This window comes from Maribacter antarcticus DSM 21422, from assembly GCF_000621125.1.
Lineage (GTDB): Bacteria > Bacteroidota > Bacteroidia > Flavobacteriales > Flavobacteriaceae > Maribacter > Maribacter antarcticus.
Map to the genome: position 1 here is coordinate 1 of NZ_JHZC01000020.1, position 57,671 is coordinate 57,671.

Here is a 57,671-nt window from a genome sequence, read left to right on the forward strand (position 1 = left end):
AACGGTTAGTATATGAAAAGTAGGCGATTACAAAGCACGAAACTTTCGTTTAAGCACAAAGTTTGATACGAACCAAAACCTTTGATTTTAGTACTAATTCGCCTATTTTTTATATACATTGTTGTAGGCCGTGTATTTATTTTGTGTTAGTTGAATCCTCGGCAACAGGAGTAATAGTTGCAAATTCATTAGAGTATGTTACTTTCCACGAATCATCAATCTTTTTAAAAACTAATGTTGCTGCAAATGGATCTATTTTGAACTGCTGCTTGTCTTTAAATGTTGCATGTCCTGTTCCAATATAAGTCATAATGACATTCTTTTTGTCAATATATGTAAATAGAATGTTGGTTTCATTGTACTTTTGATGGGCCACTGCACCAAAATATTCTTTATTTGATTTTATATAACCAGTATAATCAGCAACTACTCCATTGCTAATGGCAATAAATTCAGGACTGTTTAAGTAAGGTTCGGTTGCCTTTTCAAAATTTCCAGCTTCACTATTCTCAATAATTTGATTAATTACTACTTCAACCTCCGTTTTAATAGTTGCTTTATCTTGGTCACTTAACACTTCTATTTTTTTTGTATCACACGATGCAAGTAATAAAGTTGCTAGAGTCAGGATTGTCAGAGTTAATTTTTTCATTATTGTGAATTTTTATGGTTAATATAAATGGTTTTAAATGGCCTACAACGGTGGGTATAAGGTTAGTACGCCTATCAAAAAAGTTTTAAATAAAAGTACTGACCATCATAGCGTATTAACTTTATATAATGTTGTACGCTTTTAAAATTGCGATTATGATACACTTAATTAATTTTTTATTTAAAGTAATAGCAACAATTATTTCTGTACCAGTAAGTGTTTGCTTAATAGTAATAGCAATAATGTTATGGGATAAAAAATATATAGATATAGCCTCTGTTGTACAGAACGAATATATATGGAACGCAAAAAACTAAGTAATTTTTATTGCTTACAACGTACAGATATACGTATGAATACGGTTATTTCCATTTTATTAGTAGGACTAATCTAGTGGATTTCGTATTATTCTGCATTGTATCAACATGGAAGATCTAAAGGGCTTATTTCACCAACTATTGTTTTTTCAGCGCATTATAAATAAGTGCATTTTGTAATCCTGCTGCAACTAATAATACACCAAATAGATATGTGTAATTTTCTGTATCACTGTAGAGATATGAAGCGAAAAGAATTACAACAGCCCATATTATAGCACTTATAATCAGTATATTTTTCATTTTTGAATTTATTTGATTGAGATTACTTATAGTTTAGTATTCAATTACCTACAACATGTTTGTGTAAGTTTAGTTATAACTTTAAATAATGAAGTTAATAAATAGATCACAAATAGAAAGTCCGTTTGGACTTTCGTAAGTAGGCTAGAAGCAAGCATTTAAATTTACACGGTGTTCTATGGCGTTTTTTATTTCAAAGGATAAAATTCCTCTGAAGTTTTATAGGTTATTTTTCCATCTTTTTTACTCAAAAGAAATGTTCCACCCCAAATTATTTCGGGATAGTATAATAATTGTTTTGTCATATCTCTTATAACAAGCGGTGCTTTCGTGTCTAGTAGCGACATCATTTCAATTGCTTTACTTATTGAAAACCATTGAGCATCTTTTTTGTTTTCGGGTACTTTCAGTTCTCCATCGACGATATTACAACTAAAATGTTGTCTAAATTGTGAAATCGGCTTGTAGTCAGACATAAACATAAATATTCCAGCAATTTTAGGGCTATTTATTTTCACTCCATATTCAGACGCTAAATTCATAAGTCCATCTTTTATAGTTGTTTGAGAATTGTGTCTTAATGCAGGCGTCATCCATCCGAAATCATTTTTTTCCAATAAAACTTCTCCTTTTTGATTGTAGATTAATAATCTTTGAATTGTATAACTATCATTTCCTGTTTCTTGAGCAAATGATTTTAGTCCAAAAAGGATGATAAATGACAGCAAAATTAATTTTTTCATAAATATTATTTATTTTAATCACGGTTTTTCTTAAATGACTTAGAACGTTCAAGCTATAAGTAGTGCGGGAGCAGAGAAGCAATTCCCATTCTGTCATAGCCCTTAGCAAAATCTTTTTGTTTTAATTTATTTTTTTGTCTAAAGTAAAATCCTAAAGATTTTGCGACTTCATAAAAATGCACAAACCTTTCGATTTAGCACCTTAGCCCACATTGCCTATAGGTTCTGTTGGCAACAGTATTTTTACGTTCGTACTTTAAAGTATATTTTTTAAATCCTGTTTTCCAACAATCGCGATTATATCAACGGTATCACTATTTATTTTGTAGTAAATGCTGTCCGAACCACAAACACATCGGCGGTATCCTTCTTTTATATGCTCGACCGATTCAAATGAAAACGGTCTTTTAGCTATTATGTCAAAATATTCAAAAAATGTTTCGAAATATTTGTCCGCTTGTTGCATTCCAAATTTTTTGGCTCCGTACCGATGAATACGAATAAGGTCGTCTTTAGCGTCGTTGCTTATTCTATACTTAATCATTTAGTATAGACTTGGATTGCGCTAAGATTTGCTCCTTGCTATCCTTGCTAAATCCGCTATCTTCAGCTTTCTCCAATTTAGTTTTAATCCAGTCAATTTCGATTTGTTGGCTTCTTGCTTGACGAATTAAGTCATTAACGAGTTCGCTTTTACTCGAGTATTCTTGATTGTCTACTTGTGTTTTTAACCATTCATCATTTGGTACCGTAAACGATATGCTTTGTCTAGCCATAATAAATATATTTTGATGCTAAATTACACCAAATACGAACCAATTCCAAATTTTGCGATATTGTTGCCAACGGTGTTGTGCAGGATTAGTTGCTGTGTTTAAGCACTAAGGTTAATAAATATTTCACAGATAGAAAGTCAGCGAGGACCTTTCTAAATAGGCCAGAACCAAAGTAATTAATTTTGTACGGTGTTGGCATTAGTTCTTTAAATAATTTTCTTTCAATTTTCTTATCATTAATTTAGAAGTACTACTGCTAGGATGTAACTTTATAGCTGCTTGGTAATTTTTTAGGGCACTATTAAAATCTTCTTTATGAAAATATGCTTCTCCTAAACTATCAAAAGAATTTGCAGATTTTGGAAAAAGTTCTGTATTTAATTTAAATATTTCTATAGCAAGGTCTAAATTTCTTTTTTGAATTAATGAGTAGCCTAAATTATTTAAATTAGACTCATTAGCATCATAATTTTCATTTTTAAGTTTATTTAAACTTAAGGGAATTAAATTTTCTTTGGTTATACTTTGTAGTTCATTTTCTAAAAAGAAACTTAAAGGTTTTTTAGGTTTGTTTTTAGATTTTTCAAAAAAGATAGATGTTCCTCTTAATACACCTAGCCCTTTATTTGTGAATATTAGGGTTTCATTAGTTCTTTCAGAAAAATAAGTATTCGTTTTTATATAACTTAAAGGAGTGTAGTTTCCATCATTTTTAATAAATAATTGACTTTTTTCAACTATGATAATTTTATCATTAGATAAATTAGAAGTATAAATACCTTCAAATTTTTTGATGTTTACATTATTACTTATATTCAAATATTCTGAGTTTAAAATAATTGAAGCCATTTTCATAGGTGCTTGATAAGATAAATTTCTATCGTATTTACAGTATCCACAATTACGAAGATGAGCAATGAATAAATCTTCTTTTGGAAAATAAATAACTACAGCACCATATCCCCAAGTAAGTCCATTATGAATAATATACGGATTTCCGTTTAAGTTTCCTAAAAACCAACCCAGTCCATTTCTACCAATGATTCCATCGTTAAATTTAATTGGTATTAAAGCTTTATTTATAGAAGACTTGTTGAGTATTTCATAATTAATTATTGCCTTGTACCAAGTATATAAGTCATCTACAGAAGACATTAATCCACCAAATGAATAATGTGAAATATCATCTTTTTCTTGTTGTTTTATTTCATAAGGAGCATTATTAAAAGAATCATAACCCGTAGCTCTATTTTTTATTACTTTTTTAAAACTTTCTAATTGAGTGTCTTTCATTTTTAAAGGAGTAAAGAAAGTACTATTTAAATACTCATCGTATTTTTGCTTGGTTACTTTTTCAATTATATAACCTAATAATCCGTAGGCTTCATTGCTATAATCATATTTTTCTCCAGGTTTGAATTTAAGTTCTTTGTTAGCAAAATGATTAGAAATAGAGTGACTATCGCCTTCTTTTATTTCTTTTTCAAGCTCTCCTCGATCGTGTAAACTGAAATAAGGCAGTCCAGAGGTATGAGACACTAAGTGTTTTATTAATATTGTATTTCCATTTGGAAAATCTTCAATAAACTTTGATAAAGGGTCTTCTAATGATATTTTACCCTCTTCAACCAATTTTAGAATAGCCATAGCTGTAAAAGGTTTGGTAACAGAAGCTATTCCCATTACATTTTCTGATTTCATTGGGATATCTAATTCAAGATTAGCTTTTCCAAAGGCTTTCTTATAAAGGATTTTTCCTTTTTGAGCAATTAAAAAAGTGCCTCCAGGTTCATCTTTAGGAAAAAAAGATAATAAGTTATCTATTTCTGATTCTTTAAACGTTGAAGAGCTTGAAGATTTTTCTTGAGAACAGCCTAGTTGTGTAAAAAAGACTAAAAGTAATAACGTATTAAAAATTTTCATAATTGTAAATAATGATTTAATTAGACCACAAAAAACAGGTATAAAAGTGAATTATACGTTCGAATAATTTATTCGAACTCTTTTTATGAATTTTTTTTTCTAAAAATAGTAGGTGTTACTCCTGTGTTTTTTTTGAAGATGGTATTGAACGAAGATTTTGAATTGAATCCTACTTTATATAGAATCTCTAATATGGTAAGATTTGAAGAACCTTTATCTTTTAATATTTCTTTAGCTTTACTTATTCGATGATCACTAGTAAACTCGTAGAAGTTCTTACCAAATTGAGTGTTTATTAAAATTGACAACTCTCTTTCATTCATTCCTAGTTGACTGGCTAAGTCTTTAATGGTAAATTCAGGATTCAAAAAGGGCTCTTTTTGAATCATAAATTCCTCAATTTTTACTTTTTGAGTATTTAAAAGTTCTATTTCTTTAATAGATTTTTCATTTATTAAAACAGATGCTAATTTCAGTTTTGAAGAGATTCCTTTAAATAATTCTGGAGCATACAGTGCTTTTAGAACTAGCCAACACGAAAAGCCTAGCATTATCAAGGAACTTATTAGCCTTAAAGAAGTGATATACCCAAAATGATTACCAAATCTATATATGTTTTTTACTAAGGCAGAAATAAACAATACTAAACAAATAATATTCATTTGAAATAACCATTTGTAGTTTTTACTGTGTTTTTTTGAAAAGTTTTCGAGCACAATTTTTTTATACTTTACAAGTAAAATAAAGGTAATTATTATATAAAAAATACTTTGTAAATGAGCTAAAGTGTACGAAAATTTACCCTGAAAAGTATGTGTATAATTATTGTAAAATGATAACTGCTCACTTGTATTAGCTAAATAGAAATCTGGAAGTAAAGCTAAAGTGCTTACAATAAATGGACTAAAACAAATAAGATGGTTTGAGGTAAGTTTAAAATCTGAATAAACTATTGAAAGTGTAAATAAAAATAATAAAGGAGATTGAAAAAAACTACCAATATCCATTCTTAGAATATCAACAAGTGGGCTTAAACTGATAGAACTAAAAGTTGAAGGGATAATATCGATTGCTCTAACAATTAAAAAAAGCGAGACTAAAATATTACCTATTTTATTTTCTGATTTTACCGTAATTAAGAAAAACGCGAAGAAAAGCGATGTGAAAATCAATAGAATATTTGAGTAGTGAAGTAATACGTCGCTATTCATTAATAAGTTTTTTCATAAATTTTTGAGAATCATATTCCAATGTTCTAGGTTTTTTAATTACTGCTAACGGCTAAGGTATGGGTAGTGCGGGAGCAGAGCAGTACGCATCTTCCGTACTTTACACTTAGCTAAAGCATTTTTTTTGTGTTTATTTTTTTGTTTTAAATGCCAAATCAAACTGTTTTGGCGTACCTCCTAAAAATACGCAAACCTTTTGATATTGACCAAGCCCCGCATTACGTATAGGTCTTGTTAGCGGTTTTATGTAACCCGAACCAAACGCTAAAAGACAAGCTATTCCTATATTACCCTTAGATTTTGCCGCTTTTAACATGCAGCGTTACACCTAAGCAGACATGAAAAATTAAGAGGTATAGAACGTTTAAAAATACCGGCAAGCCACAAGTCCGTCTGGATATTGATTACGCAACACTTGCGTTGTGGCGGCAAAAGGGAAGACCCCGAAAGTTGCGCTATTTTTAAAGCCTAGGCCACACTTAAAAGAGAAACCAATGAAACTGGTACCGTAGATTTTATGTTGCTCTGATAAACGTTCTGTTTGCGAAATGAGTAGGTCTTTTATAGGGTAAGCAGCAAAAAAGGGAAAGCCCCGAAGATTATCTTACTTCTTACCACATATTACCGCTAACGGTCTTGTGTATGGTTAGTTGCGTTGGCTAGCAAATAAATTAGTAGAAGAAAACGAACCAGAGAAAATTCCGAAGGAATTTTTCAAGTAGGTGAAAACCTAACAATTAAATATACACGTTGTTAGCAACTGGGTTTTCTTTCGGTTGCCTATATAGTCTAATTGCTGTATAAGTAATCCATAAGAAATAAAATAAGAATGTAATTCTTTGTCCAAGAGCAGGCATATTTGGAAATATAAACACCCAAGCTCCGAATACAATCGTTAAATAAGTAAAAATTAAAGTCGGTGTTTTTGCGTTTTTCCAGTATTCCGTTTTACTCATCACTTTGGGATAGGTAAAAGCACCAATTAAAAAGAAAATGTAACTGCCGAAACTACCAAGTGTGTGCAAAAGCATTGTGGTTGATTGTCGGTTGTTAAAATCGCCTGGAAATATTCCCGATATAGCCATAAATACACCACTCAATAAAATACCATAAAGAGGTAATTTGCTTGATTTTGTGACAGCAATATTTTTATAAAGTCCAATCGCATAAATAGCAATTAAAATTCCAGTAAGAATATAGCCGAAAGAATTCCACAACCATTTATTCGACGCATCGAGCGAACCAAGCTCACTAATAGCTTTTGTAAACATTGAATATTCTGGACGAATTGATGACATAATTAAATAGGTAGTCAAAAACACTATAGGTGTTACAATTCCGATTACTCCATAAGATTTGTATGTCATTTTGATTTTTGTGTTGAAAGGTATTGATAATAACAGTTCCTAAATTTGATTTAAATCAAAAAGTGCCTTTTGTCGACCTAACTCTACTTAATGTTTCTTGTGTCATTCCTAAATGGGATGCCAACATTCCAAGTGGCACTCGTAGCAATATATTTTTTGAGGATTGTTCAAAGAATTGGTAGCGTTCTTTTGCAGAGTTAAACTGAAGTGAGATGATACGTTCTGATTGTTCCAAAAAGAGTTTTGAAATCAGCATTCTCCCAAACCTTTCCATTTCGGGAAAATCTTTAAAGCATTCTTCGAGGTCGGCTAAGGAAATTTTCACGAGTTCTGTTTCTTCTAAAGTTTGAATATGAAAATAGTCGGGAATGTTTTGAAGAAAGCTATAAATCGAAGTTATCCATTCATTTTCTGCTGAAAAGTTGTCTGTAATTTCTTTGTCTCCTTTTTTATAGTAAATTCTTGTAAGTCCTTTATTTATAAAATAGGTAGTTGAACAAATTCTTTGAGGTTTATGAAGAAAATGATTTTTGGGAAAAATCTCAATAGCACAAATTGATTCAAGACGAATTTTCAGCTCGTTTGAAACAGGGATAAAATTGATAATATGGTTTATTAAACTTTCGATAAGGTTCTTTTGTTTTTCAGCCTTGTTGCTACCGTTTAATGTAAAAAGTTGTTTTAATACTTTTCACATAATGTTAACTATAGCTTTTCAAGTAAATAAAAGTATGCTTCAAATTTATGATGTTGCCATATTTCACCTTCATTATTAGGGAAGACCTTGTAATATTCTTTATCTGCAAATAAAACCACTGTTTTTCCAACTCGCACATAATTTGTGCTTTCTTGGAAAGTTGGTGATTTAAAATCGGGGAAGTAATTTTGAATTTGTTTAGCCATATGCTGTCCAAGATTTTTATTAAATTTATTTTGGGCTTTTTTAGTTGGCTTGTCCAGTTGATTATAAACGTGTTTAAGTATAATGTTTTTTGGAAACGAAGTTTTTTTAAGGGCTTCATCTACATATTTAAAAGGATTTAGCGTATTGTAATCATTTGTTGTTTGAATAGAAAATGGACCTTCAGGAACCCAGTCAGCAGAATTAACAACATTAAAAGCCCATCCTTTTTGTGTCAAGGCTTCATATTCATATGCATAATATAGGTTACCTGGTTTTGGTGCGGCACTTGCGTAAGTTTTGATTGTCAAATTTTTATATCTGATGTCTCGTGCTTTTAAATCGTATAGCATAGAAGTCAGCAAATAAGAAATAGCACCTCCTTGACTATGCCCAATGATGTAAAAGTCATTAATACCTTTGCTTAGGCTGGAGTCAATTTTTGGTAAAATATCTTGAAATAAACACAAAGACCCAATAAGCCAACCTGCATGTACAGAAGCTCTATTGTTATTGCTTAGGTGATATTTGTAAATCTGGTTATCGCTAAGGTGTATTATTCCTGATGCAGGAAGCATTGCTGCAAAGAAGTTTTCTATCCAACTCTCTGTTTTTAACGTTGTTCCCCGAATACTTATTGCTGCTATCGAATCTGGTGATGTCCATAGTTCCCATCTATTATCTAAACCTAAGACTTGAGATATATAAATCCTATTGAATTTCTCAGGAGCAGGTAGCTCTTTGTTGTAGAGAGAATCACTTTGTCTTGTAGATATTTTTAATAACTCAGCATATTCTATTTTAGAAAATCCAGGCTCTATTTTAGAAACTTGACTGCCCCCCTTGAAATTGATTAGGAGTAAAAGTATTGTTAGGAATATAATTCTCATAATTATAGTTAACGTTTTAGTTATGAACAGTTCGGGAGCAACTAGCGATTGCTTTCCGACGAGCATTTAGCGAAATCTTTTTATTTTGCTCTGCTGCTCGACATGCCTTAGCCATTTGTAAAGACCCAAACCCGTATTGTTTATAGGATTTGTTGGCAAATCGTTTTTCTAAGCTGTACCTTTCAAGTCTATTTATTGAGTGTTCACTACGCTTTATTAAAAGCAATTTTTTAATCCTCAATTAATTCAAGCAGAACGTTTCCATTGTTATCCAAATTAAGGCTATACGTATAGCTGCCATTTTCAAGAGGCGTTTCTCCAACAAAATCATAGGGCTGCAATCTATATTGTACTTCGTCAGCAGTCAATTCGATGTATGCGTACCTGTAAGACAATTCATATTCTTTATACTCTGAAAATTCTCCGGGATTTAGCGGTAAATAGTCCACACCTCCAACCTCTATGTTTTCATAGTTGAAGCTACTTTCGTTAAATAATCTGATATTTACATTAGTGTTCTCATCTACAACATTATCATCGTCGCGAGAACAACCTGTCACTGCTATAATAATTAGTAGAAGTCCTAAAAATGTTTTCATCAGAATACGTTTTGTACTTAATATAGCATTAATTTTAATAGGTTGCGTTATAATGTTTGCCAACGTGTTTATATATGATTTTTTACGTTGATTAAATAACTAATTTAGTAAATACAAACTGAATAGAAAATCCGCGAGGATTTTCGTAAGTAGCGTAGAACTAGCAATTAATTATACATGGTGTTACCAAACGTATATTGAGTTAGTATCAAAATTATGTTTGCTAAATTTATTGTTACTTCTTAAAATATGCCATTTTTAACTTGCTGATAATTTCAGTGCTTACCCAATAAAGATTTGATAATCCACCTTCTTCGTTATATCGGCTAAAAAATAAATATTTGCCATCTGGAGTGACACTCGGAACTGCTTCACCAAAGTTAGAATTTACTGTATTTCCTAGGTTAATTGGTTTTGACCATGTTCCATCTTTTTCCTTAAAATAAACATAAATATCGCTACCTCTTTTTTTATCTTCTTTGTTTTGAGCTTGTACCAATAAATAATCTTGAGATGAGGAAATAAAAGCGTGAGATCCAATTTCAACTTCAACCTCCTGCACTTCTGGAAACCCACCATTTTTACGGGATGAAGAATACATTTTTCGTTTTGAAATGTTGTCATAAAAAACGTCGCCGTTTTTCGCTTGCGTCAAATACATCACATTATCGTCATTTATTGGTGAATCAAGTTTTATTGCGTTGCTCCACCCATTGCCCAAACGATCTACATACCATATTTCCTCATCCTTATAGTCAGAGCTATACCCAGTAAAATAAATTCTTTTACCGTCAGCCTTGAAGAATGGTTCCATTTCTGCATCTTTTTGTCCTTTGGTAAAATTCGCTTTTTGAATCGTTTTCCAATTTTTATCTTCGATTTTTGAAAAATAGATATCAGCAGTTTCACCTTTTTTATTTGCTGAAAAATACATTTCATCTAAATCAGGGGAAAACGAAATACCGTAGTCATATCTTCCATTGACAGAAACAATGCCTGGAGCAAAAATTTCAGCAGTTAAACCTGGTGTCTTCTGTCCAAAATAAGGGTTTTCTATCGTTGGTGAATCACTGTCTTTTGATTTCTGATTTTTAGTATTACAGGCACTTAAAAATACTGAGCATACAAGTATTAAAATAAAATATACTTTTTTCATTGTTCGAACTTTTTAATTGTTAGCAGAATAATAATAAATGCATAACCACAATTATTTACAGTATGTTGTTACTAATAAAATACTAAAAACATTATTTTTTTTACGGATAACCTCATTTGAAAGTAGTATTAAATAATTCTCTATTTTAGTTAATATGTTTGGTAACGGTCTCGGATATGGGTAGTTGCGTGTGTTAGTAGTTAATTTTGCAACTACACACCAAGTTGAAAACCACGAGGATTTTCAGAAGTAGGCGAGAACAAGCAATTACTTATAGCCATTGTTGGCAACTGGTTTTTTTAGTTAGTATTATTTAAAGATTAATCGGGTCTTTCAGGAATATAAACAACATCAACTTCTACATTATTTCCATATTTTACTATGATAGAACATAATACAGAAACACTTTCACCATTGTGGGTAGCAGGTTTCATCAAAGGCATTTTTCTAAGTAATCTTAAGATTTCTGCCTGAACGGTTACTTCTGAATCTCTCACTTTCATGCCAGTTAAATTTCCGTTTTCGTTGATTATAAAAAATACTTCTACCTGTTTTGGTTCTGAAAGATTTAAATCTTTAGATACACTCAAGTTAAACTCTTGCTTAATAAATGTTGATACTTTATTATTAAAACATTCTCTTGTTTCTTCTATTGAGAGTTCTTCACAACCATTATACACTGGCGCCATTTCTACATCTTTTAATATCATACTATTATCAGTAGTATAAGTTGCTAAACCGTCATCATGCGACACAATGCTACATAAACTTAATAAAGCCTGTTCCTCTACTTTTGTCATATTTCCTTGTGCCATCACTTGTTCCTGTACAGCATTTATTTTCGTTATTAAATCACTTTCTGTGTTTTTTAACGAGTTGGATTCTTCCTTACAAGAAAAGCATAATAGAACAATAAAAGTGGTTGAAACGACCAATAAATTTTTAAGTTCAAATTTTATTTTACGATTAAATTTGTATTTCATAAGTTTTGATTTTTTTTGCTTGTTGCTAATGGTCTTGTATATGAAACGTAGTGCCGTTAAAAAGCAGTTTTGTTTCGAATTAAATACAAGCCGAATTTTTAAATTTTACGTATTATTTTATTCTTGGTAATTTGTCAAATTTAAAAATTTGGCGACTTCACAAAAATATACGAACCTTTGTGTTAGTGATGACTCACACTATGTTTTATATACGGTGTTAGCATTAATTTTGCTATTGAGTGTAATATTTCTTGTCTAAAATCTTCATCATAGTCACAATTTGCTAATAAAACTAATCCAATATTTTCTTCCGGTATCATTATTAAATAGCTTCTAAATCCTTTATCTCCACCATAGTGTCCAATTATTTTTTTTGAATTAATTTCACTTAACTGAAAACCCAAACCTATATATGGATTTGAAAGAAAAGTAGGCTCAATCATTGTCGGAAATTTATTATTGAAGTCTGAATCGTCTAAAGTTTTAAGAAAAGAAATCATCCATTTACTTAAATCTTTTGAAGAAGAATTTAATGTACTGCTTGGTGCATGCTCTCTCGTATATGGATAGGTTTTTCTTTCATATATATTTTTTGTAATCCAACTTTTAGAATGTGGAGATGTCTTTAAAGAATCGTGTATTTTGAAATATCTGAAATCACTACTGTACATTCCACTTTTATTCAAAATATTTTCTTTCATAAAATCATCAAAATTAGCACCAGAGACTTTTTCTATGACATAGCCTAAAATATCATACCCCAAATTGCTGTATTCATATTTGGTAGAAGGGTCAGAATCAAGTTTAAGGTTAAGTTTTAAAACAAATTCCTTAAGACTATTATCTGATTGATTATTATTACCCCAATGATAGTTACTAATATCAGGTAATCCAGAAGTGTGATTCAAAAGAGTCTTTATTGTAATATCTTCTACTCTTTTATCATCGTATTTTAACTCAGGAAGTATCTCAATCAATTTGTCATTAATTTTTATCACATTTTGTGCTATAAGCTTCATGGTTGCTTCAGCCGTAAATAACTTGCTAATTGAGGCAGTATGAAATATGGTATTTTCTGTAACTAAATCCCCCGTTTTAATGCTTCTAATACCATAACCTTTAGTATAAATTATGGAATCATTTCTGATTAATCCAATGGAAAGTCCAGGGATATTATACTGGTTCATTTTGTTAATGACAATTGAATTTACTTTTCCTCTAAAACTGATAATAGTCTTACTAACTTCAATATTTTGCTTAAACTTATTATTAGAACAAGATTGTAATATGGTCAGGGATAAAATAATTACTATTGGTACTATTTTGTTCATCTATTCTTTTTTGTTCGTTTAATTAATGCTAACCTGTTTGTGTATGCTTTTTTGCGTTGATTAAACAACTAGTTTAGTGAATACAGACTGAATAGAAAATCCGCGAGGATTTTCGTAAGTAGCGTAGAACTAGCAATTAATTATACACGGTGTTGGCATTTCGTTGGTTTTTCAGAAATTATATTATTTTGTAAAATCCTCATTGATTGAGTAATTCCGCATTTTTTAAAAAACCGCACACTATTTGTTTTTTAAAAATTTTCTCAAGTCCAATTTTTAAAGAAAATTCAAATTGTAGTTATCAAAACAAACAGCTAATGAAATAGCACCATTTATTGTAAACAGATTCCTTTTACTAACTAGTTTATTCCGATGACTAAAAATACTGCTTGCACAATAAAAAATGGTATGGTTAACATTTTTCTAAAAATCTAATTAATGCAAAAACTCTTGGAAGAGTTATTCAATCCAATACCCTTCGAGCATCACTTTATAGATGGTTTGCGAATTTTTTATAGCATCTAGCGGGTTTTTATCAAGTATCAAGAAACTAGCAATTTTTCCTTCTTTAATACTTCCAATTTTATCTTCCATTTTTAAAAATTTAGCAGGAGCAATAGTTGCAGAACGAAGAACTTCTGCATTGGTCATACCCGCTTCCGACATAAATACTAACTCCTTGTGAGCACTATATCCAGGAATAATTGAAGGGTTTCCGGCATCTGACCCCATGAGTATGTTGACACCTGCCTTATACATTGTCGTGAAATTTTTAATATTATTCTCTTTATGCAAATCTATATCAATACCGTAACTGCGAACCATCATTTGTCTTACTGGCCAGTTTTCAAGGCTGCGATTAGTTCTCTCTGAACTATATTGCATCATAAAAGGGTCTTCTAAAATTTTTGCAGAGCTAATGTATTGAAAGATATATGCTACAGAAAGGGTAGGTGTATAAGAGATAGAATCCCTTATCATTTTTTCTAAGAAAGGCTCAGCACCTGTTAGTAACTGATCTTCTATGGTATGAGCAATAACATCTGCGCCTGCATTAACAGCATCTTGTAAGTCAGCTTTACGGGTTACATGAGCAAAAACGGGTAGCTTGTATTGTGATGCTTTCTGTATGATTTTCCCTGTCAATTTATTTGATAATCGTGGTTCTTCTGAAGCACCTCCTAAACCAGATTCTACCATGACTTTTACACCATTTAGGCCAAGCTCTTGCTTTTTAGAAAATATAACATCCAAATCAGTTTCCTCTGTAATAGTAAATATGCCTTGTTCATTAAGATGTATTTCATCTTCTGATAAGCCTGTCATACTAGATACAAATGGAATGGGATAACCACCTGGTGCCGTTAGGATACTTCCAGTTGCTAAAATCATCGGGGCTACGATTTCATGCTTTTGTTGTTTTTGTATAAGTTCTGCCGTGATTTCTTGATTAAATCCGTGTCCGCCTAAAGTAAAAATTGTGCTTACACCATATCGCGCAAACTGCTCCAATGCCATTGGCCGTGTAGTTTTGTCTGGTGGTATCAACCCACCACTATTCAAATGGGTGTGCATATCTATCATTCCAGGCATGAGGTAACGGTTTTTAGCATCTATAACTTTATAGATTGTTTTTAAGCTATCAGAAACTTGACCTTCAAAAATCTGCTTAAAAACACCATTCTGTATAATTAGGTGTTTATTTTTAAGGACTACACCAGCTTCAACATCAATAATATTTGCGTTGGTTATCAAATAACTATTACTTTTATTAGGACTATAAACTTCTGAAGGTTTTAGTTTTAGAACATGTTCTTCTGTATTATGGAACCAAAATAAATAACTCGTTACACCAATTAGTAAAAGTATACCTACTCCAATACCAATAAACTTTAAGACTATTTTCATATGTTTTAGTTCTTCATTTCAAGTGTTTTGTCGCTTTAGTTATTTAGATGCATAAACTTTTTTCAATGGCGATTGAGTGAGCAATTCAAAATCTTAATAATTACAAAAATATTCATACCAATCATTTTGTTTTTAGCTCAGTAAATTTAAAAAATTCTGATATTTAAATTGCACTCCTTCTTCAATCAATACCAACGTTGTTGTATGAGAATAGTTGCGTAATTTAAGTACTAAATTTAGTAAATAATTCACAGATAGAAAGGCTGCGAGGACTTTCGCAAATAAGCTAAAACCAGTAATTATTTTTATGCGTTGTTGGCAATTGGCTTTTGTTTCTCCATCTTGTCAGATAGTTACCCTTAAATAAATTGACATAGAACTAGTCTTTTGAGCATTGCTTTTATAGTTGGTTCTATTGACTAATTCTCTAAATTCTTTTAGTTGGTTCCTTACATTTGAATAGACTCAATGTGTTTATTAAGTCTATGATTACAAGGCTAAAGAATATTTAGTTCTTTTTAGTTTAATACATACTAATCATTAAACTGTACAAGTAATAACTCACTAGTAATAAAACTATAAAAGATTTTAATGTTCATATGATAACTGGAAGCCATAGACTCAGTACTACTTTTTAATTCTTCAATTTTTTGTTTATCATAATACATTCCATTTTGTATAATTCCATAAATTTCTTTTGTATTGCTTATAAACTTTAATGGATTTTTATCAAGAATCACCATATCTGCAAGCTTCCCAGTTTCAATACTTCCTAATTCGTATTCTTTGTTAGCATACTCAGCAGGGATCATAGTTGCTGCTCTTAAAGCTTCGATATTCGATAATCCAGCATCTACTAAATCTATTAATTCTTGATGGACACTAAAACCAGCAAACGTATAGGAGTCTGTAACGTCCGTGCCAACCATAATTGGTACTCCGAGACTATTGGCTTTACTCACTAACTCTTTAGATTTTCCATAAAATTTCTCACTAATGATATGGTTAGGATGAGCCAAATTCCTCTCTTTATTACCTGAAATATCAAATGACCACCACAGTTTTTTTCTTGCTATAGAAATATATTTTGTCATTGAATTATTTAAAAATTCCTCTTTATGAGCATTCGCTTCAAATTTAAGAGTCTGTAGCGTAGGCGTCCAATAGGCATTTTCTTCACTCATTAATTGCATGAGTTCTTCAGCTTTTCGGTCATCAAATTGATCGATCATCTCATTTTTATACAAACTATAGTTTTTACGCCAGTTTAGACTCAATCTTAAACTATCTGCATGGGGAAAGCAATCATACATAAAAATGCGTCCATGTTCAAAGCTTTTTTGTCCTGCTTTTATAGCTTCTTCTAGGCTTATAAATATGGGTTTATGACCTGCTAAATGCATATTATATTGCGAGGCTTTTTTGGCTAATTCTCTGTAAGATTCAGGTTTTATCTGTTGATAGATTTTTATGAAGTCTACCTGTTCTTTTTTATAAAAATCTAAAAAGGGTTCAACATCTTTTTTGTTATTTAGTTTGAAGAAATTTGGCACGCCATTTGGAACCGATTGTTCACCATCTATCTGGTAACTACCCTGTAATACATATCGAGGCGTAACACGCTTCTTGTTTTGTAAATCTTTATTCCATTGCAGTCTGGTCTTACTTCCTACCCAATAGGCATCCTCTTTATCTAGAGTCCCAGACATATCTCTAATAGTGGTGACCCCATTTGCAATGTATAAAGGATGATGAAGCCATTCAGAATGCACATTAGAATGCGTGTGCATATCCCAAAGTCCAGGAATTACATATTTTCCTTGGCCATTAATGATAAAGATTTCATCAGCACTGTTAACGGAACCAGAAATTCCGATTTCTGTAATTCTATTACCTGTTATTTTTATGTCTTGGTCTTTAATTAATGTTCCTGATTCTATATCAATAACGGATATCGATTTGATTAGTATTGTCTCGTGTATTTCAGGCACTTCAAGATTTTGAAGCGGCCAATACACACCGGCAAAAAAAAGTAGTACTAGTCCCATAATTAGTAATGAGGTTATTTTTAAAACCCTAAAAAGTTTCCGTTTCATTAATTATTTTATTTTAATGTCTTATATACAGATTTTCTAAAGTCTTTTCTAACTTTCAAAGAGTGCCATCCTCCTAATTGTGTCATCATCAAAGCAGCAAAGCCTTCTTTGGGATCAATTATAAACGTAGTTGAATAAGCACCTTCCCAATAATAACTACCTTCACTATAGCATTCATTAAATGTTCCATTCTCGGTAATTATATTTAGACCAAATCCAAACTTATTGCCTTTACCTAAAATAGGATAAAACCCTTTAGGATAATCAATGCCTCCAATTTGATTTGTAGTCATCATTTCAATTGACTTCCTTGATAGGATTCGTTTGTCTTCATAGATTCCATTATTGAGAAGCATTTGACAAAACCTTATATAATCTGAAGCTGTAGAAATTAATCCACTTCCTGCCATAAATACTTTTGTTTTGTACTCTTTTTTCAAATCGAGTTCTTTGTTAATCCCTTTAAGGCTATCGCCTTTTTTTGAATATGCTCTAACTAATCTATCAATGCTTTGACGATGTGCATCAAAACCTGTACTAACCATGCCTAAAGGCTCAAATATGTTTTGTTCTAAGTAAATTTCTAAATTTTGATTAGTAACAACTTCAATTAAGTATCCAAGAACATCTGTAGATGGGCCATAGGTGAATTTTTCTCCGGGTTGATGAACAATTGGCATGGAGCTTAAATCTTTCATAAAGCTAGAAAGGCTTTCGTGTGTAGGATTAGAAAAAGACAAACTTTTCTCTTTGTACAGTTTTGAAATTATAGGGCCATCGTAAGCAAAACCAGCAGTCTGATTTAGTAGCTGTCTAATGGTTATTTTTTTTTCAGTGCTTTCAAGTGTATAATTTTCAGAAGAACGATCTTCAATAATCACTTTGGTGTCTTTAAAAATTGGAAGATAAAGCTCTATAGGATCATCTAAATCAAAATTGCCATCTTCATATAATTTCATGATGGCAACAGTTGTAATAACTTTTGAAAGTGATGCGATTTTAAAGTAGTCATTGACCTCCATATCTCTTTGAGATTCTAAATTGGATTTTCCTTTATTTGTTGCGTATAAAATATTGTCTTTGTCTGCGATTAAAATTACAGCTCCAGATAAATTATTGTCATTTATATTTGATTGTAACCAAGTGTCAATCGTTTTTAAATTTTCGAATTTTGGATTTTGAGCTTCCGTGGATTGATAGAAACTACATGCGATTGTAAATAAAAATAGTGCTCTTCTCATAGTGTTTGTTTTATATTAATACCACAAAAAGAACCTATGTATAAAGATAAATAAGCAAGTATTTATAAATCACAAAGACGAATTTATAAATTCGTCAGACGTAAGACTATGCATCTCGATATTGAGAAGGTGTTTTGAATTCAATTTTTTTGAAAGCCGAATTAAATGAAGACATGCTGTTGAAACCTACATCATAAGCTATTGAAGCAATCGTAAACCGTTTCTCTTTATCATTAGAAATGATTTTTTTCGCTTCTTCAATCCTAAATTTATTGATATAACTATTAAAATTATAACCTGTTTCTTCATTGATAATATGAGACACTTGATGTATACTTAATGATGAAATTTTTCCAATTTTATTCAAATCTAAATTTGAATCCAAATAGAGTTTGTCTTTTCTAATGACATTATCAATACGTTTAAACAAGCTACTATCATTTGAATCACTTTTAAAAACCATTCCATCATAATTAATAACGCCCAATTTAAAAGCAATAAATGTGAGGATATATATGGTGATGCTGTATATAATTGGGCCTAAAATATAAGGTACCCTATCTTCGAAAATATTTAGAATATAGCTAAACCATATGATCAGTACTCCAGCGATAACATATCTTGACCAAATTAGTACTGTGTTTTGCGATTTAGTTAATGTATGGTTTTCTTTTTTTAATATCTTTTTTACGATTTGCCAAGATTTGAAAATATAGAAAGCTAAATGACTATACACAAAAGCCAGAAGGATAAAAGCCCAAAATTCACCGTGTTCAATAAACCATTCTTCGGTAGCAAGAAAACTCATGATAAGCATTAACACGAATGGCCAAAAATAATGGAAATTCGTTTTTTTTAGTTGGTAATTAGGAATTGTTAGAGACTTAATATAAAAGTAGAGTAATGGGCCTATTAGTAGTAAAAAAGACAAACCAATAAATATAATAAAGAAATCTACATCTTTAACAAAATTAAATAATACTGATTTACCTACCCTTAAAGCCATTAATAGCAGCATTATAGCCATCAATGATTTTGCAAGTGTATTTTTTGTTCTGTTCGTTAGCAGAAACAATGAGATTAGAATACCATGGATTAATCCAGCTCCACTAATTATAATTAAAATAATATCTAAGCTTTCCATTCACATCTTTTGGTAGAATAATTATAGGCAGAAACATAAGAGGCAATGACCTAATAGATCGCTTAGAGGTTCTATATGAATTTTAATATTTGCCACTAAGAAGAAAACAATCAATAATTTCTTTAGTCATCATTTATTTAAACTGTAAACCAGGTTTAATTTTTTAGTCAAATGTTTTACAACGTGTTTGTATATGGTTTGTTGCATGTTTTAAGTACTAAAGCTAGTAAATAAATCACAGATAGGAAGTCCGCGAGGACTTTCGTAAAAAAGCTAAAAGCAGCAATTAATTTTATACTGTGACATGTGCAGTTTTTACTTCATCAGTTCTATTATTTTGTTCAAACCGAATGCAGATAAATATATTCCAAATCCATAAAAACAATGAGTTATCAGACTTTTAAATCGTGCTATGTTTGGGGCAGGTAATTTTGAACCAGCTATTCCAATACCAAATGATGGTTGCATTAAAAAGAATGGTGCAATTATAGTAACTAAACCAATTAATATTGCCGGCTTTAATGTTGGGTTTTCAACCCACTCCTTTCCGTAAATTAAAACAAGTAAAAAAACAAAAGTTATTCCAATCGCATAGTGCGCAATCCAGCCTATTAATTTTTCATAAGGAAATGGCGTTGTATCAAATATTTTGTTGTGCCTCACTTTTCCTTTTGTTAGGTTTCCTACCCATCTTCCTAAAAACTTATAATCCAAAGATTTTATATTGAACAATTTCAATATAAATGCCCAGATATCCATTGTTAAAGTTGCTCCAATTCCGATTACTATAATTTTTATTAGTGTTTGCATCTTGTTTTTTTTTGGTAAATATATAATATTTTTTTATTATTGCAACAAAGTCGCATTAAATGAAAAGAAGAAAAACAGAATCAACAGATGAAATATACTCAATACTTAAAGAATCTAAATTAGCTTTAAGTCACGATATGGTTCAAGAAAAAATCTCAAATAATATGGATAGGGCGACTATCTATAGAATACTTAATCGTTTTTGTAAAGATAAAATCGTTCATAAAGTCAGAGGTGATGACGGAAAGCAATATTTTGCTTTTTGTTTTAATTGCCAACAAAAAACACATAAACATAATCACTTTCATTTTAGGTGCAAAAATTGTGGAAAAGTCGAATGTTTAGAGTCGGAAATAAAAATTGATTTACCAAAAAATTATGTCTTAGAAAATTTCAATGGTGTAATTTCTGGTGTTTGCTCAAATTGCACATAACGTCAAGGCTATGATTAGTACCGGAATTAAAAGTAGTGAACTTTCGATTAAGCACTTAGCCAAAACTTTTTATTTTGTTTTATCTTTTCTTCTTTAAAGCCAAATCAAAAGATTTGGCGGACTTGTTTATAAGCTCTAAACTTTGGGTACAGCGCCAAAACCCGTATTAACTATAGCCACTGTTGTAAGCCGTTTTTATTCCACAGTTGTATTCGGATTATGTCTAATTTTAAAGTTACAAGAATTAGCAATAAAGCACATTTTGTTAGCTTCTTCGTGTAATTCGTTCGCTTTTTCAATCATACTTCCGTCCGTTATTTTTACTTTAGGATTTAGAGTTACTTCAGTAAATTTGCTGTTTCCGTTATCAATTTCTTCCATTATTCCTGTTGCGTTGTCCAAATATTCAGTCACAATAATTTTGTTTACAGAACATAAATGCAAATACCAAAGCATATGACATGACGATAAGGAAGATAAAAAAAGGTCTTCTGGGTTATATCTCGTTTTATCTCCTAGAAAAGAAGGGTCAGAAGAACCGTTTATTTCACCATATTTTCCGTCAGCTATGATTTTATGATTTCTATTAAACGACTTGTAATTCAGAGTTCCTTTTCCTTCATTTCCTGTCCATTCAATTTTGATTTTGTAATGATGATTTTTCATTCTTAGTTCAAATTTTGTTGGTTTTTTCCAATGGCTTACAACGGTTAGTATATGAAAAGTAGGCGATTACAAAGCACGAAACTTTCGGATAAGCACAAAGTTTGATACGAGCCAAAAGCCTTGAATGTACTACTATTTCGCCTATTTTTTATATACATTGTTATCTGCTGGCTTTTCTCCAGTCTTTAGTATATAGTTCGGTATCATTTTGTTTGGTGGTGTACTTTCCCCATAAAGTGCATATGAATTGTAATTTCCGCCCGTAAACACGGTAATCATATCCAGTTCGGGCCAAATATTGATTTTTTGTCCACCGTTACCCGAAGCTAAATACGAATTATATTTTTGTCCATCAATTACAAAATATTTATGTTCCCACAAATACCCATAATCTCCTTCGTCCATATCAAATGTTTTGTTAATCCAACTTTCGGAAATTATTTGCTTGTCTTTCCATTTACCGCCATCTTTAAATAGCTTCGCTAATTTTATCAAGTCCCTAGACGTAATATACATTTGACTAAAATTATTTCTACTAGCCTGATTCGGTTCAAAAGTCCAAGCGTAATCTGAGATTCCCAAGGGGGTAAATAGGTTTTCTTTTGCAAAATCTTCGATGTTTTTATTTGTTACTATCTCAACTAAACTACCTAAAGTCAAAGCGCAACCTGTGCAATAGGATGATGATTTCCCAGACTCTGCGACCATCGGTAAATCGAGAGTGTATTTTACCCAATCCTTGCTTTCCATCATTGATTGCTCGTTTCCTTTGCTTTCAACATTATTATTTTCACAGTCCATACCGTGTCGGTACATTAAGAAGTTTTCTATAGTAATTTCTTTTTTTCTGTCATCCAAATTGGCTATTTCTGGGTATCTCGAATTGAAATAGGGCAAGAGTTTTTCTTTTTCACTTTTTATTAATCCTTTCTCAACGGCAATTCCAAGAATTCCGCTAATGAACGGTTTTGTGGCAGACCTTAATTGATGCGGTGTATTTTCATCATAACCGTAGAAATATTCTTCAAGTACCAATTTGTTATTCTTGTAAATCAAGATGCTGTGAACATCGGGAAATTTTCCTTTTATGGTTTCTTTGACCATATTGATTATAGGTTCGGGATTTTTGAATTCATCTTCTAAACTGCCCGTTTCTAGTCCATCTGTGGTTTTTTTTGGTTTGTGATAAACGTAGCTATCAGGATTATGTAATAATTCTTTTCTCGGGAACATTTCCATTTTTTCAATTTTGGAAGTAATTAGTTTAAATTCTAGTCCGTCAGTTCTGTAACCTTTAACTCGATTGGATTTGTCTCGTTCAAAAACGACTGGAACATCCTGAATATTTGTAAAACTATCCAAGGCGATATGTTTTAAAGGGTATTTCGCGCTATCTACGATTGCATAAAGTGTTGTGTCAAGTTCAGACGCTACAATGTCGAGCGTAGTTTTATCTACATATTCATAGTTCCCTTCATATTCACAAAGTTTTTCATAATCCGATTTTTCTTTAGGTGATGAACATCCAATTATTAAAGGAATCAGAAATAATAATTTTTTCATATGATTGTTCTTTGATTAATGACGATTGGATAATTTGAATGTTACATTTTTTTCAGCTTGCAGATAACGGTTAGTATATGATCATTATCCCGAAGGGTATGAATCATATACATTGTTACCATTTGTCATTTCATATTATTTAACTTTTGCTGTATTTCGCTTAAGATTTTCTTGTGAGAATAATTGGTACAATGACCTTTCATTGGTGTAAACTCAATCTCAGCATCAGACGTAGGGTTTGTAGTATTTGTCAGGAAGTCATCAAAATCTCTCATAGAATTATTCAGATAAAAGTTATCCATATCACCCATCCATATATGTATTTTTCCTTTAAGCTCGGGCCCAAGCTCAGCCCATTTAGCAGAAGTATACAGGAGCAGATCATATTTCTTCCAGTGCTCAGCAACTTCTTTGTCTATTGTCCCGGTTATAGGATTAAAAATCGGTTTCGGTAATTCATCGTCAGCTTTAGGACTGTACAGTGCATTCCAGGCTCCCCATTGCCCTCCGGAAGTCACGAACGTATTTGATGCTCCTAGAACATTTTCTTCTTTAATTTCTTGTTTTATTGAAAATAGAGGATCGCCATATTGATCTCTCATACTCGGACGTATATAGTCCCTGTCATTGTAGAACGCATTCTCATCTTCATAAATATTAACAAGCTGCATCTTTTCAAAACTGACCGGATCGGGACTGTAGGACCAGCACCCGTTGAAGCTCTCCGGATAAAAAAGTTGTAAGGCGAGTGATACCCACCCACCTGTGGAGCAACCATCAACAAAACGAGTATTAGGAGTTCCATCCATTCTAAATTGGTTCTCAATTTTTGGGATCAATTCTGTAATTAAAGCCTCCCCGTATGGGCCACTGTTTTCTGAGTCAAGTTGATAACTATCTCCATAGGGACCTTCGCCATCAAGAAAAACAGTAATGATTTGTGGCGCCTCTACTGAAGTCCACCAAGACATAAACTCTTTACGCTTAACGAGGGAATTGATTCTTGTGTAGCGACCTCCATAACCCGCTACATTATAACGAACAGGATATTTTTCATCGGGATTACTGTTATAGCCAGAGGGTAATAGCACCGATGCTTTTACACGCATAGATTTGGACCACCATTTGGATAACACCTTACTTTCCATCTCGAAGAATTTAACCAACTCATGGTCTTCTAATTCTCTTTGGGGTATGGTCTTAGATAAGGTTAATTCAATATTTTGTAATTCTTGTGTATTAACTTTTATGGGTTCACTATATAAATTGCCCGGAGTATTACTTCGCGATTCAGAATCCATGTTTTGATTCCAAACGGCCTGTATATAATAGACTCCATGGGGAACAGCCCTAAAACCCCATTCAGGAGTTTTCAACCAATCATTGCTGCCATCCAAGACCTTGTTTTGATTCTTATCCCAATTTTTTATGTTCATCCCAAAGGTTGATCCATTGCCATTAAAAACTGAGGCGTATCTGGGCTGAGATTCATCCGTTTCTGAGACATACAATAGCAACCTTCCATCAGATTTAAAGGATGCCTTAAGACTATCACTTACAGAAATGGAAAATGATAATTTTACATATACCTGTTGTGCAGCTACTTTTTGATTGGCTATAACAAGTAATAACAGAATGAGAAAATTTTTTAAATACATCTGATCTTTTTTTATAAATGGTAACGCCAAAGCTATACGTAGTGCGGGAGCAGAGCAGTACTCATCTTTCTTATTTTACACTTAGCTGAAGCAGTTTTTTTGTATTTATTTTTTATTTTAAAAGCCAAATCAAACTGTTTTGGCGGACCTCCTAAAAATACGCAAACCTTTTGATATTGACCAAGTCCCGCATTACGGATAGGTCTTGTTAGCGGTTTTATGTAACCCGAACCAAACGCTAAAAGACAAGCTATTCCTATATTACCCTTAGATTTTACCGCTTTTAACATGCAGTGATACACCTAAGTAGACATAAAAAAATTAAGAGGTATAGAAGGTTTATAAATACCGACAAGCCAAAAGTCCGTCCGTATATCGATTGCGCAACACTTGCGTTTTGGCGGTAAAAGGGAAAACCCCGAAAGCTGCTCTATTTTTAAAGCCTAGGCCACACTTAAAAGATGAACCAATGAAACTAGTACCGTAGATTTTTTGTTGCTCTTATAAACGTTCTGCTTGCGAAATGGGCAGGTCTTTTATAGGGTAAGCAGTAAAAAAGGGAAAGCCCCGAAGATTATCTTACTTCTTAGCACATATTACCGCTAACGTGTTTGTATAAGGTTAGTTGCGTGTTTGTTATTTTTCTTTGTAGGCATTCTTAACCATTCTTTTAACAATTTGTCTATGAAATGGCTTTATTATTCCCATATATATTTTCCCTTTAAAGTTATTGTACTCCACCAGAGTGATTACTTTAATGTTAAAAGAATCAGATTTGTCATTCTTAACTAATGCACGAAAGTTCAAATGAGAATCATCTGCCCCTAAAACTACTTCATTATCTGAAATTGAGAATATTTTAAAGAATTTCACATATCCGCCAATTTTGAAATGCTCATTGTAATCATTTGGCACTTCTGTTTTTAATCCAAATATGCCTGCAACTTTATTTCGTATTGTGAACAATGAATTAACCCACCTAGGTGTTGTGTTAAAAACCAAGTTCGTAATCTCTTCTATATTGTTTATGTGATTAGTTGTAGAAAAAGTATCGGAAAAATCAATTTTTAGCAGTAAACTTTTTTGATTATCTGTTAATGCTATTTTGTCTTCTATTACTTTTTTAATCATAATTGAAATCTTATTTCTCTGCTTACCTCGCTGAATTAACATGGAGATTAAGTTCTGTTCGGTCTAATGACACACAACGTTTGGTATATGGTTTGTTGCGTGTTTAAGCAACTAATTTAGTAAACAAATCACAGATAGAAAATCCGCGAAGATTTTCTTAAGTAGGCGAGGACTAGCAATAAATTATATACTGTGTTGGCATGTCGTTATGCTTTTTCCAATGTTTTCATTAACTCAAAACAACGTTTATCAATATTTCCCATATTGGGATTGAATGCTGATATATTTGATAGTATAACTATACCGTTTTTTGTCTTTTCGTCAAATACCATTGATGATGAATATCCACCTGTCCCGCCATTATGCCAGTACCAAATGTTTTTAGATTGGGATTTTAATAAATGCCATCCTAAACCAATATCCATAGTGTCATTTATTTCAAAGGTTTTCTGCCTTGTCAATTCTAAAGCCTTGTTTGAAGTGTTAAATTGAGCAATAACGAATTTCGATAAGTCCTCTGGCGTTGATAGTATTCCACCAGCACCAGCAAAAATTGAAAATTCCCAATTTGGAATCTCTTTTCCTTCATTATTTATTCCTCTTATTAAATGTCCTTTTACTTTATTAATATCTGCTGTTGCGTTTTGCATCTCGTCTTTGGAAAATATTTTATTCTGTAATAGGTTTCCATAAGTAGTATTTCCAATTTTACTTAACGTGTACCCCATTAATACTCCTCCTAAATTTGAATACTGATATTTTCCTTTATTTGACAATTCAAGATGGTTTATTAGATATTCCTCCAATTCTTTTTCCTTGTAATATTTATATGGATTTTCAATATTTACTTTTGCTAAATCTAAATTTGAAGGCAAACGAGGAAGTCCAGAAGTATGATTCGCTAAATTGATAAACGCTATTTTTATATTATTATGAAAAGGTGTTTTTAAATAATCATTGACATTATTATTTAGTTTAATTTTTCCGTCCATACCAAAATTAGCAAGTAGCGTGGATATAAAAACTTTTGAGACAGAACCTATTTCAAAGACACTTTTATGATTATCAATTGTCGAAATGGTATCATTATTCTTTTTTGTGCCGAATTAACTCACTTTTCCATTATTGATAAAAGCTATCGAAATTTGTGTTTGATCAGGAAAAGTCTTAGCGTTTTCAAATATTAATTGAGATTGCTTTTTGGAATACTATTTTCTCTAATAGATAAATTATTTATTACAGTTTCTGAAGTATTTTCTTCTGCAAAAGGTGTTACAGCAAAACCATTAATTTTAGAATTATGGTCTAAAGAAATATTTAGGGCGTAAATGGCGCTTTCAAAATTTATTTTGTAAACCGCAACACGCTCGTTTTTATAACTTACAAATTCTCATTTGCTTATGTTTCCAGCTTGTTTTTTCAAATTGGTTAAATAGGGTGTTAATTTATTTAAGGGCACTGCTACTTTCATATCGCTTGAAAACATAGAGAAAATAACTTCAAAATTGTTGGTATTGTAGTTTTTTTCAAAGGTATCTACAACGACTTTGTAAGTAGGTTTTTCAGTTTGTGCAAATGTTATGTTTGCAATCAAAACAAATAAGCTAGTAGATATAATTTTTTCATAATTGGTACTATTTTTTTCTTTTTAATTTTTTGAGAAACTTTTTTAATAATTGAGATATTTTGGATACATCTTTAGATATTGAGTCTTTTTCCCATTGGCTCACATTTCCTTTATACTGTTTCCAAGCCGATTTGATTTTTGTTACATCAGATTTAATTGAATCTTTTTCCCATTGACTCGTATTCGCCTTTAATTCTTCAATTAAAGTTGAAAATTGAAAATTAATTTTTTCTCCTAAGGATGAACTTCCCCATATTTCTTTTATGTCTTGCCAAGTTTCTCTTTGTTCCTGTTTTGCCATTTTATTTTAATTTAGGTGTTATACAATCCAATAATATTTTTTTTATTCTTTTCATTTTTACAGCAATGTGATTTTCAGTCAAATCTGTTATTGCTGCTATTTCTTTATAATGCAGTTCGTCTAAATGCAAAATAATAATTGACCCATCAACTGCATTCAAGAGGGAAATACATTCACGTAGTGCCTTGAACTTTATCTCTTCAATTGCATCTGGAATAGTTTCCGAAAGCTTAAACTGGATGGATTCTAATCGCGTGGTTTTGTTGTTCAAGCTTGCAAACTGCACTTTAGAACGATTGCATACATTTAGTGCAATTTTATAAACCCAAGTACTGATATTAGATTTTCCTTTAAATGTTGAATATGACTTCCAAATGTGAAATACTACTTCTTGGAAAAGATCTTGTGGTTCAATTGGTGAAATAGCATATATTCGACATATTCTGTAAATACGGGTCTTATTGTCTTCCAGAATCTGATTAAATAGTTGTTCTTCTTCTTTTTGCATATTATTTTTTTTCTATTTCCTGTTCTCTATTAACCTTAGTGACAAGAGTTATGAAAATATGACAAGAAAATTCAATTATTTTTCAGTTAGTCAGTTTTATGGTAGATTTTTTTGCCAGGTTTAATGAATGCCAACGATTAGTATATGGCGCGTTTTAATGCGCTATATACATCTTAAGTTTGATTCCTTAACTTTTAGGATATACATCAGAAAGAACAAAAGAGAGCATTAATGTTACTGTACACGGTGAAGCACTAGACTTCGACAACATTGATAATCCCCGCTCTTTTACTACTTAGACCACGTTCAGTTCTGTGAGACTTTAGATCTCGTTTTCAAGTTGTTGTGAGCAGAAGTAGCTGGTTCCTTCATACAATAGTACGTATGAATAAATATAACGAAACTTTCGGAGTCGACCTCAGTAAAGATGTCTTTGATGTACATGGTAGTACCGTAGGACACGATCAGTATAAAAATGATGAATCTGGGTTTCGGAAGTTCCTTAAAGCGTTACCGGATACTTCATTGGTTGTTATGGAAGCAACTGGTTATTACCATTATCGTCTTGCACAGTTTCTCTATAAAAATGGGATTACGGTATCGGTTGTGAATCCCTTATCCGTAAAGCGTTTTATACAGATGAAATTGGCCAAAGTGAAAACGGACAAGAGCGATGCCAGGGCCATTTGTAAATATGCTGTAATAATTGAAGAGAAGCTTCTTTCTTTGGTAAAACAAGACCAGCAACATCAGCTGACGGTACTAACTAGTATCCCTGGTATCGGAATCAGAACGGCTCTTTTTTTGATTGTTTGTACGGATGGTTTTAAGAAGTTCGAAACAGTATCTCAGCTATGTAGTTATGTTGGTATCACCCCAACCATACGGGAATCTGGTAGTAGTGTCAGAGGCCGTAGTAGAATTAGCAAGATTGGTAATAGAAAGCTGAGGAATCTACTATTCTTATGTTCGTTCAATGCCTGCAAACACAACAAGGCCTGTAAAGGAGTATATGAGCGAATCGTGAACAAGGGCGAGCGCAAGAAACTTGCCTTGATAGCCGTATCGATCAAACTGCTCAAACGAAGCTTTACTATAGCCAAATCGGGTAAGCCTTACAATGAAACCTATGTTTCTGTATTGCGAGTAAAGTAGTTGAAAATCATCTTTAATAAAGCTCAAAGAATCATTAAAGAGAATCTATGGGCCTAAAATACTAGTGTCTTGAATTAATGAAGAAAAGAGTTGTTTTTTACCTCAGTTCTTTGTTACCTACTGTTATTTTTAAATTTCTCCACTAATCAAAGAATTTATTTTTTCCTTATCAGTCTGAGATAAACCATTATAGAACTCGGTCAATTTAGATTTAATATGGGTTATTTTCACTACTCTGATTACCTTGGGAGCATTTTCCGCATCGCTCGCTCTTACCATAATGCCAAGTAATTGTCCATCCGAATTAAAGGCACCGCCACCGCTCATTCCAGCTAATCCCGTTGCTTCTACAAAAAATTCAACCAGAGAATTATAAGGAATATCACCTTCAGACTCTCCGGCAACTTTCCATTCATTAATTATTGTTGCAGCTTCCAAGTCCGAAAGAATTTTTCCTATAGCGACTGCTCCATTTGGGTAATTCTCTTTATCTTGAGGATAACCGACCAACATTGCATTTTCACCATCATAAGGCATGTTCCAGGTTTGGTCAAGTTTCGTTCGATTATATTGATCGTACATATCCAAAGGAGTATTGATTTGGACTAAGTTTGGATATTGTGGAAAGTCACCTTGCTCGACACGTTGATTATCAATAATCCCCAAATAAAAATCCTCAGATGGCAATATATTGGTATTGGTAGCAGACGGTGAAATATCAAAATGAATCAAGGGAAAATCTGCTATCAAAGTATTTCCCCAAACAATATTACCGTTAGTTGGCGGGATTTGTGAAGTTTCAAAAATTCCAAGGTTTTCAGAAGTTATGTCAAAAAACTCAGCATCTCTGGAACTCCAGCCACTAATATTATAAACATGATTTGCACTAATATATAAACCTAAACCATAGTCATTCTTTCTGCTCCAAATAGTTTTTGATGCAGGACCTTTTTTGCCAACACTACCCCTAACGATATGCAATAAGTCAATTAAATTTTGATTATCACCATTTAATATATCCTCGATTTTGGAAAGTCCAACTATATCAATTGACGAGGGCGGAGTAATCGGATTAGGATTATCATTGTCTTTTGAGCAAGATTGACAAAAGACAAATATACCTACCAAGATCAGGTTAATTAAAGACTTTGTTTTCATTTCTTATTAAATTATATGATGACAGTTTTCTCTACAAGGTTGCTTAATAGCTGGTAACGTTTTGGCTATGGTTAGTACGGGAGTTCAGAGAACTGAACTTTCGATTAAGCACTTAGCCAAAACTTTTTATTTTGTTTTATTTTTTTTGTTCTAAAGCCAAATAAAAAAGATTTGGCGGACTTGGTATAAAAGCACGAAACTTTAGGTTAAGTCCCAAAACCCTTATTAATTATAGCCATTGTTCTAACCAGTTTGATTACTCTAATTTTAGATTAATTCTATCTTCGGGTTTTAAATCCAATACTATTTCTTTTAATTCACGTGTCATCTTTCTAATTGGAAAAGTTCTCATATTCCCTAGTATGATAACAGTTAGTCTATCGTCAGAATATCTATGTAGATTAGACATAAATCCATCCATAGTTCCTCCGTGTCTCATTAAGGTTCCATTCTTATTACCTTTTCTTCTTTGATATTCTGTAATGCGAAAACCATAACTATAGTTACCGAATTCAGAATTTTCTCCATCAAACAGCAGGGATATGCTTTTTTCGGATAATAGTGTATTATTATATAAGGCTTGATCCCACTTATATAAATCTTCAACAGTAGAGAATATATCTCCTGAGCCTAAGGCATAAGAAACTATATTTTCGTCATTTTTAATCGCAAAAGTTGTTTTTCGATAGCCTTTTGCTCTTTCTTTTGGATATTTTGATTTTCTTTCAACACCAGAGTGGTACATTTTTAGTGGTTTGAATGTTTTTTCTTGTAAAACTTGGGCAAATGATTTACCTGTTACTTTCTCGATTGCAATTGCTGACAGCGTGTAATTAAGATTAGAATATTGATATTCAGACCCAGGTGTAAATAAGAGAGAAGATGTATTGATTATTTCAATAATTTCTTGAGAGCTTACATCTTTATCTTCAAAATCAACGATTCGTTCTAAATGAGGTACAAAACCTGATTGATGTTTAAGAAGAATATGTAGTGTTAAATTCTTTCCTAGGTTATCTTTAAGTTCAGGAATATACGTTCTAATAGGTTCATTTAAATCTAATAATCCGTCTTCAACTAATTGTAATACAGAGACGGCTACGAATGATTTTGTTAGAGAACCAATCAAAAACTGGGTCTCCGTAGTATTTTTTATTTTCTTTTCTCTATTTGCAAAACCATAAGCTTTGTTAAAAAGTATTTTTTCATCTTTTGCTACAAGAACAGCTCCTTGATAATCATCATTATCTACGTGGTTTTTAAGCGTTGTTTCGATTTTTTCAGATAGACTATCACTATTATGATAATTTTCAGCACTTTTTGAACTAAAAAAACCTAATATACTTATTAGTAATAAGGAAAATAAAATCTTTTTCATTGCGTTTTAGTTTTTAAATTAAAAAAGAATAAATGTCAAGAATTGTTCCGTTTTTTCTCAAATTGGTTACAACCGACGTTTGGTATATGGTTTGTTGGGTAGTTAAATACCTAATTTAGTAAATAAAAACTGAGTAGAAAATCTGCGAGGATTTTCGTAAGCAAGCGCGAACTAGCAATAAATTATATACGGTGTTGTAAAGCGTATTATTCGAGCTTCCCAATTAAGCCCCAACCATTTGCTTTGTCGATAACAGCGCAATGAAGTGTATTTTTACCTTTTTTTAAGTTCAAATATAATTTGTTAGCATTAATATCTATGTGTCCTTGGTATTGTAATCCTTTAGATCTAAATGCGTTATTACCACTAAAAATGGCTGTTCCATTTAGATAGACTATTATTTTATCACTATAATCAAATGAGAATAGCCTTACTTGATTGTTATTTGATTCAATACTAGTTGAAGCCACAGCATAGACTTCTTTGTTTTTTTCGAAATTACCTGACGATGGCTTTTTAATGAATTTTGAGAATGGAAGTAAACCAGAATTTTCGGTTGTAACAGTTGCGAATTTCTTTTTTGAAAAACTGTTGAAACTTAACTCGTCTTCAATAAATGGAAATGCTTTTGTAATATTCCACTGCGATATAAGGTTAGATTCTTTCTTGTTTTGAGTTTCTTTATTAGGTTTGCTAGTAACCTCTTTGCTAGTAACCTCTTTACTAGTAAATCTAAAATTTGAAAACCTATTATTAAATAGTGAAAATAAGCCTATTTCTCCATTGTTGTTTGCCGTTCTCAGATTATCTAGCGTAAGCATTTTTTCATCATTAATAAAAACTTCAGCAGTATTACTGTTTACTTCGATACGTAAGGTATTCCAACCCTTATTTTTAAAAGTAACATTGGCTTGGTATTCTTTATATAATTGCCAAGTAGGCTCTTCATTATAAGTTGGCGAGTATTGTATTGCATCAGCTTGGTTAGATTTATGAAGCCTCATATAGACTTCCTCCATAGTGTTTTGTTGCTTTCTAAAAATGATACCAGCAAAACTTCTATTTTTATTGGCGTATACATCAACCTCTATAGTTCCATTTGAGAATTGTTTGTTTTTCACAAAAGCTTTGCCATTCAGAAGAAGTGTTTCTTTATTGTCAAATGTTTCAAAAGTAGAAGTTCCTTTATGTATTTCCCAGTTTGAAGAATTCATAGGAATATCAGTGGCGTTATTTTGTGCATATGATAATTGCAAGCTAAGTAGGATGATAAACAAATTGAAGCAGAATAAATTTTTCATAGTATTTTCGATTTTTTAATACTGGCAAAGGTTGCTCTTCATTCTTGTAAAGAGCATATCATTTTATAATAAATGACTATCATTTTGGTAATTTACGATACAAACCTGGGGTAGTACCCTCGAGCCTATTGAAAAAGCGTGTAAGATTATTGGCTTCACTAAAATGTAGAACGTCTGCAATTTCAGAAATAGTTTTATTGGAATAACTTAATTCCATTTTAATTTCCTGCAGTAATCTAAAATGGATAATTTCTTTAGAAGTACAAACAAAGTACGCTTTTGTAAGCTTATTTAATTGCTGTCTGGAGGTGTTCAGAATTTTACAGTAGGCAGCTACAGAATGTAATTTCCGGATATGTAACTCTAACTTTTCTTTAAACCTGTAAGCAGTTGAACTTCCTTGCGTTTCTGGCGAAAGATTGTAATGTTTTGAGAATAGCCTGTTTATTTTTGATAAATAGAAATATAAAAGAGACCTGATAATATGAATGCTATCATTTTGAAAATCATTTATTTCAGATATGATTTCATTTAATATAAATTGAATTTTATTATATTCTCTTTTTGGTAGCTGTAAGTATTGCGGGTATTTTGAATTGTAAAAGTATTGAAGTCTATATACAAACAGTTTGTCGTCAAAAAAATCAGATAAGAAATCATTTTGAAAAACAAGATGAAAGCCTTTAATATCTGAAAGGTCTATTTCACATCTTTTTTTTTGGTACGGTGAAATAAAAAATATGGAGTTTTCTCTAATATTTAATCTATCTCCATTTAACTCAATATACCCTTTTGCTTTTTCAAAAATGAAAATTTCAAAAAAGTCAGTAGAATGAAGGGAATTTTCAAAAAATACGGTAGGATTTGTTTCGAATTTGTGCAAATCCATTAGGAGTTTAAATCCATATTTTTCTTTTTCAAAATGAAATGTGATCAAATTTTAATTCTTTTTGTTTGTGGTTTTTTATATGATTTGCAACGGTCTTGTGTATGAAACGTAGCATATAAAAAGACACTAACTTTTCGGATAAACACAGAGCAGAATTTTTATATTTTGTTTTTATCTTTTCTATTTTAAAAGCCAAATTAAAAATTTGGAGGTACTTTAAAAATAAGCACAAACCTTTCGGTTTAGCTCTTACTAGCTATGTTTCATACACGGTGTTCTATGCCGTTTTTCTTTTCATTTTTAAATAGTAGATAGGAATATACTATTGGTATGATAGAGATTATTCCTGTTATAATTAAAAATAGTGTAAAATTCGGCTGTTTGTCTAATATCAAACTTGACAGAACAACAATAATTCCACCTATAAACCACATCTTTCCGCCTAATTTATGTGTCTCTTTCCAAACTGTTTCATTTTCGAGAGTCCAAGGCGTTCTAATTCCTATGAAGTAATTTGCTTTTATTGTTTTAAAATAATTACCTAGAATAATATATAATACACCTATTAATAATACAATATAATTTGGATTAGCGAAAGATTGGTTTTTGGCTGAATATATTATAAACAAAGCTAGAACAGACATAAAAGTTGTCATCAAAACTTTTAGAGTTTGAAGTTTGTTCCCCATTTTATTTAGTTTGTTTTTAGGGTCAATTTTTGGAATGACCAAAAAGATAATATACACAAGAAAAGGTAGGAGAAAAGGAATTAGTAACAGTTCTGTTTTTTCTCCATATCTATCTATTTCACCTTTGATATTCCAATGCATAGGAACTTTTTCAGGTAATTGGTTCCATACATATGCTAAATAAATAAAAGGGAGTAATACAATTACAATTAATGGAATTTCTTTTTTAAGTTTCATGTTTTATTTTTTTAATGTTAGTATCCAGTTTATTAAATCTTCCAATATGCTCGTATTTAAAGAGTATTCTACAAATTGTCCTTTTTTCTCACTTGTTATCAAATCTGCTCTTTTTAGAATTTCAAGGTGGTGAGAAATACTAGGTTTTGAAATATTGAATTTATCTGCAATTTCTCCAGCATTCATATCTCTTTCTTTTAATAATTCTACAATCTTCCTTCTTGTTTCATCATTAAGAGCTTTAAATAGTAAATTCATTTCAGTTATTTAGTTATTTAGATAAATATCTAAATATTATTTCAAATGACCAAATGTTTTCGGATTTCAAATGGCATAGAACGCTTATTATAAGAATAGTAAGGGATTAAAAGGCACTTACTTTCAGGTTTTGGGGACTTTGTTAATATGCACAAATTTTTGATTTAGCACTTAACCCGTATTATTTTTATACTTTGTTAGCAATAGTATTTTGTTTTTCCCATTTTTTGATAATAACAAACCATATAACAACTATAACACCTGAAATTATTAGTTTTTCAGTTCCATCAATTCCGTTTTTGATTAAAGCATTAAACATCATAATTTGGATAATCATATGAAAACAAGCACCAGCAATTATTGACTTTGTCGATTCAACTACTTGTCCAATTCCCCAACTCCCAAGAATCATCATTGCCAAAAAGAAAAAGTTATCCCCAATAGTTGCTTTGGTCAAGAATGTCAAATGCCACAAGTACCACATAAATCCAATTACTAAATATTTTTGCCAAGTTTTAAGTGTTTTTAATTCTTCTTGTAAATAGCCTCTCCATCCATATTCCTCCATTATGCAATAGAGTAAAGTTCCAATTACAGCAATGAATCCATAAATATGCGAGTCCATTTCAAAGTCATTTTTCACTCCAATTATTGTTAAAATTATGATTGGAATAACGATCATTATGAGACTTTTCGGTTTTGATGTGCCAAATATGGTTATTTCCGTTTTCTTGTTCTTTTTTAAAAAATAAATGGCTATTAATGCACCAATAAATACTCCTATTCCTTCAAGAAAAACAACAGTCAGCACAAAAATCCAAGTTGGTAATTTCTCCAATTCTAGTTTGAATTCGAAAATATCGAACCTGAAAACATTAGAGATTGTAGTCGCAATGATAAAAAAAATCAAGATTCTTTTCCAACTGATTCTATTATGTTTGATTTCGTTTTTCATATTATTGCTAATGCCAAAGCTATTAGTAGTGCGGGAGCAGAGCAGTACTCATCTTCCTTACTTTACACGTAGCTAAAGCAGTTTTTTGTGTTTATTTTTTGCTTTAAATGCCAAATCAAACTGTTTTGGCGGACCTCCTAAAAATACGCAAACCTTTTGATATTGACCAAGCCCCGCATTACGTATAGGTCTTGTTAGCGGTTTTATATAATCCGAACCAAACGCTAAAAGACAAACCATTACTATATTACCCTTAGATTTTGCCGTTTTTAACATGCAGCGATACACCTAAGCAGACATAAAAAAAATTAAGAGGTATAGCAGGTTTATAAATACGGGCAAGCCACAAGTCCGTCCGCATATCGATTGCGCAACCGTTGCGTTGTGGCGGCAAAAAGGGAATACCCCGAAAGCTGCTCTATTTTTAGAGCCTAGGCCACACTTAAAAGGATAAACCAATGAAACTGGTACCGTATATTTTTTGTTGCTCTGATAAACGTTCTACTTGCGAAATGAGTAAGTCTTTTATAAGGTAAGCAGCCAAAAAGGGAAAGCCCCGAAAATTATCTTATTTCTTACCACATATTACCGCTTACGGTTGGGCTAAGGTTCGTTGCTGTGATTCATCCGAAGGACAATCCAGCCGAACCTAAAGATAGCTTTTTGCACGTAATTTCCGTTTAGGAAATCCGCAAGCAATGAATTTTAGCCATTGATAGCTTCAGTTTTTTTATCAGTGCAGTTACTCTTACAATTTCACAATTTTTTATTCTAATATCAAAATGTTCGATACTTCGTATCTAAATATTGATTTGCTTCCTCTTCTTCAAATTTGGCAGCTGCACTATTCCAATGTAATGTTTGATTTGGAAAACGACCAGCAAGGACTCCAAGCAAAATTGTTTCTGTCAACCGAGATGCATAAGAAAATGGCGCGGTACATTTATCTTTTCCCAAACATGCATCAATGAATTGATGATAATGTTTGGGTGCTTCCACCGCATAATCTCTGACGGGTTCTTCTAAGTTAAATTTTGAAATATCGATGTCTTGATATTTTCCATTGACAATTAATTTTGGCATCAATTGAAAGTGAGGTAAATACAATCTCCCTTTCTCGCCAATAAACATGGCCCCTTGATCATGAAGCATTTCATCATTTGGTAATTTCAAATCTTCATGTGGAGCAGGAGCTTCTCCATCTGACCAAATCCAAGTGTGATTTTCGGTAGTATATTTTGTTCCAGGAAATTGATAAGTAACTTCACTTTTTTCTGGAAAACCAAACCCATTAGGTGCTCTACATTTATTAGTAATCGTTTTTGGAACGTCTAATTGTAAAGCATTATAAGGCGTATCAAAAATATGAACACCCATATCACCAAGTGTACTACAACCATAGTCTAATAGGTTTCTCCATTTTCCAGGATGGTAAATTTCTTCTTTATAAGGTCTTTTGGGGGCAGTTCCCAACCAAAGATTCCAATCTAAATGTGCTGGAACTGAATCTTCCCCTTCAGGTGCGGGGCCATATCCCCAATTCCTTGGAGTCCAAGCTCTGACGGTACTTACTTTTCCAATGATGCCATCTTGAATCAAAAGTGTTGCTAGTTTATAATCATAAAAAGAATGAACTTGGATACCCATTTGAGTAATTAAGCTTTTTTCTTTTGCTATTTTTTGCATTGCTCTAGCTTCTGATACCTTATGAGCCAACGGTTTTTGACAATAAACTGCCTTCCCTAATTCCATTGCCATCATCGAAGCAGGTGCGTGAGTATGGTCTGGAGTGGAAACAATTACAGCATCTACTTCCCCTTCCATTTCTTTTAAGAGCTTGCGATAATCCTTGTATATTTTTGCTTGTGGAAAAAGTACTTTTGCTGCTTCTAAATTATTTGCATCGACATCACACAAGGCAGCTACATCGACTAATTGATGAGAAGCAATTGCTTGTAAGTCTTCCATACCCATTCCTCCGACTCCAATGTGTGCGGTGCGTATTCTTTTGATCTTATTAGTCGCATTAGCTATTTTGTTAACACCACATGAAGGAAAAAGGGTAATGCCAGTTGTGAAGACGGCCACTTTTTTTAGAAATTCTCTTTTTTTCATTTTTTGTTGATTTTATTCTCGAACACCAAAATAGTTACTCCATTTAGGGGGTTATTCAACTTTAAATTATCTTTTTTTGTCCAAATTGCTATTGGTTCATCGGAGTTTGTCATTTTTGTTTTTTCTAATAAAAGCTAACGGTTAGGCTATGGTTAGTACGGGAATTAAAAGTGCTGAACTTTCGAACTAGCAGTTAGCAAAATCTTTTTATTTTGTTTTATCTTTTTTATTCTAAAGCCAAATTAAAAAATTTGGCGGACTTTGTAAATAAACACTAAACTTTGGGTTAAACACCAAACCCCGTATTAATTATAGCCATTGTTGCCAGTAGTTTTTATTTCCGATAGTGCTTTTTCCGTTTTCTCTTTCAACCCCACTTCACCATCTATTCTCAAGACATTACATTTGAGTGATTCAATCCAGGCATTATGAACTTTTAAAGACCTTCCATTAAAATCAGGGTTTTCATATTGATTAGCCCATTCGAGAAATGCTTTTGAATCGTTTTGAGTTTTTTTGTCCGTTAATAGTTTTTCACCATAGCGTTCAGTTTCTCGATTCTCAAGTCGTTTTATTCTGTCGTTATTGTTCAAGTGAATGAATATTGCTAAATCAAATGATTTTTCCCATTCTTTTCCCCAACTAACCATTGAACCACTTACTATGATATTTTCAAACTTTTTAAAATCGACTTTCAGATTATCATTTCGTTTTTTTAAAGATAATTTTTCTTGAAAGGGTGGTTCAGTCTTTTTCCAATAATAATCATCAACATCCAGATGCTTAAAATCTGTCTTTTTTTCAATTTCCTTTCCTAAAGTTGTAGTTCCAGAACCTGACGCACCAAAGATCAAAATTTTCATTATAATTATCTATATTTCTCGGTTTAGTCTAATTACTGGCAACGGTTTGTATATGAAAAGTAGCGGATTGTGACGCACTAAATTTTCAAACCATTACTGACTTTAAATTTATGAAATTGCTTTTAACTAGACACTTAAACCGCTATTTTTTATATACTGTGTTGTAACACGTTATTCTTGTATTGAATAACTACTTAAGGTTCCATCAACTTTAAATCCCATTTTGGAGTAAATTCTTTCACCAGATTCTGACGCTACTAAAACAACAGTATTGCTTCGGTTATTAAAAGCTTCGCATATCAACTTGGTAGTCATGATTTTTCCCAATCCACGCCCTCTATATTCAGGGATTGTCCCAATCATATGGATGCCAGAAACTTTATTTTCATCTAAAAAAATGATGCCACAGCTCACTGAAGAACCATTATGACTGCCTAAATACAACCTGATTTTTGAATCAAAATCAAGTAAAGAGATTATTGTCTTTGGGTAAATTTCATACCCAAATGATTTGGCAGCAACATTTGCAAATTTAATTGCTTTTGACTTTGTATCTACTCGCTGTATGGTCGGAAAATTATCTTTAGGTTTATGTTCTCTAGATATATTTAAAAACATTCCTTTCACTACTGATGTTTTTTCAAAATTGTGAATTAAAAGCAACTTTTCTGTCAATTCATCTTTAGGTATGCCTAACGATTTTGGTAAAAGCCCGTTTTTTATGTTCACTTTTAGCTGCTCAAAATCTATACGGTTACTATCAATTCCGAAGATTTTACTTGGCCAAGACATATTACTTTGGCAGCTAAACTTGTAACCTCTTTCAGTGGTAAAAAAATCACCTTGTACTCCAATGTATTCCCAAAAATCAAACAAGTGATCTATGCTATAATTAGTCATAATATAAAATTTTTAATTGTTGGAGTAATAATTAAACGTGATGCTTACTATTACTCCATTCTTGAGTTTTATTCTGTTGAAGCTGCAACAAAAGCTGCCGAATCTTCAAAAAATCGATACTCCTTTATTTTTTTATTCTCGATAATGCAAAGCTGAACCCATGAGCTATTGAAAAGCTTGCCAGTTGTTTTGACTTCATGCGAAAAAGTGCCATTTGCCATTACTAAATTGTCTCCTGCGGACGCTATATGATTTACCGTAAAATCTTTTGTATTGAACAAAGAAGTGATGTTATTCAAAAACTGTTTGGCCTCCTCTTTTGTTCTGTAAATACCGTGTAATTGCTCTATTGGACGTTCTTCTTCTTTAACGCTTACGATATAACAATCTGGATGAAATGTGTTTAAAACGTGTTCCATATCTCCATTTTGAAATGCATTAAAGTAAGCTTGTACGACTTCTATATTTGATTTTTTCATTTGTATCATTTTAGTTTAAATTGATTGATTTCTAATCCCATTTATTTTTAGTTGACACGCTATATTTACCACCACCAGTAAAAAATAATGCGATGCCAAAAAGAGTGTAAATAAATAATGGACCCATTTCCCAGCCGCCAAAACCATTAAGTTTTAGCAGGTTTGGAAGTTGCACCAATAATGTCGCTACGAAGCAATTAGTTGCGAATATTAGTCCGGCTAGTTTTGTTCTATACCCGATAATAATTAGAATAGGAGCAATGATTTCTCCAAGATAAACGCCATAGCCTAAAAATGATGGCAGTCCGTATTGGGCTATTTGGTCTGAAATAAAATCAATTCCAAATCTCAATTTGCTGATTCCGTAAATGAGCATTGTAAATGCAATACTTACTCTTATAAGTACTATTCCGAGGTCTTGTTTTGTGTTTTTCATATCTATAGTTTAAAAGTTACATTTTATAAAAAGCCCGTAATTTTGGAGTGTTTTTACTCCTCCTGTAAATTGATCTAGATTGACTGCTATTCCTGTGATAAGGTTTTCTTTTTGAATCCCAATTCTAAATTGTTGTATCCCTCTATTTACTATTTCAAAATCGGTATTTACAATTACAAATAGATTTAGATAAGCCTTAATGTCTTTACTCAAAACGGGGGTGTAATTCAGTATCAAATTTTGTTCAAGTGTAAACCCATTTTGATAGGTGCTGCCAATCGCATAGCTCAACTTAAAACTGGATGCCGAAAATTTGTATTGCGTGGTTAGAGTAGCAAATGAACCAGGGTTTTTAGCGCCTAACGCAGCATTGACTTGAATGTGTTTATTGAAATGGAAAGACACCATATTTCTAATAAAATAGATGTCGTTTGTTTCATTGGTATATTCTGTGTCAAAGTAGGATACATTATTTATAGACCATTTATCGTTAAAACGATGCGCTACAAAATGTTGATAGGTAAGTGACCTATGGCCGAACAGCAATTCTGGAGAGAAACCAACCTCTTGTGCATTTGATGCCAAAGCGGAAAATAGGAGAGTAATCGATACACTTATAATTCTTAACATAGCCCAATCTTTTTATTGATAGGACAAAGAAACTGCTATGTTATGTAGGGAATCTTAATGTAGGTTAATAACGACTTATTGCGAAATGTTTTTTCTGAGTTTGCTTAAAAATTCGGGTGTAATACCTAAGTAAGAAGCGATCATATATTGCGGCACACGCTGCTCTATATCTCTATGCTTTGTACGAAAATCAAGGTAATGCTCTTCGGCCGTTTTACTCATGGCATTAATAGTTCGTTCCTGTAATGAAACATAGGCTTTTTCAAATTTGAATCTAAAAAAACGTTCTACTGCTGGGACGTTGTTATACAGATCGTTTAATTTGTCTTTATGTATTTGGAGTACTACGCTATTTTCAATAGCTTGAACAAATTGTTTCGAAGGAGTATTAGTTAGGTAACTGTATAAATCATTAATCCACCAATCTTCTATTCCGAATTGAATGATATGCTCTTTTGTATCTTCATCCATATAATAACTTCTGAGACAGCCGTCTGAAATAAATCTCATATGCGATGAAAGATCACCCTCGTATAAAAGAATTTCTTTCTTTTTTAATTCTACGATAGTAAAACATCCACCAACGATTTCCGCTTCATCGTCTGTAAGTGTTATACTTTTTCTAAAATGCACTATGAGTTTATCAATTGGAGTCATTTCTTTCTCGATATTGTTTTTAATGTGTTACAACGCATTGAATAAACGCCTGTTTTAATGGCGTTTATTTTTTGTTAGGCATAGTTTCTACTACCAGTTTTATATTGTCGTCATATACTCTATCAATTAGTAAATGACGAGGGTCAATAGCTAATTTTGATGGTAGTGAATCAATTTCAAATACGAAAGTCATTTTTGGCTTATTAACTTTTACCCTTTTTTGGAATATTAAATTTTCTTCATCATCATCGGCAAATGCACCAACATCAATCCAATCATTAATTGCAGTTTTCGTTTCGTTTCCTAAGCTATCAGCTTTTACTTTAGAACTTTCAATCTCGAATGTTACTTCATACTTACCATTATCCAATTTTTTGTAATTGGCTTCTTTTAGACGGTTATCGTATAAGGTAATTTCTTTAAACCAATCTGTGATTAGATAATTTAGCGAATCTGGAACTTGAGGTTCTAAATACCTTAAGAAGTCATACGACGTTGGATAAGGTGGCTCTTTATAGCGGTATTCTTCTAAGAAACCTTTCATTGCTAAATTTACTTTATCCTCACCGATGTAATCTTGTAAGGCATATAAAATAACACTGCCTTTTCCATAATGGATATAGCCTTGGTTTTCCACGGTATACAATGGCAACTCTTTAAGACGTTCACCACTGCGCCCTCTTAAGTAGCGATCGTGATCATACTTTAAAAATTCACGCATTTTCATCGGGTTCTCGGTCATATTCTTAATCGTCATTAAAGCGGAATATTCAGAAAAACTTTCACTCATCATCACACTACCTTGCATGTTGGCTCCAATAACTTGATGAGCCCACCATTGGTGTGCCATTTCGTGCGCAATCACAGCATCTACTATGTTATTTCCGGTTTCGTCTTCAAGATTAATAATAAATCCGATCGCTTCAGAATAAGGCATGGTTCCTGGAAATGCTTGTGCGAATGACGCATAACGTGGAAATTCTATAATACGACATTGCTTATGAAAATAAGGTCCAAAGTTTTCCGTGTAATAAGTCAAAGAACGCTCTACAGCATCTAACATCATCTCCACATTTTCAGGATGTTTTTCATCGTAATAGACTTCAATATCAATACCATTCCATTTGCGTTTTGCAATTTCATAATCGCCAGACATAAACGCATAAAAGTTTAAAGATGGAGTATCACTCTTATAATGGTAATAGTCTCTGCCGTTTTCTTCCCATTTTTTAATTAAAGAACCAGGAGCAATAGCTGTTTGGTCTTTACTTGTGGAAATAATGGTTTCCACATTAATATAATCGGATTGTCCATTACTGATATAGTTATTATGATGTAAATCGGAAATTTCCCGTGTTAATTTTGGCATCCGCTCTTTTGGCTCTAGGTCATACTTTTTGCGTGTGTTTTTATCTGAGAGCTCAAAATTTTCAGCATATCCCATTGTTGGTAAAACATCTCCGTTATTAAAAAAGGTTCCGTTATTAATGATGTTTGTATTACCTCTGCCATTTTCAAAACCTTTAGTAAGGTATGTATTGTCAACATGAAGCATAATTTGCTCACCAGGTTGCAATGCAGGACTCAATTTATAGATGGTGTATAAATAGGTGTCATCTTCAAAGACTACGGTTGCATTAGGTATAGTCAATTTGGTGTCCCAGCCTTCAAGATTATAAAAGTGTAGTGAATCAATAGCTTTGTTAGAGGCATTGGTTAACTGAATATCTGCTTTAACATTAATATTCCGTTTTTCAGGAAAAATATCTATATAATATTTCGCATCCGTGATTTTTGGTGATACCACACCTCTGTACGTACTATATTTTTTCTCATAATCAGCAGATAATTGCTCAGTCGCATCACTAGAACGGTAAGGGTTTAATACTTGCGTATTATAATAGATAAAACTCGCAACACCAATCCATACAATTGCCGTTAAGGCTATAATACCGCGGTAACTTTTAGGCACCTCTTTCCGTGCCGTTTTTATACGACTAAATAAAGAGCTTTTCGACCCACGATTCCATAGCGCACCTGCTATGAGTAACCCTAAAAACGACAGTAAAATCCAATAAAAATTAAACCACAAGGCGCTTGTTAATCCTGGCCCGAAGCTATTCATGTCCGAATAGAAAACAGAACCTCCTCCTCCAATATCTAGCATATTGGTGGAAATATCTAAAATACTTAAGACAATTTCCCATACTAAGAGTACCAATACAGATATAAAATAGCCAATGTATTTATTACTAGACAGCACTTGAATCATAATCATAATGCCAGCAAAGACAATATAAAGCGCCAGATTAGAATAAAAGAAATCTAAGAGGTAAACATCTAATTCTATACGTGTAAAGCCATTAAGTAATTGATAGATAATTGCAATAAAAATAAAGAAGAGATTTAAAATTGTAGTAATACAAATTAATGATAAGGCTTTTGCAGCCATAGAAATAAAAGAGGTATGTGCAGTTGCGTCTACAACTTCATTAATCTTAGAATCTCTATCGCGCCAAATTAATTCACCACTAAAAAATATCAGAATAATGACTGTAAACAGGTTTGTATTTCCCTTTATAGAATCAATGAGTTTATAGGTTAAAGGATAGGATTGTAAACCAAAATATTCAAAACCTCCACTTAAATCCGCAACTAAAATGATAATACAAAAAAGAAATAATATCTTAAAGGTGACACTTTTTGCAATGCTTAAAAAGTTGGTGTAAAAGAAACTTTTAAATTGAAGCCAATTCGCAGCAGCACCATACGTTGGATTTAACGTTGGAAGTGCAAATACAGTTTCGTCTTTTGCGACTTTACCTTTTGGCTTCTTTACTTTCTTATTTTTCTGCTGGAACGAGAAACTAAAGTACGAAATCAGTAAAATAATAATACCCACAGACGTCCAAAGGATTCGGTTCCAAAATAAAAGGCCAGAAAACCCAGGACTGATGGTATTTTTTTCTATTGGAGTAAAATATTTAGTTTCAATAGAGTAGGTGTTAATTCCAAATATATCTGATAAACCAGCGATGGTTTCATTATCTACATCAGACATTAAAGAGCCAGAAACTATATAAGCTACAATAATAACTAAACCTCCAACAAATGAAATAATAGTACTCTTCCATTTGTTTGCCATGGCAAAAATAACGGCTCCGGCAAGGAACATATTAGGTAAAATAAATAAGAGGTAATTATTCACGAAGGTTTCAAGGTAAAATGGACCAAAGCGTTCTACATCGATCCATCCGAAAATAGAATTCATAGCAGTTCCTAGCAGCATGCCAATAAAAACGCCTGTTAATGGTAATGTTGAGACGACTAAAGCTCCTAAAAAGCGCCCAAAAAAGTAGCCTGGTTTGCTTAAGGGTGTTGTAAATAAGATTTCGTTAAATTCACTATTATGGTCGCGTAAAGCTGCATTATTGAAAAAGGCTACAGCCATTAGAAGACTAAAAACACAAAAGACAGTGATATGTACAGTCATTGTATATGGCGAGTTGCGATACACATTACCAATGGCTCCTCCAATTTGTACGTTATCACTAACGGTTGCAAAGAATTCCATTAATGCCAAGATGAATATGAAAATATACACCATCGGTTGCTTAAGGGTATATTTTAATTCTGATGAAAAGAATGTTTTAAACATGATTAAAATGGTTAGGGTTGATTAAACAAGTACGTTAGACGTGTTGATTTTAGAAAAGAAGACATCCTCTAAATTAGGTCTCACTTGTTCAAATCCGTTTTGCGGATGCTCTTCACTAAATACATGAATAAGGGGCAGTCCACCTACCATTTTATTTGAAATGATTTTATAGTCGTTAGCATAATTTTGAAGTTCGTCTCTGTCAACTATTTTTTGAAATACTTTAGAGCTTAATTCGTCAATTGCCGATTGTGGAGACCCGTGATACACGATTTCTCCTAAATTCATAATCGCCATCTTGGTACATAATTCTCTTACATCATCAACGATATGTGTGGATAGAATGACAATAACGTCTTTACCAACATCTGCCAATAAGTTATAAAAACGATTACGCTCTCCAGGGTCTAGACCCGCTGTTGGCTCATCAACAATGATTAATTTAGGATTACCGATTAAGGCTTGTGCAATCCCAACACGCTGTTTCATTCCTCCAGAAAACCCTTTTACAGATTTGTTTCGTTTATCGTAAAGGTTCACCTTGTTTAATAAGTACTTCACCAATTCTTTACGTTCAGACGTATTGGTAATTCCTTTTAAAATGGCGAGATGTGTTAATAATTGTTCTGCTGTAATACGAGGATACACACCAAATTCTTGTGGCAAGTAGCCTAAAACTTTTCGCAGTTCTGCAGGTTGGTTTAAAATATCAATATCATCTAAAGTCGCAGTACCAGAATCTGCTTCTTGCAGTGTGGCAAGCGTTCGCATTAGCGAGGATTTACCAGCCCCGTTTGGACCTAATAGTCCGAACATGCCGTTTTCTAATTCTAGATTAACATCAACTAAGGCTTTGACACCATTAGGATAGGTTTTTGATAAGTTTTTGATAGTTAATTTATGCATCGTTTATTCTCTTTTTTGATTAGGCGATTGAGAGAGTGATTTGTTACAATTTATTATGCCTAACGTTAAAATATATGATTAGTAGCCGTAAATAAGCGACTGCTTTCGTATTAAAAACTAAATTATTAAACAGACAATAGCCTTTAAAACAAGCACGACACAGGCTATTAATTAGATACAGTGTTGTGCGCAATTAATTATGAAAGTAGGACAAAAAGTAGTTTGCATAAATGACGAATGTGGATGGTTAGATGGTGAAAAGAAGTTAGTTAAGGGCGAAATATATACTGTATTATGGGTAAGTGAAAAAGATGTTCAGGTTATACATAATGATGCTAGATGGGATAAATCTCGTTTTCGTCCTATAGATACAGAATGGGGTGAGGAATTATTACGAAAGATTTCAAAAAGTGAATTGGTTTGTGTTTAATTGCGCACAACGGTTAGTATATGAAAAGTAGGGCAGTTGGTAAGTATTTAACTTTCCGTAAAGCAAGAAGCCATATTTTTAATTTTTTCTTAGCTTTATTATGAGCTACAATACAAATTAAAAACATGGCGACCCCGTAAATAAGCCCAAGCCATTGGTCAAGCAATAATCGTCCTATTTTTTAGATACATTGTTAGCAAAAGTTTTTGTCCAACCAATTCCAATCTGATATCCAGATTGAGCTTTGTCCTTAATAAAAGGTAGAAATGTAGTAAGTCCAATGCTATTAGAATTATTAATCTTGTATTTTGGTGAAAAAGAAAATCCATAAGTAAAGAAAACTTCATTATTGGAATAATCTCGTTCGAAACCTATGGTTTCATTTACCAAAGTACCTTTTGTATGGGCATAACTTAAACCAATGGGTACTTCAAAATTTAATTGGACTTTATTAAAATTTAACGAATACCCAAAATTAACAGTTGGTATTAATCGCATATCAATATCATCTACTAAATAAGCATTTCGTTCTGATTCTCCTTTAAAATCGAAATAGGCAGTTAGAGCAAAAGAAATCGTAAAATAATTTGTTTTATTAGACAGCGGTACGATAAATTTGCTGTAGCCTCCGTAATATAATGATTCATCGCCTGCTCCCAATACACCTACTTCTAAAGAGTTGTTGTTGGTTTTTTGAGCGTATAGCGTGTTACTGATAGATATCAAACCGATAATTGTAATTATTCTAATTACTGAATACATAGTCTAATCCTTTTTTAAATATTGTATGTGCAGAACCCGTATGTCCGCTTTTTTCTATTAATTCACTTTTATGCTTAAAATTCGGATAGTTTCTATTGTCTATACGCTCATTCATTTCCTCAAAAGACGCCAGCATAACTCCTCCTTCTAAGGTTCCCATTCCATTATAAAATGTTACATCTAAGTCAATGTTTTCATTTGCATAATTCTGTTCATATTCGAATATAACACCTGAATCGTACCAATATGATGTGCCACTTGCAATAAATTTATTGAATGGGTTATCTTGCCTATTTTGTGCCATAACATACTGTGTGAATAACCCACCAAAAGAATGCCCAATTAGTGTTTTATTATTTGAGGGGTCTAAATTATATCTTGATTCAAGTTCAGGTATCAGTTCTTCTTTAATAAACTGATAAAAGTTATTAGCACCTCCAGTACCGTGATCATAAGATGTTGGCGTATAATCTCGATTCCTATTTTTATTGTTTCCAATAGATATTAAAATAGAAGGTGGCATACTTCCGTTCTGAGTTTTATCGGAAATTAGATTTGCTATAGCATTGAATCGAGTATCACCATCTAAACCAATTATCAATTGATTGGAAGAATCATTGGAATAATTTTCTGGTAAATAAACATAAATAGGATAGCTATCCTTACTAATGTTTGATTGTAAACTAAATTCTTCGATAACTCCAATGATCTCTAAATTGTCATCATTTGAGCAACTCAAAAGTATAGGTAGAAATAAAAGATAAATAAATTTCATAATTCAAAGTTTGCCACAAAGGTGAAACAACTCTAAGTCATAAAACTTATTTCAAATCAATAAACGAATTTACTTTTTTAGATATTCCTTTTTTACTCTGCTATAAGATTCAGGTGTCATACTTAAGTAATTTGCAATTAATTTTTGAGGTATTTCTTCTATGAATACTTTAGATTTTTCAATTGTTTTTAGAAATAATTCATACTTTTTAAAGACATCTTTGTGTTGCAAGAGTAAAGACCTTTTTTCACGCTCTAAATGCACTTGTTCAAATAGCTTAGTGTAGATGTAGCAAAAAGGTTGGCTTTTTAATAGTAATTTTTCAATATCTTGTTTTTTAAAATAAAGAATTTCTACATCAGTCATTGCCTTTTGTATTTGATTTGAAGGCGAGTTTTCTATATAACTAGTGAAATTGTTAAAACCCATACCGGAAAGCGAAAAATCAATTGTAAACAGCTCCCCTTCAATTATTACGTACTGATGAACAAAGCCTTTAATTAATAAACTAGTTTTTGTTTCAACTTGACCAATATCTAGAATAATTTCTCCCTTTTTGTATTTTTTCTTTTTTAAAATTTCAGCTATGGGCTTAAATTCCAATTCTGTAAGAGGGTACACAGGATTTAAAAAGCTATATAAAATATTTTCTTCTTTTGAGAAAGCTTTATTCATTTGTAGGTAGGTTGCTTAAATTTTTGCTCACGTTAAGTGTATATTGCGTTTCTTATCGACTTTTTTTAGCCGATACAAGACATGCAATTATACATATTGTTAGGCATAGTTTTTTAATCCTCAATTTCGACTATCATATATATTGAAGCTGCAATATTATGAGGTACACTTACTCCAACTGCTGTACGAGTGTGTTTTCCAATTTCTCCAAATACTTCAACAACAAAATCGGAAGCAATATTCATAGCATCAGCTTGTTCAGTATTTTCCGAAGTAGAATTTACTAATCCGTGAATTGCAACAATACTGGTTACTTTATCTAGCGAACTAATAGTTTTAATTGCTGCTAAACAACCTATGGCACAAAGTTTAGTAGCGCATTTGCTTTCTTCTAAACTTAAATCCTTTCCAAGTCTGCCTTTTTTTATGATTCCATTCTCTACTAGAATCTGTCAAGCAACATAAATCAAGTTACCAGTACGTTTTGCTGGGATATGATTTGCAACAGGCTTTGGAACTTCTGGTGATTGAATTCCCAATTCGATTAATTTTGGTTCTATTTCACGCTTTTAATCTTTGAATTTTTTTTTGAAAAAGGTACCACCATAGGGACTTCTTTTTGGTATATTTCATATTCTTCTCCAATATATTTACGAAGGTCTTTTTCTTCTAAATATTTTACAGCTATTAGAATATATAAAGTCGTAACTAAGGTAAATAATAAATGTCCAACCGTCATAGTAGGTGTTGCCCAAAAGGCGATTATAAATCCTAACATAATGGGATGTCTCACAATTTTATATAAATAGTTAGTTTGAAATTTGGGGTTAGGAGTTTGTTTGTTCTTTAGATTATCAATAATCTGTGCTAGACCAAAAAGTTCGAAATGATTTATCATAAATGTTGATAGAAGAACAATTAGCCAACCTAGAAAGAAGATTCCTGTTAGAATATCAATAGCAATTTTACTATTGGTTTCCCATACAGTAATGGTGATTGGTTGCCATTGCCAATAAATTAACATTAGAGCCAAACTTGATAAAAGTATATAAGTACTTCGTTCCATTGCTGGACTAATGATAGTTGTAAACCATTTTTTAAATGCTGGTCGAGCCATTATACTATGTTGTAAAGCGAATACGCTTAATAAAACAACATTGATTAATATGGAAGAAAACAAGGTTGTCTCTGTCCCAGAATCTATAGATTTTGGGACAAGGATATTACCTATAAAACCAATTGCATACATAAAAGCAACTAGAAAAACACAATAGGCTAAAATTCCGTAAAGTAAGATGATTGATTTTTTCATAATTTATATTTTAGTTTGTAATTCTAAAGTCCGCATTTAAGGTAATGGGAGTTCCTTTTTTTACAGTTTGATAAACGATGCAACTATTTTTCGCTCCTTTTATTAAGGTACTCAAGAGCTTTTTGTTTGTGTTTTTGGCAATTAGTAAAGCATCAATATGCATAGATTGAAATTCAACAGGAATTGATTTATCAATCATCAATGTGCCTCTTACATCAACTTGTGCATTTGCTCGTATTTTTGTTTCAATGAGTTCTACTCCCAATTTATTTGAAATCATTCTAATGGTACTTTCAAAGCAAGATGCTAACGATGCACATAATAAATCGCCTGCATTTGGAAAATCGTGATCACCACCAACTGCTTTATGAACTCCAATTTTGAATGGAATTTTCATTGTATCATTGATGGAAACTGTTGTTCTAAAAGGGTCTTGTAGATTTATTCCTATGACCTCTGCGGAATCAGTAATCCAAGCAGTTACAGGATATTTTTGATACTTTTCGTGAAGAATTAAATGTCTTTGATGAACTAAGGAGCTATTTTTTATGGATTTTAACTGACTTTGCATGATATTAGTTTTTATAATTAACTAATACAAAGGACAGGTTTTATGTTTTTTTTAGGATTTCTTAAAAGTCCAAAAAGTGTTCTTAAAAGTTCAATTAAATTTCCTTTTGGAGTGCTCTGAATTTATTGGGAGTTAGGTTTGCTTTCTTTTTAAAAGCTTGAATAAAATGCGAAATGTTTTTAAACCCACATTCGTATCCTATTTCACTTACAGTTAGGTTAGTTCCTAGCAACAGGGTTTTGGAGTGGTCTAATCTTTTATCGATTAACCACCTACTTGGTGTCGTGTTAAAACATTTTTTGAACTCACGTTTAAAGGAAGATAAACTTTTACCACAAAGTTTGGCAAAATCAGCTATTTGCAACTCGTATTGAAAATTTTCTGTCATAATATTTTCAATATTAGATTTGGCATTTTGCGTTATTGAATTGAAGAAAAATAGCAGTTCGTTATTATTTGAATTGAGCACTATATTAAAGAGTAATTCTTTAAATTTAATTTCCACTAGTTCTTTCGGAATTTCTTCCCCTTGCTTTAAATAATGAAAGATGCTTTCTATTAATGTTTTAAATACAGCATTTGTAGTAATTTCGAAAATTTGAGTATGCTCTTTCTGATGATTTAATTCTCTTTTAAATGAGGGATTTTCGGTAATAAACCTTTTGATGAATTTATCGTTGATAAAGAAAAGCATTACACAATAATCACTTTCTAGATATTGCTTTGTTGTATAAACCCCTTTTCTTACAAACAGCGTGTCTCCTGCTGTAAGTTTATGTGTTTTATTTGAGGTAATCCAATCTTTTCTACCACTTACAACATATGTTATTAAGTGATTCTCAATCCATAGTTGATATTCTTCAATATTAAGAGGACATTTATATTCTACGAATAAGAAATCATTCCCAACAAGCTTGTTGAATTTCGGATGATTTTTAAAGTACTCGTATGCGTTAATCACTATGTTGATTTCAATTTTTAATTATGTCTAACGTTTAGTATAAGAAACGTAGGGCAATAAATAAGCACTATGTTTCGGTTTCTAACTTAGCTAAATATAAATATTTTGCTTTTATATTTTTTCGTAAAGACCAAATTTTATATTTAGCGGACTTTGTAAATAGACACAGAACTTTGGAGTTAACACAAAAGCCCTATGTTTTTTATACATTGTTGGCAGTAGTATTTTAATTTCTCAACAATTTCATTCAGATGGTTTAGAAAACTTATTTCTAAAGTTAAAAGCTACTTGTGATGAACCGTTTTTTTGTAAATAATCTAACTTTTTAACTGCCTCTTGAATTGTAGGAAATTCTCCTTTAGGTATCCACCACATTGCTGTATAAACCTTACCGTAAGAATGAAACCATTCTTTTCTTTTTTTTAAAAAATCTGTATGAAAAGTTTTGTACACAAACATTTCTAACGACTCAATTGTTTCCCATAGAGATACATTTATAATAACCTGTTCATCATTATAAGGATTGAAGTTAGTTGCGTCATTATTCTCATCTTTCAATCTCCAGACAAAACCTTTGGTATTTTCAGCTAAATCATTAACTCTGTCTAAGTTGTCTACAAACTCTTTCATAATCGGGTCATCAATATTTACTCCTTTCATTCGAGCAATATTAATTTCTGCAATTTGGTATTTTTTTATCATTTTTTTACAAAGTGTCTTTTATATTAAAGTGAAATATGTTGGCTGTAGTTTATTCCAATATATGAGTTAATTTTGTTTCATGATTATTTAAATAGGTAACGACAAATTTCAGTTTTTGACTTTCTGAATTATTATTAAAATGGATTATTGTTTTTTCAGCAGGCTCAATAAATGCTTCCCCTTTCTTTAATACTATTGCTTTTTCTCCTTCAATTTGAAAGAGGCATTCTCCAGATATAATATATCCAATAACTATACAAGGGTGTTTATGTTTAAGAGCTTTAAAACCTTCTTTAAATTCTATTTCAGTCGTTTTTATATTAGAAAAACATTGTGTTTCAATATTTGATTCTTGTAAATTCTTTCGAGTAATGACTTTTTGTGAAAATGAATTATAATTGGTTAAAAAGAGAACAATAATTATTAAATAATGCTTCATGAAAACTATATTTATAGATTTTGACAAAGATATTTTCAATTATTTTATTATTCATTGACCTAGGTTAACTTCTTAAGTCGACTTAAAGATTCTGGTTTAATTCCTAAATAAGAAGCAATTTGATATTGAGGAATTAGTTGTTCTATATTAGGGTAATTTTTCAGTAAAAACTCATATCGTTCTCGAGCAGTATCCATTAAAAGAGTCGTTTCTCTTTTACATTTTCGAATGAATAAAGTCTCAGATATTAATTTACTTAATTTATAAAATTCAGAATCTGTATTTAAAAGTTTTTGATAGTTTGAACTTGATAAATAATATACTGTTGAATTAGATAACGCTTGTATATAACCTTTAGTGGGAGTTTGTGTAATAAAGCTAGTATATGAGCTCATATATGTTTTAGGCATGTAGAAGTCAATGTTAAATTCGGTACCATTCTTTATTATGTAAGAACGAAATATTCCATTATTTACTAACGCAATAAATGAACATACTTTTCCTGGTTGTATTAATAAATCATTTTTTTGATAATCGGTTTTTTCGACATGATTTTCCAATAAGTCTAAATTTTCCTTTTTTAGATTGATTGAATTCGTGATTTGATTTCTAAATTCGTTCATTTTTTTTATTACTGCCAACGGCTAAGCTATAGGTAATGCGGGAGCAGCGCAGTACTCATTTTCCTTATTTTACACTTAGCTAAAGCAGTTTTTTTGTGTTTATTTTTGTTCTAAATCCCAAATCAAACTGTTTTGGCGTACCTCCTAAAAATACACAAACCTTTTGATATTGACCAAGCCCCGCATTACGTATAGGTCTTGTTAGCGGTTTTATGTAACCCGAACCAAACGCTAAAAGACAAGCTATTCCTATATTACCTGTAGATTTTGCCGCTTATAACATGCTGCGATTCACCTAAGCAGACATCAAAAAAATTAATAGGTATAGAAGGTTTAAGAATACCAGCAAGCCACAAGTCCGTCCGCATATCGATTGCGCAACACTTGCGTTTTGGCGGCAAAAGGGAAAACCCCAAAAGCTGTTCTATTTTTAAAGGCTAGGGCACACTTAAAAGAGAAACAAATGAAATTGGTACCGTAGATTTGTTGTTGCACTGATAAACGTTCTGTTTGCGAAATGAGTAGGTCTCTTATAGGGTAAGCAGCAAAAAAGGGAAAGCCCCGATGATTATCTTACTTCTTACCACATATTACTGCTAACGGTTTGTGTATGGTTAGTTGCGATTGTCTAGCAACTAATTTAGTAAAAGGAAACCGAACGTTTGGGAAATCCGTAGGATTTTCCGAGTACATACAGACCTAAGCAATTAATTATACACTTTGTTAGCGATTGTCGGCTTCTTTTCTAATGTTACGCTAAACAGTTCTTCTTTCTTATTTCTTCCTTTCAGTTCTATCTCTCCTTTAGAGCTATATTGATAGTTAGAATGGGGTAATAATTCTTTAATTGCACCTGAGATCAGTAGGTCAGATTTTAATTCCTTACAAAGACTTTGAATTCTAGCGGCCGTATTTAAGACATCCCCCGTAAATACGATTTCTTTTTTTAAGGCTCCAATTTCTCCAATAGTGACTTCACCGAAATGAATCCCTGCTTTGAATCCAATTTCAAAGCCAAATTCATGAAATAAAACTTCTTTTTGTTCATTGAGATGATCGCGTATGTCAAAGAAGCATTTGATGCAGCTTGACTGGTTAATCCCCTTGCCAGGTTTCCATGAAATCACGACTTCATCTCCTATGTACTGGTAGACTTCACCGAATGAATTGATGATGGAGTCTGACATAATACTGTAATAGGTGTCCAGTAATTTGAAGTATTTTACGTGGCCTAGAGTTTCGGCTATTGTAGTCGAAGATTTCATGTCTAGGAACATGAAAATCCGCTTTTCAATTTTGGGTTGGTGGTATTTCCCGGAAAAAAAATTTAAAAGCACCTGATGTCCTAAGTTTTCACTTATAGCTGAATATATCAAACTAACCATAAGCTTTACAGACAACTGAAATAAGGTGATAAGGAAAGAGATACTTATTAGGAATCTACCCAATTTTTGCCAAGCATCAACTTCTAGCAAACTTATGCCTGTTTCGAGCGTAGATGCCACAGGAAATAAGAGGACTATAATGATAATTAATAAGGTAAGGTAGATTAAGAATTTGTAAAAAAGCTTGGCACTCAGTGATTGGTTTGAGAATCTCTTTTCTAAATAAACCACTTCTAAAACCCCTACAATAAGTCCAACCAGGACATTCGCCAGGCTAGCAAAAATCAGCACTGGGATGGTGTAGGAAATACCAGTATCTGGATTGAGGATTTGGTTATGTGTTACATCGAACACTGTTATATCAATTATCCATCCAATCAATAACCAGATAATCGCAAAGGGAGTAATCCTTGAAATGTTTCTTTTCGCTTTTGGAGTTATTTTCACGTTATGTTGACAATGTTAGGTTAAATGTAAGGAATGATGATTTATTATCGCTAACGGTTTTGTATGTGAAAAGTAGCGCTGAAAATAAGCGATAATTTTCGGATGAAACACAAGCCGAATTTTCAAATTTTACTAATTATTTTATTTTTGGAAATTTGTCAAATTTAAAAATTTGGCGACTTCCTAAAAATGCCCGAACCCGGCGTGTTAGCAAAGACTCGCGCTATTTTTTATATACGTTGTTGTGCTTTCGTTATTTTTTTAATCTTTTAATTTCTTTATCAATTTCGGTTATAACTGTAATAGTTTTTTCCAACATCATATATGAGTAATTCTGAAAGTTTTCGTTTTCAGCTGTAATATGGGATAATGTATTCAGGAATTCTGTGTCTCCTTTCAAGTCATTATAATTGTTCGGTATTTTATGGTCAATATCTTTTGTTGTAAAAAGCCTTTTATTCAGCATATTGTATGTGTTCGAGTAAACCTCACTTTTTAAATCTCTGATGTGTGAATTAACTAAATACGTCTCATCATATAATTCAATAATTTGTTTTCTTAATGAATCGTTTTTTATCGAGTGAAGACCTTTCGATTTAAGTGTTTCATATGCCATTTGTTGAGGAAAAAATATTTGATATCGATTAATATTTCCAAAACTAAATTGAAGTGAATCATTAAAGGTTGAATTATTATCTTTCAATAAAGAAAGAATGTGTTGATTTCCTGTAATTATTATTGAGTCTCTCGAAATCAAATTATCTATCTTGATTTTATTATTAGCAATGTCGTTATAAAGACCGGATAATATTTCCAATTCCAAGTTAGACTCTTTTCTGTTTTCATTCCAATTATTAATTGATAGCGCAATTAAAATTCCAATAACAACAAGGATTATTTCTCCAATTGCATAAAGTAAATACTTGCTGAATTTGTTTTCAGTCAGCATTTTTTGTCTAATTTTTCTAAAGAATTTTATCATTGGTTAGCGGTTTCTGATAATGAAGCACAACGATTAGTGTATGAGTAGTAAGGGAATAAATACACAATAATTTTCAGTTTAGCACTTAGACAAATTTGCAATTTTACTGTCACCCTTTTTCATTTAACCGTCAAATTGCAAATTTGGGGAACTTTGTAAATAAGTACTAACTTTCAGTTTAGCACATAACCCTTATTACTTATACACGCTGTTAGCCACTGGCTTTTCCTTTATATTCTTATTGTACTAATATAAGTCCAAATAATAAATAATATTTGTAAAGGTATCCTAAACCATAAATACATCATACCGTTACCATCAAGTGTTCCTTTTTGGAGATTTACGTTGTTCATAGCAGCATATATATTAGCAGGTAACATTAATAGAAGAAAAATTATAAGTGTCCATCCAGATACCATTTTAAGTTTAGGAATTAGTAAACCTATTGCTAATAGAATTTCAAAAACTCCAGTTAAGTAAACAAAAATTTCTTTAAAAGGAATAAACTTAGGAATCATCATTGACATTCCTTTTGTAAATGCAAAATGACCAATAGCAGTAAACACAAGCATTATGGACATTGCAATTCTTGCTGAAAATGCAAATTCATATTCTTTTTTGATAATTTTAATAACTAAAAGAGAGATTGTAAAACTTAATAAAAGTACAATTAGTGGTTTCATATT

The 57,671-nt window shown here is 31.9% G+C and carries 59 protein-coding genes; 3 read left to right on the top strand and 56 right to left on the bottom strand.

The window, feature by feature from the left end:
* Positions 1–136: 136 nt before the first annotated feature.
* The 19 genes from Q360_RS0114885 to Q360_RS0114985 form a co-directional block, all read right to left on the bottom strand.
* Positions 137–652 carry a nuclear transport factor 2 family protein gene (locus tag Q360_RS0114885; RefSeq protein WP_027076425.1) on the bottom strand — a complete coding sequence of 172 codons (516 nt, stop codon included), beginning with the start codon at positions 650–652 and terminating at the stop codon, positions 137–139.
* Between the two features lie 455 nt (positions 653–1,107).
* The gene (locus Q360_RS26170) at positions 1,108–1,272 is read right to left on the bottom strand and encodes a hypothetical protein (RefSeq protein ID WP_169734659.1); all 165 of its coding nucleotides are present in this window, start codon (positions 1,270–1,272) and stop codon (positions 1,108–1,110) included.
* 188 nt (positions 1,273–1,460) lie between these two features.
* Positions 1,461–2,015 carry an NUDIX hydrolase gene (locus tag Q360_RS0114900; protein ID WP_027077790.1) on the bottom strand — a complete coding sequence of 185 codons (555 nt, stop codon included), beginning with the start codon at positions 2,013–2,015 and terminating at the stop codon, positions 1,461–1,463.
* A 256-nt stretch (positions 2,016–2,271) separates the two neighbouring features.
* Positions 2,272–2,559, bottom strand: coding sequence for a type II toxin-antitoxin system RelE/ParE family toxin (locus Q360_RS0114905; RefSeq protein ID WP_027077791.1), 288 nt, complete (start codon positions 2,557–2,559; stop codon positions 2,272–2,274).
* Positions 2,552–2,791 carry a ribbon-helix-helix domain-containing protein gene (locus Q360_RS0114910; RefSeq protein WP_027077792.1) on the bottom strand — a complete coding sequence of 80 codons (240 nt, stop codon included), beginning with the start codon at positions 2,789–2,791 and terminating at the stop codon, positions 2,552–2,554. The genes Q360_RS0114905 and Q360_RS0114910 overlap by 8 nt, the downstream gene beginning before the upstream one ends.
* Before the next feature lie 198 nt (positions 2,792–2,989).
* Positions 2,990–4,714: a serine hydrolase gene (locus tag Q360_RS0114915; RefSeq protein WP_027077793.1), complete on the bottom strand. Its 1,725-nt coding sequence runs from the start codon at positions 4,712–4,714 to the stop codon at positions 2,990–2,992.
* 83 nt (positions 4,715–4,797) lie between these two features.
* Positions 4,798–5,925, bottom strand: a complete 1,128-nt coding sequence (locus Q360_RS0114920; protein WP_036196117.1) for a helix-turn-helix domain-containing protein — start codon at positions 5,923–5,925, stop codon at positions 4,798–4,800.
* Positions 5,926–6,680: 755 nt separating this feature from the next.
* The gene (locus tag Q360_RS0114930) at positions 6,681–7,310 is read right to left on the bottom strand and encodes a DUF998 domain-containing protein (protein WP_084273464.1); all 630 of its coding nucleotides are present in this window, start codon (positions 7,308–7,310) and stop codon (positions 6,681–6,683) included.
* 55 nt (positions 7,311–7,365) lie between these two features.
* The gene (locus tag Q360_RS24800; RefSeq protein ID WP_156950131.1) at positions 7,366–7,584 is read right to left on the bottom strand and encodes a cyclic nucleotide-binding domain-containing protein; all 219 of its coding nucleotides are present in this window, start codon (positions 7,582–7,584) and stop codon (positions 7,366–7,368) included.
* A gap of 431 nt (positions 7,585–8,015) precedes the next feature.
* Positions 8,016–9,101 (bottom strand): lipase family protein, encoded by a 1,086-nt coding sequence (locus Q360_RS0114940; protein WP_036196131.1) that lies wholly within the window; start codon positions 9,099–9,101, stop codon positions 8,016–8,018.
* A 230-nt stretch (positions 9,102–9,331) separates the two neighbouring features.
* Positions 9,332–9,700 (bottom strand): hypothetical protein, encoded by a 369-nt coding sequence (locus Q360_RS0114945; protein ID WP_156950133.1) that lies wholly within the window; start codon positions 9,698–9,700, stop codon positions 9,332–9,334.
* Between the two features lie 235 nt (positions 9,701–9,935).
* Positions 9,936–10,856 (bottom strand): TolB family protein, encoded by a 921-nt coding sequence (locus Q360_RS0114950; protein ID WP_027077799.1) that lies wholly within the window; start codon positions 10,854–10,856, stop codon positions 9,936–9,938.
* 320 nt (positions 10,857–11,176) lie between these two features.
* The gene (locus tag Q360_RS0114955; RefSeq protein WP_051554748.1) at positions 11,177–11,839 is read right to left on the bottom strand and encodes a hypothetical protein; all 663 of its coding nucleotides are present in this window, start codon (positions 11,837–11,839) and stop codon (positions 11,177–11,179) included.
* Between the two features lie 182 nt (positions 11,840–12,021).
* Positions 12,022–13,170, bottom strand: a complete 1,149-nt coding sequence (locus tag Q360_RS0114960) for a serine hydrolase domain-containing protein (protein WP_027077801.1) — start codon at positions 13,168–13,170, stop codon at positions 12,022–12,024.
* 459 nt (positions 13,171–13,629) lie between these two features.
* Positions 13,630–15,078, bottom strand: coding sequence for an amidohydrolase family protein (locus Q360_RS0114965; RefSeq protein WP_027077802.1), 1,449 nt, complete (start codon positions 15,076–15,078; stop codon positions 13,630–13,632).
* A gap of 533 nt (positions 15,079–15,611) precedes the next feature.
* Positions 15,612–17,174 (bottom strand): amidohydrolase family protein, encoded by a 1,563-nt coding sequence (locus tag Q360_RS0114970; RefSeq protein ID WP_084273465.1) that lies wholly within the window; start codon positions 17,172–17,174, stop codon positions 15,612–15,614.
* 8 nt (positions 17,175–17,182) lie between these two features.
* Positions 17,183–18,415 carry a serine hydrolase domain-containing protein gene (locus Q360_RS0114975; protein WP_027077804.1) on the bottom strand — a complete coding sequence of 411 codons (1,233 nt, stop codon included), beginning with the start codon at positions 18,413–18,415 and terminating at the stop codon, positions 17,183–17,185.
* 106 nt (positions 18,416–18,521) lie between these two features.
* Entirely contained in the window at positions 18,522–19,559 is a 1,038-nt protein-coding gene (locus Q360_RS0114980) for a helix-turn-helix domain-containing protein (protein ID WP_027077805.1), read from the bottom strand.
* 315 nt (positions 19,560–19,874) lie between these two features.
* Positions 19,875–20,369, bottom strand: a complete 495-nt coding sequence (locus Q360_RS0114985; RefSeq protein ID WP_027077806.1) for a DUF2938 domain-containing protein — start codon at positions 20,367–20,369, stop codon at positions 19,875–19,877.
* A 59-nt stretch (positions 20,370–20,428) separates the two neighbouring features.
* Between Q360_RS0114985 and Q360_RS0114990 the strand changes: the two genes are divergently transcribed.
* Positions 20,429–20,803 carry a Fur family transcriptional regulator gene (locus tag Q360_RS0114990; RefSeq protein ID WP_027077807.1) on the top strand — a complete coding sequence of 125 codons (375 nt, stop codon included), beginning with the start codon at positions 20,429–20,431 and terminating at the stop codon, positions 20,801–20,803.
* A gap of 195 nt (positions 20,804–20,998) precedes the next feature.
* Here Q360_RS0114990 and Q360_RS0114995 read toward each other — a convergent pair whose 3' ends face one another.
* The 8 genes from Q360_RS0114995 to Q360_RS0115030 all read right to left on the bottom strand — a co-directional run bounded on the left by Q360_RS0114995 (position 20,999) and on the right by Q360_RS0115030 (position 28,257).
* Positions 20,999–21,469 carry an OsmC family protein gene (locus tag Q360_RS0114995; protein WP_027077808.1) on the bottom strand — a complete coding sequence of 157 codons (471 nt, stop codon included), beginning with the start codon at positions 21,467–21,469 and terminating at the stop codon, positions 20,999–21,001.
* Positions 21,470–21,610: 141 nt separating this feature from the next.
* Positions 21,611–23,032 (bottom strand): serine hydrolase domain-containing protein, encoded by a 1,422-nt coding sequence (locus Q360_RS0115000; protein WP_027077809.1) that lies wholly within the window; start codon positions 23,030–23,032, stop codon positions 21,611–21,613.
* A 125-nt stretch (positions 23,033–23,157) separates the two neighbouring features.
* On the bottom strand, positions 23,158–24,690 hold the full coding sequence (locus Q360_RS0115005; protein WP_027077810.1) for an alpha/beta hydrolase-fold protein: 1,533 nt from the start codon (positions 24,688–24,690) through the stop codon (positions 23,158–23,160).
* Between the two features lie 32 nt (positions 24,691–24,722).
* On the bottom strand, positions 24,723–24,980 hold the full coding sequence (locus tag Q360_RS0115010) for a hypothetical protein (protein WP_027077811.1): 258 nt from the start codon (positions 24,978–24,980) through the stop codon (positions 24,723–24,725).
* Positions 24,981–25,326: 346 nt separating this feature from the next.
* Entirely contained in the window at positions 25,327–25,821 is a 495-nt protein-coding gene (locus tag Q360_RS0115015) for a DUF2867 domain-containing protein (protein WP_169734660.1), read from the bottom strand.
* 206 nt (positions 25,822–26,027) lie between these two features.
* Entirely contained in the window at positions 26,028–26,900 is an 873-nt protein-coding gene (locus Q360_RS24805) for a serine hydrolase domain-containing protein (protein ID WP_084273466.1), read from the bottom strand.
* A 555-nt stretch (positions 26,901–27,455) separates the two neighbouring features.
* Positions 27,456–27,749, bottom strand: a complete 294-nt coding sequence (locus Q360_RS0115025; RefSeq protein WP_027077813.1) for a hypothetical protein — start codon at positions 27,747–27,749, stop codon at positions 27,456–27,458.
* 1 nt (position 27,750) lies between these two features.
* Entirely contained in the window at positions 27,751–28,257 is a 507-nt protein-coding gene (locus Q360_RS0115030; RefSeq protein WP_027077814.1) for an RNA polymerase sigma factor, read from the bottom strand.
* A 384-nt stretch (positions 28,258–28,641) separates the two neighbouring features.
* Between Q360_RS0115030 and Q360_RS0115035 the strand changes: the two genes are divergently transcribed.
* Positions 28,642–29,412 carry an IS110 family transposase gene (locus Q360_RS0115035; protein WP_027077815.1) on the top strand — a complete coding sequence of 257 codons (771 nt, stop codon included), beginning with the start codon at positions 28,642–28,644 and terminating at the stop codon, positions 29,410–29,412.
* A gap of 129 nt (positions 29,413–29,541) precedes the next feature.
* Here the strand turns inward: Q360_RS0115035 and Q360_RS0115040 are convergent, their stop codons facing one another.
* From Q360_RS0115040 to Q360_RS0115130, 16 genes are all read right to left on the bottom strand, one after another.
* Positions 29,542–30,570, bottom strand: coding sequence for a serine protease family protein (locus Q360_RS0115040; protein WP_027077816.1), 1,029 nt, complete (start codon positions 30,568–30,570; stop codon positions 29,542–29,544).
* A 256-nt stretch (positions 30,571–30,826) separates the two neighbouring features.
* Positions 30,827–31,948 (bottom strand): serine hydrolase domain-containing protein, encoded by a 1,122-nt coding sequence (locus tag Q360_RS23515; protein ID WP_051554751.1) that lies wholly within the window; start codon positions 31,946–31,948, stop codon positions 30,827–30,829.
* A 206-nt stretch (positions 31,949–32,154) separates the two neighbouring features.
* Positions 32,155–33,249, bottom strand: a complete 1,095-nt coding sequence (locus Q360_RS0115050) for a family 16 glycoside hydrolase (protein WP_027077817.1) — start codon at positions 33,247–33,249, stop codon at positions 32,155–32,157.
* A 79-nt stretch (positions 33,250–33,328) separates the two neighbouring features.
* A complete protein-coding gene (locus tag Q360_RS0115055; RefSeq protein WP_036196122.1) occupies positions 33,329–34,138 on the bottom strand; it encodes an AraC family transcriptional regulator in 810 nt (269 codons plus the stop codon).
* A gap of 263 nt (positions 34,139–34,401) precedes the next feature.
* A complete protein-coding gene (locus tag Q360_RS0115060) occupies positions 34,402–35,064 on the bottom strand; it encodes an SdpI family protein (protein ID WP_027077819.1) in 663 nt (220 codons plus the stop codon).
* A gap of 3 nt (positions 35,065–35,067) precedes the next feature.
* The gene (locus tag Q360_RS0115065) at positions 35,068–35,322 is read right to left on the bottom strand and encodes an autorepressor SdpR family transcription factor (RefSeq protein ID WP_027077820.1); all 255 of its coding nucleotides are present in this window, start codon (positions 35,320–35,322) and stop codon (positions 35,068–35,070) included.
* 187 nt (positions 35,323–35,509) lie between these two features.
* Positions 35,510–36,277, bottom strand: coding sequence for a CPBP family intramembrane glutamic endopeptidase (locus Q360_RS0115070; RefSeq protein ID WP_027077821.1), 768 nt, complete (start codon positions 36,275–36,277; stop codon positions 35,510–35,512).
* Between the two features lie 777 nt (positions 36,278–37,054).
* Positions 37,055–38,392, bottom strand: coding sequence for a Gfo/Idh/MocA family protein (locus Q360_RS0115085; protein ID WP_027077823.1), 1,338 nt, complete (start codon positions 38,390–38,392; stop codon positions 37,055–37,057).
* Positions 38,393–38,697: 305 nt separating this feature from the next.
* Positions 38,698–39,255, bottom strand: a complete 558-nt coding sequence (locus tag Q360_RS0115095) for an AAA family ATPase (protein ID WP_027077824.1) — start codon at positions 39,253–39,255, stop codon at positions 38,698–38,700.
* A gap of 171 nt (positions 39,256–39,426) precedes the next feature.
* Positions 39,427–40,131, bottom strand: coding sequence for a GNAT family N-acetyltransferase (locus Q360_RS24815; RefSeq protein ID WP_169734661.1), 705 nt, complete (start codon positions 40,129–40,131; stop codon positions 39,427–39,429).
* A gap of 92 nt (positions 40,132–40,223) precedes the next feature.
* A complete protein-coding gene (locus Q360_RS23525) occupies positions 40,224–40,634 on the bottom strand; it encodes a nuclear transport factor 2 family protein (protein ID WP_051554752.1) in 411 nt (136 codons plus the stop codon).
* 31 nt (positions 40,635–40,665) lie between these two features.
* Positions 40,666–41,070 carry a DoxX family protein gene (locus Q360_RS0115110; RefSeq protein ID WP_027077826.1) on the bottom strand — a complete coding sequence of 135 codons (405 nt, stop codon included), beginning with the start codon at positions 41,068–41,070 and terminating at the stop codon, positions 40,666–40,668.
* 9 nt (positions 41,071–41,079) lie between these two features.
* Positions 41,080–41,700: a hypothetical protein gene (locus Q360_RS0115115; protein ID WP_051554753.1), complete on the bottom strand. Its 621-nt coding sequence runs from the start codon at positions 41,698–41,700 to the stop codon at positions 41,080–41,082.
* A gap of 75 nt (positions 41,701–41,775) precedes the next feature.
* Positions 41,776–42,357, bottom strand: coding sequence for a Crp/Fnr family transcriptional regulator (locus Q360_RS0115120; RefSeq protein WP_027077828.1), 582 nt, complete (start codon positions 42,355–42,357; stop codon positions 41,776–41,778).
* A gap of 64 nt (positions 42,358–42,421) precedes the next feature.
* Complete coding sequence (locus tag Q360_RS0115125) at positions 42,422–46,015, bottom strand: M1 family aminopeptidase (RefSeq protein ID WP_027077829.1); 3,594 nt, start codon at positions 46,013–46,015, stop codon at positions 42,422–42,424.
* A gap of 21 nt (positions 46,016–46,036) precedes the next feature.
* A complete protein-coding gene (locus tag Q360_RS0115130) occupies positions 46,037–46,921 on the bottom strand; it encodes an ABC transporter ATP-binding protein (protein ID WP_027077830.1) in 885 nt (294 codons plus the stop codon).
* 199 nt (positions 46,922–47,120) lie between these two features.
* Between Q360_RS0115130 and Q360_RS0115135 the strand changes: the two genes are divergently transcribed.
* Positions 47,121–47,351 (top strand): hypothetical protein, encoded by a 231-nt coding sequence (locus Q360_RS0115135; protein ID WP_027077831.1) that lies wholly within the window; start codon positions 47,121–47,123, stop codon positions 47,349–47,351.
* A 174-nt stretch (positions 47,352–47,525) separates the two neighbouring features.
* Here Q360_RS0115135 and Q360_RS0115145 read toward each other — a convergent pair whose 3' ends face one another.
* From Q360_RS0115145 to Q360_RS0115205, 13 genes are all read right to left on the bottom strand, one after another.
* Positions 47,526–48,113 (bottom strand): hypothetical protein, encoded by a 588-nt coding sequence (locus Q360_RS0115145; RefSeq protein WP_027077832.1) that lies wholly within the window; start codon positions 48,111–48,113, stop codon positions 47,526–47,528.
* Positions 48,097–48,852, bottom strand: a complete 756-nt coding sequence (locus tag Q360_RS0115150) for an alpha/beta hydrolase (protein ID WP_245603272.1) — start codon at positions 48,850–48,852, stop codon at positions 48,097–48,099. The genes Q360_RS0115145 and Q360_RS0115150 overlap by 17 nt, the downstream gene beginning before the upstream one ends.
* Before the next feature lie 105 nt (positions 48,853–48,957).
* A complete protein-coding gene (locus Q360_RS0115155) occupies positions 48,958–49,563 on the bottom strand; it encodes a Crp/Fnr family transcriptional regulator (RefSeq protein ID WP_027077834.1) in 606 nt (201 codons plus the stop codon).
* Positions 49,564–49,676: 113 nt separating this feature from the next.
* Positions 49,677–50,012: a RidA family protein gene (locus Q360_RS25360; RefSeq protein ID WP_084273468.1), complete on the bottom strand. Its 336-nt coding sequence runs from the start codon at positions 50,010–50,012 to the stop codon at positions 49,677–49,679.
* 107 nt (positions 50,013–50,119) lie between these two features.
* On the bottom strand, positions 50,120–50,875 hold the full coding sequence (gene mddA / locus Q360_RS0115165; RefSeq protein WP_027077835.1) for a methanethiol S-methyltransferase: 756 nt from the start codon (positions 50,873–50,875) through the stop codon (positions 50,120–50,122).
* A gap of 10 nt (positions 50,876–50,885) precedes the next feature.
* Complete coding sequence (locus tag Q360_RS0115170) at positions 50,886–51,446, bottom strand: OsmC family protein (RefSeq protein ID WP_027077836.1); 561 nt, start codon at positions 51,444–51,446, stop codon at positions 50,886–50,888.
* A gap of 94 nt (positions 51,447–51,540) precedes the next feature.
* Complete coding sequence (locus tag Q360_RS0115175) at positions 51,541–52,407, bottom strand: AraC family transcriptional regulator (protein WP_027077837.1); 867 nt, start codon at positions 52,405–52,407, stop codon at positions 51,541–51,543.
* A gap of 243 nt (positions 52,408–52,650) precedes the next feature.
* On the bottom strand, positions 52,651–53,109 hold the full coding sequence (locus tag Q360_RS0115180; protein ID WP_036196125.1) for a DUF3291 domain-containing protein: 459 nt from the start codon (positions 53,107–53,109) through the stop codon (positions 52,651–52,653).
* Between the two features lie 49 nt (positions 53,110–53,158).
* Positions 53,159–53,548, bottom strand: a complete 390-nt coding sequence (locus Q360_RS0115185; RefSeq protein WP_084273469.1) for a cupin domain-containing protein — start codon at positions 53,546–53,548, stop codon at positions 53,159–53,161.
* Between the two features lie 59 nt (positions 53,549–53,607).
* Positions 53,608–54,171, bottom strand: a complete 564-nt coding sequence (locus tag Q360_RS0115190; RefSeq protein ID WP_084273470.1) for a Crp/Fnr family transcriptional regulator — start codon at positions 54,169–54,171, stop codon at positions 53,608–53,610.
* Positions 54,172–54,878: 707 nt separating this feature from the next.
* Positions 54,879–56,003 (bottom strand): adenylate/guanylate cyclase domain-containing protein, encoded by a 1,125-nt coding sequence (locus Q360_RS0115195; RefSeq protein WP_027077841.1) that lies wholly within the window; start codon positions 56,001–56,003, stop codon positions 54,879–54,881.
* A 253-nt stretch (positions 56,004–56,256) separates the two neighbouring features.
* A complete protein-coding gene (locus Q360_RS24820; protein WP_051554755.1) occupies positions 56,257–56,985 on the bottom strand; it encodes a DUF6090 family protein in 729 nt (242 codons plus the stop codon).
* A 230-nt stretch (positions 56,986–57,215) separates the two neighbouring features.
* Positions 57,216–57,668: a DoxX family protein gene (locus tag Q360_RS0115205; RefSeq protein WP_027077842.1), complete on the bottom strand. Its 453-nt coding sequence runs from the start codon at positions 57,666–57,668 to the stop codon at positions 57,216–57,218.
* Positions 57,669–57,671: the final 3 nt, after the last annotated feature.

Excerpts from the sequence above, each read along its gene's own strand:
- Q360_RS0115180 (WP_036196125.1), bottom strand. The coding sequence starts at position 53,109 with ATGATAAAAAAATACCAAATTGCAGAAATTAATATTGCTCGAATGAAA.
- Q360_RS0114955 (WP_051554748.1), bottom strand. The coding sequence starts at position 11,839 with ATGAAATACAAATTTAATCGTAAAATAAAATTTGAACTTAAAAATTTA.
- Q360_RS24800 (WP_156950131.1), bottom strand. The coding sequence starts at position 7,584 with ATGGAAAGGTTTGGGAGAATGCTGATTTCAAAACTCTTTTTGGAACAA.
- Q360_RS0115155 (WP_027077834.1), bottom strand. The coding sequence starts at position 49,563 with ATGAATAAAGCTTTCTCAAAAGAAGAAAATATTTTATATAGCTTTTTA.
- Q360_RS0115070 (WP_027077821.1), bottom strand. The coding sequence starts at position 36,277 with ATGAAAAACGAAATCAAACATAATAGAATCAGTTGGAAAAGAATCTTG.
- Q360_RS0114960 (WP_027077801.1), bottom strand. The coding sequence starts at position 13,170 with ATGAACAAAATAGTACCAATAGTAATTATTTTATCCCTGACCATATTA.
- Q360_RS0115120 (WP_027077828.1), bottom strand. The coding sequence starts at position 42,357 with ATGACTCCAATTGATAAACTCATAGTGCATTTTAGAAAAAGTATAACA.
- Q360_RS0115010 (WP_027077811.1), bottom strand. The coding sequence starts at position 24,980 with ATGTTAAAAGCGGTAAAATCTAAGGGTAATATAGGAATAGCTTGTCTT.
- Q360_RS0114885 (WP_027076425.1), bottom strand. The coding sequence starts at position 652 with ATGAAAAAATTAACTCTGACAATCCTGACTCTAGCAACTTTATTACTT.
- Q360_RS0114975 (WP_027077804.1), bottom strand. The coding sequence starts at position 18,415 with ATGAGAAGAGCACTATTTTTATTTACAATCGCATGTAGTTTCTATCAA.
- Q360_RS0114945 (WP_156950133.1), bottom strand. The coding sequence starts at position 9,700 with ATGAAAACATTTTTAGGACTTCTACTAATTATTATAGCAGTGACAGGT.
- Q360_RS0114940 (WP_036196131.1), bottom strand. The coding sequence starts at position 9,101 with ATGAGAATTATATTCCTAACAATACTTTTACTCCTAATCAATTTCAAG.
- Q360_RS0115170 (WP_027077836.1), bottom strand. The coding sequence starts at position 51,446 with ATGCAAAGTCAGTTAAAATCCATAAAAAATAGCTCCTTAGTTCATCAA.
- Q360_RS0115000 (WP_027077809.1), bottom strand. The coding sequence starts at position 23,032 with ATGAAAAAATTATTATTTCTGATTCCTTTAATAATTGGATGTTCATCA.
- Q360_RS26170 (WP_169734659.1), bottom strand. The coding sequence starts at position 1,272 with ATGAAAAATATACTGATTATAAGTGCTATAATATGGGCTGTTGTAATT.
- Q360_RS0115055 (WP_036196122.1), bottom strand. The coding sequence starts at position 34,138 with ATGGATTTGCACAAATTCGAAACAAATCCTACCGTATTTTTTGAAAAT.
- Q360_RS0115040 (WP_027077816.1), bottom strand. The coding sequence starts at position 30,570 with ATGAAAACAAAGTCTTTAATTAACCTGATCTTGGTAGGTATATTTGTC.
- Q360_RS0114995 (WP_027077808.1), bottom strand. The coding sequence starts at position 21,469 with ATGAAAAATCATCATTACAAAATCAAAATTGAATGGACAGGAAATGAA.
- Q360_RS0115060 (WP_027077819.1), bottom strand. The coding sequence starts at position 35,064 with ATGAAACTTAAAAAAGAAATTCCATTAATTGTAATTGTATTACTCCCT.
- Q360_RS0115145 (WP_027077832.1), bottom strand. The coding sequence starts at position 48,113 with ATGTATTCAGTAATTAGAATAATTACAATTATCGGTTTGATATCTATC.
- Q360_RS0114900 (WP_027077790.1), bottom strand. The coding sequence starts at position 2,015 with ATGAAAAAATTAATTTTGCTGTCATTTATCATCCTTTTTGGACTAAAA.
- Q360_RS0115025 (WP_027077813.1), bottom strand. The coding sequence starts at position 27,749 with ATGGCAAAACAGGAACAAAGAGAAACTTGGCAAGACATAAAAGAAATA.
- Q360_RS0115095 (WP_027077824.1), bottom strand. The coding sequence starts at position 39,255 with ATGAAAATTTTGATCTTTGGTGCGTCAGGTTCTGGAACTACAACTTTA.
- Q360_RS0115130 (WP_027077830.1), bottom strand. The coding sequence starts at position 46,921 with ATGCATAAATTAACTATCAAAAACTTATCAAAAACCTATCCTAATGGT.
- Q360_RS0114965 (WP_027077802.1), bottom strand. The coding sequence starts at position 15,078 with ATGAAAATAGTCTTAAAGTTTATTGGTATTGGAGTAGGTATACTTTTA.
- Q360_RS0115065 (WP_027077820.1), bottom strand. The coding sequence starts at position 35,322 with ATGAATTTACTATTTAAAGCTCTTAATGATGAAACAAGAAGGAAGATT.
- Q360_RS24820 (WP_051554755.1), bottom strand. The coding sequence starts at position 56,985 with ATGATAAAATTCTTTAGAAAAATTAGACAAAAAATGCTGACTGAAAAC.
- Q360_RS23515 (WP_051554751.1), bottom strand. The coding sequence starts at position 31,948 with ATGAAAAAGATTTTATTTTCCTTATTACTAATAAGTATATTAGGTTTT.
- Q360_RS0115205 (WP_027077842.1), bottom strand. The coding sequence starts at position 57,668 with ATGAAACCACTAATTGTACTTTTATTAAGTTTTACAATCTCTCTTTTA.
- Q360_RS0115050 (WP_027077817.1), bottom strand. The coding sequence starts at position 33,249 with ATGAAAAATTTATTCTGCTTCAATTTGTTTATCATCCTACTTAGCTTG.
- Q360_RS0115135 (WP_027077831.1), top strand. The coding sequence starts at position 47,121 with ATGAAAGTAGGACAAAAAGTAGTTTGCATAAATGACGAATGTGGATGG.
- Q360_RS0115030 (WP_027077814.1), bottom strand. The coding sequence starts at position 28,257 with ATGCAAAAAGAAGAAGAACAACTATTTAATCAGATTCTGGAAGACAAT.
- Q360_RS0115190 (WP_084273470.1), bottom strand. The coding sequence starts at position 54,171 with ATGAACGAATTTAGAAATCAAATCACGAATTCAATCAATCTAAAAAAG.
- Q360_RS23525 (WP_051554752.1), bottom strand. The coding sequence starts at position 40,634 with ATGAAAAAATCAAATATAGAAGTCGTACAAGCTTACTTTAATGCATTT.
- Q360_RS0115035 (WP_027077815.1), top strand. The coding sequence starts at position 28,642 with ATGAATAAATATAACGAAACTTTCGGAGTCGACCTCAGTAAAGATGTC.
- Q360_RS0115185 (WP_084273469.1), bottom strand. The coding sequence starts at position 53,548 with ATGAAGCATTATTTAATAATTATTGTTCTCTTTTTAACCAATTATAAT.
- Q360_RS0115015 (WP_169734660.1), bottom strand. The coding sequence starts at position 25,821 with ATGATTAAAAAAGTAATAGAAGACAAAATAGCATTAACAGATAATCAA.
- Q360_RS0115110 (WP_027077826.1), bottom strand. The coding sequence starts at position 41,070 with ATGAAAAACACAAAACAAGACCTCGGAATAGTACTTATAAGAGTAAGT.
- Q360_RS0114985 (WP_027077806.1), bottom strand. The coding sequence starts at position 20,369 with ATGCAAACACTAATAAAAATTATAGTAATCGGAATTGGAGCAACTTTA.
- Q360_RS0114990 (WP_027077807.1), top strand. The coding sequence starts at position 20,429 with ATGAAAAGAAGAAAAACAGAATCAACAGATGAAATATACTCAATACTT.
- Q360_RS0114970 (WP_084273465.1), bottom strand. The coding sequence starts at position 17,174 with ATGAAACGGAAACTTTTTAGGGTTTTAAAAATAACCTCATTACTAATT.
- Q360_RS0114910 (WP_027077792.1), bottom strand. The coding sequence starts at position 2,791 with ATGGCTAGACAAAGCATATCGTTTACGGTACCAAATGATGAATGGTTA.
- Q360_RS0114950 (WP_027077799.1), bottom strand. The coding sequence starts at position 10,856 with ATGAAAAAAGTATATTTTATTTTAATACTTGTATGCTCAGTATTTTTA.
- Q360_RS0114905 (WP_027077791.1), bottom strand. The coding sequence starts at position 2,559 with ATGATTAAGTATAGAATAAGCAACGACGCTAAAGACGACCTTATTCGT.
- Q360_RS0115085 (WP_027077823.1), bottom strand. The coding sequence starts at position 38,392 with ATGAAAAAAAGAGAATTTCTAAAAAAAGTGGCCGTCTTCACAACTGGC.
- Q360_RS0115125 (WP_027077829.1), bottom strand. The coding sequence starts at position 46,015 with ATGTTTAAAACATTCTTTTCATCAGAATTAAAATATACCCTTAAGCAA.
- Q360_RS0114920 (WP_036196117.1), bottom strand. The coding sequence starts at position 5,925 with ATGAATAGCGACGTATTACTTCACTACTCAAATATTCTATTGATTTTC.
- mddA (WP_027077835.1), bottom strand. The coding sequence starts at position 50,875 with ATGAAAAAATCAATCATCTTACTTTACGGAATTTTAGCCTATTGTGTT.
- Q360_RS0114930 (WP_084273464.1), bottom strand. The coding sequence starts at position 7,310 with ATGACATACAAATCTTATGGAGTAATCGGAATTGTAACACCTATAGTG.
- Q360_RS0115005 (WP_027077810.1), bottom strand. The coding sequence starts at position 24,690 with ATGTATTTAAAAAATTTTCTCATTCTGTTATTACTTGTTATAGCCAAT.
- Q360_RS0115115 (WP_051554753.1), bottom strand. The coding sequence starts at position 41,700 with ATGTTAAGAATTATAAGTGTATCGATTACTCTCCTATTTTCCGCTTTG.
- Q360_RS0114915 (WP_027077793.1), bottom strand. The coding sequence starts at position 4,714 with ATGAAAATTTTTAATACGTTATTACTTTTAGTCTTTTTTACACAACTA.
- Q360_RS0114980 (WP_027077805.1), bottom strand. The coding sequence starts at position 19,559 with ATGGAAAGCTTAGATATTATTTTAATTATAATTAGTGGAGCTGGATTA.